General features: G+C 52.0%; 47 protein-coding genes, 1 tRNA gene and 2 pseudogenes. 34 read left to right on the top strand and 16 right to left on the bottom strand.

Features of this window, described 5'->3' with window-relative positions:
• Positions 1-110: 110 nt before the first annotated feature.
• Positions 111-332 (bottom strand): hypothetical protein, encoded by a 222-nt coding sequence (locus HMPREF2909_RS09520; RefSeq protein WP_246815527.1) that lies wholly within the window; start codon positions 330-332, stop codon positions 111-113.
• A gap of 12 nt (positions 333-344) precedes the next feature.
• Positions 345-503 (bottom strand): annotated as a pseudogene (locus HMPREF2909_RS09915) (NADPH-dependent FMN reductase); the annotation flags it as partial.
• A 228-nt stretch (positions 504-731) separates the two neighbouring features.
• Between HMPREF2909_RS09915 and HMPREF2909_RS06710 the strand changes: the two are divergent.
• A complete protein-coding gene (locus HMPREF2909_RS06710) occupies positions 732-1,424 on the top strand; it encodes an HAD family hydrolase (protein ID WP_084797298.1) in 693 nt (230 codons plus the stop codon).
• Here the strand turns inward: HMPREF2909_RS06710 and HMPREF2909_RS06705 are convergent.
• Positions 1,421-3,328: an acyltransferase family protein gene (locus HMPREF2909_RS06705; RefSeq protein ID WP_071415674.1), complete on the bottom strand. Its 1,908-nt coding sequence runs from the start codon at positions 3,326-3,328 to the stop codon at positions 1,421-1,423. The genes HMPREF2909_RS06710 and HMPREF2909_RS06705 overlap by 4 nt on opposite strands.
• A gap of 219 nt (positions 3,329-3,547) precedes the next feature.
• On the opposite strand from HMPREF2909_RS06705, the gene HMPREF2909_RS06700 reads away from it, so the two are divergent.
• The 6 genes from HMPREF2909_RS06700 (at position 3,548) to HMPREF2909_RS06690 (ending at position 6,318) form a co-directional block, all read left to right on the top strand.
• The gene (locus tag HMPREF2909_RS06700) at positions 3,548-3,778 is read left to right on the top strand and encodes an NAD(P)H-dependent oxidoreductase (protein WP_168165274.1); all 231 of its coding nucleotides are present in this window, start codon (positions 3,548-3,550) and stop codon (positions 3,776-3,778) included.
• A 176-nt stretch (positions 3,779-3,954) separates the two neighbouring features.
• Positions 3,955-4,233: an ABC-three component system protein gene (locus HMPREF2909_RS06695; RefSeq protein WP_148130817.1), complete on the top strand. Its 279-nt coding sequence runs from the start codon at positions 3,955-3,957 to the stop codon at positions 4,231-4,233.
• Positions 4,206-4,373 (top strand): ABC-three component system protein, encoded by a 168-nt coding sequence (locus tag HMPREF2909_RS09910; protein ID WP_373604538.1) that lies wholly within the window; start codon positions 4,206-4,208, stop codon positions 4,371-4,373. The genes HMPREF2909_RS06695 and HMPREF2909_RS09910 overlap by 28 nt, the downstream gene beginning before the upstream one ends.
• Before the next feature lie 35 nt (positions 4,374-4,408).
• Positions 4,409-4,567 carry an ABC-three component system middle component 7 gene (locus HMPREF2909_RS09200; protein WP_168165273.1) on the top strand — a complete coding sequence of 53 codons (159 nt, stop codon included), beginning with the start codon at positions 4,409-4,411 and terminating at the stop codon, positions 4,565-4,567.
• A 20-nt stretch (positions 4,568-4,587) separates the two neighbouring features.
• On the top strand, positions 4,588-4,776 hold the full coding sequence (locus HMPREF2909_RS09905; RefSeq protein ID WP_373604530.1) for a L,D-transpeptidase family protein: 189 nt from the start codon (positions 4,588-4,590) through the stop codon (positions 4,774-4,776).
• Between the two features lie 180 nt (positions 4,777-4,956).
• Positions 4,957-6,318 carry a hypothetical protein gene (locus HMPREF2909_RS06690; protein ID WP_071415671.1) on the top strand — a complete coding sequence of 454 codons (1,362 nt, stop codon included), beginning with the start codon at positions 4,957-4,959 and terminating at the stop codon, positions 6,316-6,318.
• A 379-nt stretch (positions 6,319-6,697) separates the two neighbouring features.
• Here the strand turns inward: HMPREF2909_RS06690 and HMPREF2909_RS06685 are convergent, their stop codons facing one another.
• From HMPREF2909_RS06685 to HMPREF2909_RS06665, 4 genes are all read right to left on the bottom strand, one after another.
• Positions 6,698-8,479 carry a Cna B-type domain-containing protein gene (locus HMPREF2909_RS06685; protein ID WP_210387883.1) on the bottom strand — a complete coding sequence of 594 codons (1,782 nt, stop codon included), beginning with the start codon at positions 8,477-8,479 and terminating at the stop codon, positions 6,698-6,700.
• Positions 8,480-9,368: 889 nt separating this feature from the next.
• A complete protein-coding gene (locus HMPREF2909_RS09900; RefSeq protein ID WP_071415669.1) occupies positions 9,369-9,629 on the bottom strand; it encodes a DNA methyltransferase in 261 nt (86 codons plus the stop codon).
• A 592-nt stretch (positions 9,630-10,221) separates the two neighbouring features.
• A tRNA-Ala gene (locus HMPREF2909_RS06670) sits at positions 10,222-10,297 on the bottom strand.
• A gap of 64 nt (positions 10,298-10,361) precedes the next feature.
• Positions 10,362-11,024, bottom strand: a complete 663-nt coding sequence (locus HMPREF2909_RS06665; protein ID WP_021617439.1) for a VTT domain-containing protein — start codon at positions 11,022-11,024, stop codon at positions 10,362-10,364.
• Positions 11,025-11,226: 202 nt separating this feature from the next.
• Between HMPREF2909_RS06665 and rsmI the strand changes: the two genes are divergently transcribed.
• Complete coding sequence (rsmI, locus tag HMPREF2909_RS06660; protein ID WP_021617440.1) at positions 11,227-12,162, top strand: 16S rRNA (cytidine(1402)-2'-O)-methyltransferase; 936 nt, start codon at positions 11,227-11,229, stop codon at positions 12,160-12,162.
• Positions 12,163-12,185: 23 nt separating this feature from the next.
• Here rsmI and HMPREF2909_RS06655 read toward each other — a convergent pair whose 3' ends face one another.
• Entirely contained in the window at positions 12,186-12,428 is a 243-nt protein-coding gene (locus HMPREF2909_RS06655; RefSeq protein ID WP_021617441.1) for a variant leucine-rich repeat-containing protein, read from the bottom strand.
• Positions 12,428-13,294 (bottom strand): hypothetical protein, encoded by an 867-nt coding sequence (locus HMPREF2909_RS06650; RefSeq protein WP_071415667.1) that lies wholly within the window; start codon positions 13,292-13,294, stop codon positions 12,428-12,430. Before HMPREF2909_RS06650 ends, HMPREF2909_RS06655 begins: the two co-directional genes overlap by 1 nt.
• Before the next feature lie 163 nt (positions 13,295-13,457).
• Here HMPREF2909_RS06650 and metG point away from each other — a divergent pair, with 163 nt between their 5' ends.
• The 7 genes from metG (at position 13,458) to HMPREF2909_RS06615 (ending at position 23,860) form a co-directional block, all read left to right on the top strand.
• Positions 13,458-15,353, top strand: coding sequence for a methionine--tRNA ligase (gene metG, locus HMPREF2909_RS06645; protein WP_306722548.1), 1,896 nt, complete (start codon positions 13,458-13,460; stop codon positions 15,351-15,353).
• 242 nt (positions 15,354-15,595) lie between these two features.
• Positions 15,596-16,558 (top strand): TatD family hydrolase, encoded by a 963-nt coding sequence (locus tag HMPREF2909_RS06640; protein ID WP_071415665.1) that lies wholly within the window; start codon positions 15,596-15,598, stop codon positions 16,556-16,558.
• A gap of 252 nt (positions 16,559-16,810) precedes the next feature.
• Positions 16,811-19,201, top strand: a complete 2,391-nt coding sequence (locus HMPREF2909_RS06635; protein WP_373604537.1) for a KUP/HAK/KT family potassium transporter — start codon at positions 16,811-16,813, stop codon at positions 19,199-19,201.
• Between the two features lie 79 nt (positions 19,202-19,280).
• The gene (locus tag HMPREF2909_RS06630) at positions 19,281-20,135 is read left to right on the top strand and encodes a class II glutamine amidotransferase (protein WP_071415664.1); all 855 of its coding nucleotides are present in this window, start codon (positions 19,281-19,283) and stop codon (positions 20,133-20,135) included.
• 47 nt (positions 20,136-20,182) lie between these two features.
• Entirely contained in the window at positions 20,183-21,439 is a 1,257-nt protein-coding gene (locus HMPREF2909_RS06625) for a glutamate-cysteine ligase family protein (protein ID WP_071415663.1), read from the top strand.
• A 186-nt stretch (positions 21,440-21,625) separates the two neighbouring features.
• Positions 21,626-23,068 (top strand): NADP-dependent phosphogluconate dehydrogenase, encoded by a 1,443-nt coding sequence (gndA, locus tag HMPREF2909_RS06620; protein ID WP_071415662.1) that lies wholly within the window; start codon positions 21,626-21,628, stop codon positions 23,066-23,068.
• A gap of 90 nt (positions 23,069-23,158) precedes the next feature.
• On the top strand, positions 23,159-23,860 hold the full coding sequence (locus HMPREF2909_RS06615) for a Pr6Pr family membrane protein (protein ID WP_071415661.1): 702 nt from the start codon (positions 23,159-23,161) through the stop codon (positions 23,858-23,860).
• Between the two features lie 32 nt (positions 23,861-23,892).
• Here the strand turns inward: HMPREF2909_RS06615 and pgl are convergent, their stop codons facing one another.
• The 4 genes from pgl to HMPREF2909_RS06595 form a co-directional block, all read right to left on the bottom strand.
• Positions 23,893-24,690 carry a 6-phosphogluconolactonase gene (gene pgl / locus HMPREF2909_RS06610; RefSeq protein WP_071416017.1) on the bottom strand — a complete coding sequence of 266 codons (798 nt, stop codon included), beginning with the start codon at positions 24,688-24,690 and terminating at the stop codon, positions 23,893-23,895.
• Positions 24,691-24,703: 13 nt separating this feature from the next.
• Complete coding sequence (locus HMPREF2909_RS06605) at positions 24,704-25,681, bottom strand: glucose-6-phosphate dehydrogenase assembly protein OpcA (RefSeq protein WP_071415660.1); 978 nt, start codon at positions 25,679-25,681, stop codon at positions 24,704-24,706.
• Between the two features lie 51 nt (positions 25,682-25,732).
• Complete coding sequence (zwf, locus tag HMPREF2909_RS06600; RefSeq protein WP_071415659.1) at positions 25,733-27,286, bottom strand: glucose-6-phosphate dehydrogenase; 1,554 nt, start codon at positions 27,284-27,286, stop codon at positions 25,733-25,735.
• Positions 27,287-27,732: 446 nt separating this feature from the next.
• Positions 27,733-28,410 carry a metal-dependent transcriptional regulator gene (locus tag HMPREF2909_RS06595; protein WP_071415658.1) on the bottom strand — a complete coding sequence of 226 codons (678 nt, stop codon included), beginning with the start codon at positions 28,408-28,410 and terminating at the stop codon, positions 27,733-27,735.
• Between the two features lie 14 nt (positions 28,411-28,424).
• On the opposite strand from HMPREF2909_RS06595, the gene HMPREF2909_RS06590 reads away from it, so the two are divergent.
• Positions 28,425-29,135: an HD domain-containing protein gene (locus tag HMPREF2909_RS06590; RefSeq protein ID WP_148130814.1), complete on the top strand. Its 711-nt coding sequence runs from the start codon at positions 28,425-28,427 to the stop codon at positions 29,133-29,135.
• On the opposite strand, the gene HMPREF2909_RS09195 is transcribed toward HMPREF2909_RS06590, so the two are convergent.
• The gene (locus HMPREF2909_RS09195) at positions 29,114-29,284 is read right to left on the bottom strand and encodes a hypothetical protein (RefSeq protein ID WP_155640462.1); all 171 of its coding nucleotides are present in this window, start codon (positions 29,282-29,284) and stop codon (positions 29,114-29,116) included. The two genes, HMPREF2909_RS06590 and HMPREF2909_RS09195, sit on opposite strands and share 22 nt — an antisense overlap.
• A 90-nt stretch (positions 29,285-29,374) precedes the next feature.
• Between HMPREF2909_RS09195 and HMPREF2909_RS06585 the strand changes: the two genes are divergently transcribed.
• The gene (locus HMPREF2909_RS06585; protein WP_071415657.1) at positions 29,375-30,538 is read left to right on the top strand and encodes an MFS transporter; all 1,164 of its coding nucleotides are present in this window, start codon (positions 29,375-29,377) and stop codon (positions 30,536-30,538) included.
• Positions 30,539-30,777: 239 nt separating this feature from the next.
• The gene (locus HMPREF2909_RS06580) at positions 30,778-31,125 is read left to right on the top strand and encodes a YPDG domain-containing protein (RefSeq protein ID WP_071415656.1); all 348 of its coding nucleotides are present in this window, start codon (positions 30,778-30,780) and stop codon (positions 31,123-31,125) included.
• Positions 31,126-31,191: 66 nt separating this feature from the next.
• Here HMPREF2909_RS06580 and HMPREF2909_RS06575 read toward each other — a convergent pair whose 3' ends face one another.
• Positions 31,192-32,556, bottom strand: coding sequence for an FAD-dependent oxidoreductase (locus HMPREF2909_RS06575; RefSeq protein ID WP_071415655.1), 1,365 nt, complete (start codon positions 32,554-32,556; stop codon positions 31,192-31,194).
• 269 nt (positions 32,557-32,825) lie between these two features.
• Between HMPREF2909_RS06575 and HMPREF2909_RS06570 the strand changes: the two genes are divergently transcribed.
• Positions 32,826-36,743 carry an MSCRAMM family protein gene (locus HMPREF2909_RS06570; RefSeq protein WP_071415654.1) on the top strand — a complete coding sequence of 1,306 codons (3,918 nt, stop codon included), beginning with the start codon at positions 32,826-32,828 and terminating at the stop codon, positions 36,741-36,743.
• A gap of 125 nt (positions 36,744-36,868) precedes the next feature.
• Here the strand turns inward: HMPREF2909_RS06570 and upp are convergent, their stop codons facing one another.
• The gene (gene upp / locus HMPREF2909_RS06565) at positions 36,869-37,507 is read right to left on the bottom strand and encodes a uracil phosphoribosyltransferase (RefSeq protein WP_071416016.1); all 639 of its coding nucleotides are present in this window, start codon (positions 37,505-37,507) and stop codon (positions 36,869-36,871) included.
• 29 nt (positions 37,508-37,536) lie between these two features.
• Here upp and HMPREF2909_RS06560 point away from each other — a divergent pair, with 29 nt between their 5' ends.
• The 15 genes and pseudogenes from HMPREF2909_RS06560 (at position 37,537) to HMPREF2909_RS06480 (ending at position 57,150) form a co-directional block, all read left to right on the top strand.
• Positions 37,537-37,995, top strand: coding sequence for a nucleoside deaminase (locus tag HMPREF2909_RS06560; protein ID WP_071415653.1), 459 nt, complete (start codon positions 37,537-37,539; stop codon positions 37,993-37,995).
• A 275-nt stretch (positions 37,996-38,270) separates the two neighbouring features.
• Complete coding sequence (locus HMPREF2909_RS06555) at positions 38,271-40,679, top strand: alpha-galactosidase (protein ID WP_071415652.1); 2,409 nt, start codon at positions 38,271-38,273, stop codon at positions 40,677-40,679.
• A 35-nt stretch (positions 40,680-40,714) separates the two neighbouring features.
• Positions 40,715-41,878 (top strand): LacI family DNA-binding transcriptional regulator, encoded by a 1,164-nt coding sequence (locus HMPREF2909_RS06550; protein ID WP_060808764.1) that lies wholly within the window; start codon positions 40,715-40,717, stop codon positions 41,876-41,878.
• Positions 41,879-42,287: 409 nt separating this feature from the next.
• Complete coding sequence (gene gtfA / locus HMPREF2909_RS06545; RefSeq protein ID WP_021617468.1) at positions 42,288-43,790, top strand: sucrose phosphorylase; 1,503 nt, start codon at positions 42,288-42,290, stop codon at positions 43,788-43,790.
• A 100-nt stretch (positions 43,791-43,890) separates the two neighbouring features.
• Entirely contained in the window at positions 43,891-44,544 is a 654-nt protein-coding gene (locus HMPREF2909_RS06540) for a YesL family protein (protein ID WP_071415651.1), read from the top strand.
• Between the two features lie 169 nt (positions 44,545-44,713).
• Complete coding sequence (locus tag HMPREF2909_RS06535; protein WP_049188111.1) at positions 44,714-45,994, top strand: ABC transporter substrate-binding protein; 1,281 nt, start codon at positions 44,714-44,716, stop codon at positions 45,992-45,994.
• A gap of 168 nt (positions 45,995-46,162) precedes the next feature.
• Positions 46,163-47,041: a carbohydrate ABC transporter permease gene (locus HMPREF2909_RS06530; RefSeq protein WP_210387882.1), complete on the top strand. Its 879-nt coding sequence runs from the start codon at positions 46,163-46,165 to the stop codon at positions 47,039-47,041.
• On the top strand, positions 47,041-47,919 hold the full coding sequence (locus HMPREF2909_RS06525; protein WP_071415649.1) for a carbohydrate ABC transporter permease: 879 nt from the start codon (positions 47,041-47,043) through the stop codon (positions 47,917-47,919). Before HMPREF2909_RS06530 ends, HMPREF2909_RS06525 begins: the two co-directional genes overlap by 1 nt.
• 402 nt (positions 47,920-48,321) lie before the next feature.
• Entirely contained in the window at positions 48,322-49,863 is a 1,542-nt protein-coding gene (locus HMPREF2909_RS06515) for an MFS transporter (protein ID WP_049215484.1), read from the top strand.
• A 194-nt stretch (positions 49,864-50,057) separates the two neighbouring features.
• Positions 50,058-50,572, top strand: a pseudogene (locus HMPREF2909_RS08890) (GTP-binding protein); the annotation flags it as partial.
• A gap of 748 nt (positions 50,573-51,320) precedes the next feature.
• Entirely contained in the window at positions 51,321-52,355 is a 1,035-nt protein-coding gene (locus HMPREF2909_RS06500) for a LacI family DNA-binding transcriptional regulator (RefSeq protein ID WP_246815526.1), read from the top strand.
• 242 nt (positions 52,356-52,597) lie between these two features.
• On the top strand, positions 52,598-53,902 hold the full coding sequence (locus HMPREF2909_RS06495; protein ID WP_071415646.1) for an ABC transporter substrate-binding protein: 1,305 nt from the start codon (positions 52,598-52,600) through the stop codon (positions 53,900-53,902).
• 137 nt (positions 53,903-54,039) lie between these two features.
• Positions 54,040-54,981 carry a carbohydrate ABC transporter permease gene (locus HMPREF2909_RS06490; protein WP_049206698.1) on the top strand — a complete coding sequence of 314 codons (942 nt, stop codon included), beginning with the start codon at positions 54,040-54,042 and terminating at the stop codon, positions 54,979-54,981.
• A gap of 72 nt (positions 54,982-55,053) precedes the next feature.
• Positions 55,054-55,932: a carbohydrate ABC transporter permease gene (locus tag HMPREF2909_RS06485; RefSeq protein WP_071415645.1), complete on the top strand. Its 879-nt coding sequence runs from the start codon at positions 55,054-55,056 to the stop codon at positions 55,930-55,932.
• 78 nt (positions 55,933-56,010) lie between these two features.
• Positions 56,011-57,150 (top strand): glycoside hydrolase family 172 protein, encoded by a 1,140-nt coding sequence (locus HMPREF2909_RS06480; RefSeq protein WP_022856685.1) that lies wholly within the window; start codon positions 56,011-56,013, stop codon positions 57,148-57,150.
• The last annotated feature ends 521 nt before the right edge of the window (positions 57,151-57,671 follow it).

Genomic DNA, 57,671 nt, shown 5'->3' with positions numbered 1-57,671 from the left:
TCACAGCAAAAACGCTGCGAACACAACCACCCACCCCCAAATAACCAATAAAAAACGGGCGAACGCGCCGAAATAACTCATCCACCAGTAAAAGCTAGGAAACGGAACAACTAGCCAATCTTCGCCAAGAAAGCGCTCACCTGAGCTTCGAGTGCAGCGCGCTCGCCATCGCTCAAAGCGAGTTCGCCGGTAGCCCACTCAGCGGTAAGGCTGTGACCGAACAATGGCTCCTCGAGAACGTCCATGCCGATGAACTTAGCCAAGCGCACAACGTCTGTGAACATGTGGTTAAAGGAGTCGTGAGCGGATACGGAGGAGAAGGTAATCTTCACGCCGTTGGATACAGGGGAGACGAACCAGACGCCGTCAGCCTTTTCGAAAGCGTCGCGAGTAGCAGCAACTGAAGCTGGAGCTGGGAATTCGATGTCCTGGTTAACGAATGGAACCTCGGAATAGTCGAAGAAGTCAACCTCAGCGCGGTCGCCGATGGTCTTCTTAATTTCGTTTGCGAGCTGTGCCTAGAAACCGTTTGCGCGCTGGGAACCAACAACAATCAAGATCTTTGTCATATTATTTCTCTAATAGGTTTGTGTAAAGGGGGTCGACAAGGTAGACAGTTTAGGGAAAAATAACCCACCTTAACGTCTACTGCCTAAGATAGCGCGGCAAGTTAGAGTGCGCACGGTAATATCGTTGTTGGCATAAAATAACGCTGAAAGTGAAGTGTGGGAATGAATAACGCAACCTCGAAATCGACGACGTTACCAGCTGCAGTCATGTGGGATTTGGACGGCACGCTCATTAATTCCGAGCCGTACTGGGGCGAAAGTGAGCGCGCGCTGCTCGACCGCGCCGGCGGCACATGGACGCCAGATATTGCCGCGCAGTTGCAGGGAAGCTCGCTCGCCTTCGTTGCGAATTTTATGATTCAGGCGGGCGTTACCGATATGAGCGCCGAGGACATCGCTCATTTTATGGTCGAGTTCGTCTACAAGAAGGAAGTTGAGCGCTTGCCATGGCTGCCAGGCGTGTACGATCTGATTACTGCTGTGCGCGACGCCGGCATTCCGCAGATGATCGTGACCAGTTCGCCAGAAAAGATGGCGCGCAACGTGAAGGAACAGGCTCCTGAAGGCGCGTTTATGGCCTACGTGTGCGATAACGACGAAGTGCCGCACAAGCCGAGCCCGGAACCTTACCTTTTGGCTGCGCGCACGATGGGCGTCGATATTAAGGACTGCTTGATTTTTGAGGATTCTGTTCCGGGTCTAACCGCTGCCGCTGCGTCCGGCGCATCCTGGGTATCGGTTACCGGCTACTCCAGTATTGATGCGCACGAACGCGGTTTAGCCTCGCAGTTCGTGCGCGATTACGAGGGCTTGGGAATTGACGATATTGCCCGCTTTTTCGCGCATAAAGGTTAGCCCGCGTTTACTTTTTTCGCGATCTGCTGATTGAGCCAGTCTTGCAAAGCATCAGCAATCGTTTGCGCGTACAGAGAGCCGCCACCATCAGGGGTGGTGTGAATACCGTCTGGTCCGAGAACTTCTGGGTGCGCTGTGGCTGCAGCGTCCCAGTTCACGACCAAAGCGCTATCAGGATGTTCTTGCGCGAACGTGGTGACGTTCTGATTCGAGCTAGCAATCCACGAGCGGTCAGCGTGCGCGTTCACTAAAATCATCACATGATCGGGGCCGAGCGCATCGCTCATCTGCTGGAACTCGTCAAGAGTTGCTAAACCGTTCGTGGTCAGCGCAATAATCACGTACTTTTTAAGCGTTCCCGCGGCTTTCATGGTGTTAATAATGTCGACGCCTGTCGAGGAGTGACGCGAAACGGCGGCGTCGATGGTAATGCCTGGGAAACGGTCGTTGAGCGCGGCCGAGGCTCCGAGCATAACGGAATCGCCAATACCGGTCATGTTATCGCCGGACGGCATCGCGAACTGTTCCTTTGCTTCCTTTGCGCGTTTCCTGCGCTCCAGTTCGTTCTTGCGGTTCTGCTCAGCCAGCTTCTGCGCGGCGTCGTACAGCTGCTGTTCGAGCTGCGTGCTGTCAAGCGCTTGCGGCAAAATAACAGCGCTCGCGCTCACCGAGGAGACAACGAGAACGATGGCAACAGCGATGCTGGCGATCATGGCACCGGAATTTTTGGCTACGTTAAGCCTTTTAAGTGGCCGCTCGATGAGGTAATATGTGCCGAGCGTGAGCAGCGCAGCCAGAGCGAGCGAGGCATAGGGAACGAGCCAATCGTCCACAAGCTTGCTGATATGTACCGTACGCTTCATGAGCACATAAATCGGCCAGTGCCACAAGTAGAGGCCATACGAGTACTTGCCCAAAATCGTGAGTGGGAGCCAAGTGAGCATCGGCTTCATCCAAGAGCTATCGGATCGTGCGTCTGCGATGATGATAGCTACTGCTACTGCTGTGAGGAAGAGGCCGCCGCTGAAGATGAACAGGCCTTCTTTCTGGGTGAAGGCGACAATAGTGAGGTAGCTCAGTGCGGTGAAGGCGGTGACGGAGAGTGCGGAGTGTGCTTTGATGTGTTTAGGTAGAGCGAAGGCTAAGCACATCCCTAAGAAAACGCCAAAACTGTGCGTATCGGTGCCGTAGTAGAGGCGCGAAACGTCCGAAGCATTTGCGCTGGTTTGGCACAAAATGGCCATTTCCGCTGCACTCGCGATGGCGAGGATTGCGGTGAGCGCAATGCCTGCGATGCGCGTTTTGTTGGTGGACTTGCGGCCCAATGCTTTTGCGGTCAGAACGACCAGCGGAATAATAATGTACATCTGCACAATCAACGAGACGAACCATAAATGATGGAAAATATCTGGCGAGGACGCTGCGAAATAATTGCCATCGTTGAGGATCGAGTACCAGTTAAAGGTCGAGGTGAGCACCCACAACGCAGACTTCTTGGCAGCGACGAGCGCGTCCTTGTCCAGAAGATATGCGGCCACAACGGATACACTCGCGACAGTGAGCATGAGTGGGTAAATGCGTATAAAGCGTTTGAAAATGTAGGATGAGTGTGTCGGAGTCTGTGAAACCGGGGGTGCAGGAGGCTGCTTTTGCTCCCGCTTAAGCGCTTTACGCTGTTTTTTCGCGGACTTTTTAGACAGCGGTTGGGCTGGGACTGGGGCCGGTGCGGTCGGGAGGAGGGAGCGAGTAATCAGAAAGCCGGTAAGAACGAAGAAAATCTCTACGCCCACGAAACCGCCTTGCATCAGGTGCTCGTTAAAGTGGTAGAGAATAATGAGCAGGATCGCGAAACCGCGCAATCCCTCGAGTGCTAAGTTGCGAACCTTGGGCTGTTGTTCTGTCACTGTCGTACCCTCATCAAGTGCTTTATCTGTGTCCCCATAAGAATTCTAGTGCGCGCCATGCTGATGCGAGCCGTACAAGTGTGTATATTCTGTGGTAATCGTTTGGGGAATATATGCTACATCGGGCGGGCGATGTTTGCGGGGGTGTGAGTATAGAATGGGGAACGGGCCGGGTCACAGAAGACGCTGACTTTGAACAGAAAGAAGAAAATGGCCGCTGTGGTTTATATATTTCATTCCGATCTTGCCGGATCTGTTGTAAATCGTGCGTTGGTTGACCCTGTCGCTGAGCTAGACGATGTTCTCGTGCGAAACATGTATGCGCAGTATCCGGATTATGCGATTGGTGTAAAGGCTGAGTACGAGCTGATTGAGCGCGCGGATGCTGTTGTTTTGCAGTTCCCTTTGTATTGGTACTCGACGCCGTCATTGATGAAGAAATGGTTTTGATGATATTCTGACTGAAGGTTGGGCGTATGGTGAGGGCGGTACACGCGACTACCCCAACCTCATCGCACTATGCCAGAGCTGCTTCCACTCCTATTCCCTCAGTCACCTGTAAATCCGAAGAGATCGAACTATCGAAAATCAAGCAGCTCCAAGTACAAAGTGCTGAGTCTCGCCAGGTGACCCCAACAGTGGACATTGAGCGCGGAATCACCAGGGTCGTCGAGAAGCTAGGCAACGCAAATCTGAAGGATCTCGAGCTGCTCACATATGATCCAGTGGCCGTCAAAGACAAGATCGACGAACAGTCCGATTACTTCATCTACGACGAAGTAATGACCCACGTGACGCGCTACTTCCGGTTCATCGAGAAGCAGATGCAAGACAAGCCCAGCTTAAGAACTTTGATGACGACCTTCCGTGAGCATAGATCAAAGCCCTGTCTCGCAAGCTGGTAGCCAAGGGATACTCACCTGCACGAGTTCACAACGATCTGACCGAACGCCTCAGTCAGGTCACCAAGCAGGACTGCCGTTTCTGCGCGTTCATCGTGTCCTACTTCGTCCGATCATGTGGGGTACTCGATGCTTCTGCCTAACAAACTCTTCTCGTACCAGGCGACCGCGTCCCCCCATGCCAGAGATCATGCGCCTACTCGACCACCCTATGAATCACAATGAGCTCGCTACCCAGCTTGGCCCGCTCATGACCGATCCGATCAAGCTCATCGACGCACTCGAAAGCCTCTACGCACTTGGGCGCATCACGCTCGACGAAGAAGGGATGGTCTGAATGATGATGGTAGGCGCTACGTGGAACCGGATGTGCCGTGGGTGTCTTATTTCCACAAGCCTTATTCGATTCATGCTACCCTGTGGCAACGTACATTCGGTTGGACAGGACCGGACGACTCACATGGGTGTGTGAACATACCAACGTCTGACGCAGAGTGGATTGACCATTGGGCTAGCCTTGGCACCTCGACGATGTCTCACTACTAGAAACGTCTGTCTAAAGACATCTTCAAATAACTATCCCCGGAATGAACTGGATCCATTGGTTCACTCGGGGGTGTAGTAGTACACAGGTGACACCGAATACGCCTATATCCCTTTAGCTTCGGATGAATCGCCCCTCCTGGTAAGATTAACACTATGTTTTCGTCGAATACATGAGGAACAATGAAGAATTGGTTGCGCGCCACAGCTGCTTTCGCAGGTGCGGCAGTACTGACACTGGGAGGCGCCGCTACCGCTGTAGCAGCAAACAGTGTTGACGACGGCAGCAATGTCAAGACTTTCGAGGTTACTTGGAGTAACAAAGTAAAACGGTATGACCCGGCGCTTAAAGGCACTACAGTCAACGTGCTTCTATACTGTCCAGTCTACGAATTCAAAAGCGGTCAAGCAACCGGTAGACCACTTGGCTACGAGTGGCCAAAGCTCACACTAACCGTTGGTAAAGATGAGCAGATTCCACTCGACGTGAACCACAAGGATCCCAAGTACAAGGGTGTTGACAAGATCGGCATTCAGGACTGCTACCAATATCGCTTAGGGAAGCACGGACCCAGCCAATTCTCTTTTGGAACTGGATATAGTAATGGCGTGAAACAACTGGCTATGGACCAGCAGGCCAATACCGATTTCAAGTTTGAGTTGGTTAAAGGCGAGTGGGACGGGGAAACCTATCTAGGTGAGGTTCCCGCTGGCAAGGCACCCACAATCACAATTGGGGTATCGCAACATGAGGCCGGCGACGCAGTTACAGGAGACGGCGAAAAAGTTTACAAGCCCCTTATCACCAATGGTGGCGACCCTGCTGCAAACAAGTATGTTTTTGCCGATGGGGATTCTCATAGACCCTCTGCTGATAACGTAGGCACTCAAGATAGCCCAATTACTCGCGCTTCAATTGGCAATAGCCTGGACATCTTCTCTGGATACACGGGGCGTTACAAGTGGTACCAGTTGACAGCGTCGATTGATGATCCAGAAGAGGCTAAGCTCTTCCGCATTGAAAGCGTTGAAGGTAATGACCTTGACGGCTGGACTGTAAAGGTAAGTTCTGCTGTCCGCAAAATTACCCCCGAGGCTCCGACCGTTGCAGATTCCGATAAGTGCGGAGTTGCTGGCACGGTCCAGGTTCCTGAATCCAAGTACTTTGACTACGAGCGGGTTCAGGCAGGCACCACTGTCTCGGTAGCGGCGCTACTGAAACAGGATTTCAAGGACAAGTTCGTGGTTGAGGGTGACACGAAGTGGAAGCTCAGCGTCGCTTCTAAGCCATGCACGCTAGATCCAGCTGAACAGTTGGCAACTCCTGCTGCTCCAAAGCTGATTAATCCTTCCGCTGCTGATCCTTCTTCCACCGTCGAACCGTACGTGACGATTCAGAAGACCGAGGGCGTCGCCTACACCGTCACTGCAAACGGTGTTGAGCTGAAAGCTAACAAGGACGGAAAATACAGCTACCCGTACAACTCGAAGGTAGAAGTTAAGGCCTCCGCGCTGAATGGTTACTCCTTGCAGGTGGCGTGCTAACCGCACGCAGATTCATGTAACCAACTAGCAACACGCAACCTGCCTGCAGTGCAGTAGTTGCACAGAACCCCCGGAAGGTAGCTGAGATCACTCAGCTACCTTCCGGGGGTTTACTTCGCCTATTCCTATTCGCACTCTGTCATCATCGAGTTCAAGCTTCGGATTCTCACAGCTGCGGAGAAGAATTACGCTGGTATTTCTGATGGGACACAATGCCCGATGCTAATGTGACCGGAGAGCAATAACAAAACACCTCCCAGGGATTGCCGGAAGGTGAAATGTTGTGGTGCATGACTAGCTCACTAAATAATGAGGAAGCCAGTTACTGTGGCCGGATGGGCTCGTCGTTTAGCGGGCCCATCCGGCCACAGTAACTGGCTTATGCGCGACGACGCTTGGATACAGCCCAGATTCCCGTAGCGAGCAGGGTCACGCCCACTGCTACCAGGCCTTGAACTGCCGAGCCGGTACGAGCCAACGGAGGTGGGGTGTTCTTGGTGTTAGTAACCACGTACCCCTCGGCTGCACTACCACTGATAGAGGGGGTGTAGCCAGGAACTTTTACCTCAACCACCGTATAAACGATTTCAGTCTTTTTACTATCAACCGTCACATACTTCGGTAGGTCGGTAAACGTACCCTTCCAACCATTCTCGGCAGTCAGTTCCAAAGACTTATCCGTCTGCTTGCCATCAGCCAACAGCTTGATAGTCACAGAACCCGGACGATCAGCCTCCACATCACCAGACCACCGCTTCTCAACAGGTACCGAGGTAACTGGTTCGTTAACGATTTCAACCTCGATTGTCTTTGTGTCTTCGTTTTCCGTCACTACAGCGCTGTGAGACATGTAGCCATCGACTTGACGCTCAATGAAGGTCAGTGGGATGGTCTCGCCCGTCTTGGCATCAATGAGGGTGCTTGGATTGGGATAGTTGGTTAGATCAGCTTTCCAACCATTCTCCTTTGTGAGCTTGATGGTCTCAAGTATCTTGTCCCCCAGCTTCACGTCCACCAAAATGCTATCGGGGCGATCCTTGGGATCATCATTATCCCACTTCTTTTCCAACTTCAGTTCCCACGGGTCAGGATCGCCAAAAGTTAGCTTGCCGTTGTTGGCAATGCCAGCTCCGGAAATACCAGTGCCGGTGGCTACGTTATCGGTGATCTTCACAGTCGAAAGAATCTCCGCGATGGCCTTAGCGTCCTCAGTTGGAACAGACTTAAAAACCATATTCTCGGTAACTTTTTCGTTTGGCTTGATGGCCGTGTGCGGCCCCTCCGCCGAGTAGCGCGGAACTGCTTTACCGTCCGACCAGTTGGTGTGTACGCCGGAAGCAGACCCGTCTTGGAACCATTGACGGGGACTACCGCCGAGCATTCTTTCAGTAACTACAACCGAATTGTGTGTCTCTGGATTATCTCCAAAGTACTTCAGGATGCTAGCGAAGTCATCGCCGGCCCCACCATTCTTATCCTGGTGAACATTTGGAACGCTATTGTCAAAAATACCCACGCCTCGAGTTACGTGCATAACTGTCGAACCGGTGGGGCAATTCCACACGCCGCCGCCTTGGGCGCTAATGGTCTTACCGCCGATGCCGATCAGGAAGCCGGGCTTAATGGCGTTGCCACGAATAAGACCGTTGTAAATCGTGACCTCGGATTTGGTGGCGCTGTACACTGCTCCGCCACCCCAGAAGCCGTTAGAAGTGTTGCCACTCAAAACTGCGGCGCGGATTACCGCCTTCGTAGTTCCATTGAAAGCAATTCCTCCACCAGAGCTCGAAGCGCTGTTAGAAGTTATCTCGGCGCCGGCAATATCGACCTTCGTATCACCCTCTGTGTAAATCGCACCGCCGGAACCAGTAGACACGTTCTTTGTAAACGTTGCGCCACTGATGTTCAGCGTGCCTCCGCTTTGAAAGAGGCCACCTCCAGCGCCTTCATAATCCCCGTTGTTGTTGCCTTGAACAACAACCCCACCTGATAGAGACACGTCACTATTGATAAAGGCAAGACCTGCGCCGATCTCCGTGGTGTTCTCCTGCACGGTGCCTCCGGAGATATTCACCGAGGTACCCTCGCCGTAAACTGCACCGCCACGGCCTCTGTATTTGGGGTGACTAATAACGTTTCCAGTTAACGTTCCACCCGTCATTTCAAAGGTTGGCTGTCCACCGTTTCTGGCCCATAGGCCAATCGCGCCGCCACGTAGTAGCCCCGTATTTTTGCTAAGCGTTCCGCCTTTTACTCGCACGGTGCCGTTGTAGGCGGTGATTGGGGAGTATTTTTGTTTTTCTACCCCGTCCGGGCGAAGTTTACCAGACTCATCTGAAACGTTGTTGCCAGAAAACTCGGCGTCTCCACTGATCGTTAGAGTTCCTCCGTTGACAAAAATGACCGGGCCCGTTATCGCAGTGTCGCGGATCGCGCCGCTCACAAAGCTCATATCGCCCGCAACGCTAAACTGCACGTTGGTGAAAGTCGGACCGGATAGGGTGAGTGTCCCACCCTCTTCTACCGAGAACAGCGGGGATTTATTTCCGCTGATCTTTCCGCTACCCGTGAAGGTGACTTGTTTCCCCGCGGGCACAACTAGCGGATCAGCTCCATCTTCCACCGTTATTTCCGATGCGATTGACAGTTCTGTTGACCCGCCGTCACCAAGACCATTAACCGTAGCAATAACGTCGTCCCAAGAACTAATACCGGCTGCCTGAGCTACTCCCCCAGACAACCCGACTGCCAGCACTGTGGCCAGCAAAATCCCGACTGACCGCACCCAAGGTCTCCTCATTATTTTCTCCTCTCATAAGAGCAATCTCTGGCCTGCTAAACAACGGGCCAGATTACGCACAATACTACTCCAAATTTATTATATCTAGGACTCAATTCTCAAGCCCTTTCGCGATCATTTGGCTTAGAGAGATTTCTTGTGTTTCTGGCTATTTTTCACACCGCACGACACATCGGATCGCATACGACGATCCCGCTAGGCGCTGACGCGTATTGCGCTTATTCTGCCCGCGCACAGTCGTAAGTCGAGCCTAAACCAGACTTAGATCTATGCCGGCCAGCGTGAGCATGCGTTCAGTTGGGTGCTCACAGAGTAAAGCCACAACCGCGGTTGCACCCGACCCTCCGAACACATCTAGAACATGGTCTCCAGGCTTGGTGTGGCACGCGATGAACAGCGCCACACTCTCTGCCGAAATCTTGGTTGGGTAGGAGAACGCGTTGTCAAGAGCTCCTGTCTGAGACGCGGGGAGCGGTGACGCGCAGAGCTCTTCGAGACCGATTGCGTTCACTTCTCTTCCTTACTCTCTGAAATCACCCTAGCCCGCTGAGTTGGGCGAATCTTGATCTCGCTTCGTTCTTCGTCAAGCGCGAACTGAAGCTCACTCCTCGCTCCTAAGTGGAGAGTGAGCTTCAGATAGGAGCGGGGATACAGACCTGCCGAACTTTGGTTAAACTGTGGGGACTGTACCACACTACTTCATCTTCAATTATGAACCTAGGATAGCAACTTTTGTATTTATATTAACTTTATTAGATATTAACCATGACGTTGAGAGATCCAACACGCCGAAGACCAGCTGAGCTGGAAGTAACGGAATGGATACCGTCACAGCACTCCACATCTCATGACGCCCCACCGACACTTTTTGACGACTACCCCATACTTTTGACGGTGGCTTGCACTTTTTGACGCCCTTGGGCATTCGGACCAGCAGGTCGCCCGTCGGACGCTCCGTTCGACCCTAATCGAGCTTCCTTAGCAGCCACTCTGCACCCACCCAGAACGCAGAGACCTCCTCGTGTTACGCGTCTGACAAGGCATAACACGTAACCCGGGGTTCTGTTCGCACTCACACTTTTGTATCCAAAGTAGAGTGCAAATGGTGGAGCTAGGGGGAGTCGAACCCCCGACCTTTTCGATGCGAACGAAACGCGCTACCAACTGCGCTATAGCCCCATATCTAACGTGATAATACTATACGCAGATGTGTATACACGTTAGACGTATGTGTTTTTAGTTCTTATTTCTCGTTATTTTTCTTGCGGTTAAGAAGGCTGCGAACACCAGCAATAAGAGTTGGAGCAAGGGAAACAAGCAAAATTGCAACAATAACCAGCTCAAAGTTCTTTTGCACGAATGGAATGCCGCCAAAGAAGTAGCCGAGCAGAGTGAACAAAGAGCTCCATGCCAAACCGCCAATAACACTGTATGGTGTGAAACGTTTCCAACTCATGCCGGATAAACCGGAAATAAATGGCATAAAAGTACGAATGAATGGGAAGAAGCGGCCGAGGAACACAGCCAAAGGTCCCCACTTTTCAATCATGGCTTCAGTTTTAGCAACACGCTCAGGGGTCATAGCCTTAACCTTGCCGGATTCGATAATGCGACGACCGAAGAAGTGTCCAATGAAGTAATTGCACTGGTCACCAATAATTGGGGCACTCCACACAATTGGCAAGAGAACTGCCAAAGACATTGGATTATTAGGGTCGCCAGCAAAATATCCTGCAGCAAAGAGTAAGGAATCGCCTGGCAGGAATGGCATGAAGACAACGCCAGTTTCCACGAAAATAATAAGGAAAATAAAGGCGTATGTTGGCGCTAAGCCCATTGCGATCCAGCCTGCAATTGCGCCACGTGGATCTTTCAACAAATTAACAAAAAAATGGATGATACCCATGTCTCTCCTGGAGGTGAAATTACATAACCTCTGCCTAGTCTATGAGAAAAATGAAGGAATGCCTCGAAGAGCGCGGAATATAAACAGTTTCCACATAAACAGGCATGTAAAAGCTTTTTTGCTGGCGAGCGAGAGGTGCTGATTTCTTTGCGCTGAGAACTCGATAGTGCAGCGTGATGTAGGTGGTTGTACTCTAGTAAGCATGGAATACGGCGAAGATGTACAAGACAACACACATCGCACAGAACTTGACGACGGTCGTGTGGTTCTAGCAGCCACTCCGATTGGTAATACAGCAGATGCATCAGCACGCTTGGTTACTCTTCTTGAAACAGCCGATATTGTGGCAGCAGAAGATACACGACGACTTTATGATTTAGCTCGTCGCTTGGGAGTGCATGTGTCGGGGCGTGTGGTGGCGTACCACGACCATAATGAGCGTGGTAAGGCAGATTCTCTTCTTGACGAAGTTGCGTCTGGTGCCACTGTTCTTGTCGTCTCCGATGCTGGTATGCCTACCATTAATGATCCTGGTCTTGCCATTGTGAGGCGTGCTATTGAACGCGGCTTGCCGGTAACTTGTGCTCCGGGTCCTTCTGCGGTTCTCGATGCTTTAGCTCTGTCAGGTCTTCCGACTGACCGTTTCTGCTATGAAGGTTTTGTACCTCGTAAACATGCTGAACGTATGAAGCGTTTGCGTGCTTTAGCAGGCGAAATGCGAACCATCGTTTTTTATGAAACTCCTCATCGCATTGAAGAGACCATGAACGATCTTGAAGAAGCTCTTGGTTCTTCACGTCTTATGGCTTTAGCGCGTGAACTGACTAAGGATTACGAAGAAGTTCGTCGTGGCACAATTAGTGAAATCCGTGAAAGTGTGGTCAATAATCCTCCTCGTGGTGAGATTGTGTTAGTAATTGCAGGAGCTTCTGAAGAAGAAGCAGTGCAGGCTGCAGGCTCCTCTATTCTCAGCATTGATGACTTAGCTCAACTTGCTGTGCGCACAGCACAAAACAATAACGTGCGCATCAAAGAAGCGATTACGCAGGTGGTTGCAGATAATCCTCTTCCTGACGGCTCGTTTATGTCTCGCAAAGATGTGTACGCACGCGTACTCGACATGAAGAATTCCCGTTAATTCGTAAGGACTTAACAGGCAGGCTAAAATGAGTCAAAAAGCACAGCAAAAGCTTCTTTAACTCGCGGCCCGCCAGTTTGCGAAATATATTCGAGTAAATCGGGCGTAGCTGCCGTATTAGCAATAATCCAAAACCTTAAATCAGGAATATGGCGAGCAATATGCCATAAAATCTCTGGCGGTGTGCTCGGGTCTGTTGCTACGCGAGGCGTGAGTTCAAGAGGCGGTTCGGGTGGAGGACTGCCTGGATAAAACGGTTGATTCATTACGTCTCCTGTGAGGTGTGAGTTTTATCGTTTTCTGTCTCGTTATCTGCAGACGGTTGAGGTGACTGCATTGCGGAATAATTGGGTCTGTTTAAAGCGCGAATCAGCAGATGCAGTCCTGCTGTATAGCGCGGACGTCTTGTATTTTCTCGCATCAGTTCGAGGCAATCATGCTCAGTAAAGTTATACTGCTGCGCAAGCTCAACCAATAAATCGCTCACTTCTTCCGGATGCTTACGTGCATCCTCGCTACAGGCTAAATCACATGCAGTAATTTCTGGAGTGGTAACGAGTAAATTTGCGAACTCATATAAGTAGGAGTGATGGATTTGCCGAGCGCTGGATCGTACCTTGCGTCCAAAAAGAATGGAATGGTAATTATGGTCGCGCATAACGTCAATGCGTCCCGGGAAACGTCCTCCTAACCAAATCCAAGCAGCGAGCAGCCCTGAAGCAATCGAATGCTCAGGAATCACATCGCGCACCACATGCACGCGCATAAAGGAAGTAGCGGAAAAGCGAGCAGGGAAGAAGGTGTTATCGTCTAACTGATCGAGAGCTTGGCATGAGCGTAGCCGATGCAAGCACATAAGGCCAGGGTAGTCAGAGACATGGCGTAAAGGATGACGTAAGTCTGCCGAAATCATGGGGTGAGAGCGCAATATTTTCTTGTGATATGTGTGTGCAGACATCATCGTCTTGCGGTCTATTCGCTTGTCTAAAGAATCTGGCAAATCATCGGGAACGGTTACGAGCATGGCATCATGCAGTGCATCGGTTGGCGGTGTGGCAGCAGCCGATACCTTCTTTCCTGACTTAACCGTGCAGGCAGGCGGAGTATCTGAATGTAAGCGTTGTTGGTTCATGTACGACACCTTATAGCCAGAAAATACAAATAAAAAATCGTGTGAGAAAAAGCTGTGCATAACCTCTTGTGTGTGGATGAAATACGTATGTTTTCACATTTATGCACATATAGTTGTTGTGGATGGATGTGAAAACATACCTGAAGCGTAGAAAAATGGCGCTATGTCGCCTCAATTAGAGATAATCAACAACATGAGTCATGTATTAGTAGCAGTAGCTTGGCCTTATGCCAATGGTCCTCGCCACATCGGTCACGTAGCCGGTTTTGGTGTTCCTTCCGATGTGTATGCCCGTTATGAACGTATGAAGGGCAATGATGTTTTGATGGTTTCGGGTACCGATGAACACGGTACGCCGATTTTGGTGCAGGCAGACGCGGAAGGCGTTACCGCGCAGGAACTGTCAAACCGCTACAATCGTGTGATTGCTCAAGATTTATGCAATCTGGGTTTGAGCTACGATCTGTTTACGCGTACCACAACGAAGAATCATGAAATCGTTGTGCAAGATATGTTTAAGCGGTGCTTAGAAAATGGCTACATTTACAAGGGTACGCAAATGGTGGCTATTTCTCCATCTACTGGACGTACTTTGCCAGACCGTTATATTGAGGGTACATGCCCAATTTGTGGTGCTGATGGCGCTCGCGGTGATCAGTGCGATAATTGTGGTAACGAGCTTGATCCAATTGATTTGAAAAACCCAGTTTCGAAGATTAATGGCGAAACTCCTCGTTTCGAAGAGACTGAACATTACTTCCTTGATTTGCCAGCATTGGCAGAAGCAAACTTGGCATGGCTCAAGACTCGCGAAGGTTGGCGAACTAATGTTATTAACTTCTCCATTGGTTTGTTTAATGAAGTGAAGCCTCGCGCAATTACTCGCGATATTGATTGGGGTATTCCCATTCCAGTTCCAGGCTGGATCGATAATCCAAATAAGAAGCTCTACGTGTGGTTTGATGCTGTTATTGGTTATTTGAGCGCATCTATTGAGTGGGCTCGTCGCAGTGGAGATGACCAAACATGGTGCAAGTGGTGGAATGATCCTGAAGCTTTGAGCTACTACTTCATGGGTAAAGATAACATTACGTTCCACTCCCAGATTTGGCCATCTGAGCTGCTTGGCTACAATGGTGCTGGCTCCAAGGCTGGCGAAGCTGGCGATATGGGTGCTTTGAACCTGCCTACCGAAGTTGTGTCGTCTGAATTCTTGTCGATGGAAGGGCGCAAGTTCAGCTCCTCGCGCGGCATCGTTATTTATGTAAAGGATATTTTGGAGCGTTACCAGGTGGACGCTGTGCGCTACTACATTTCTATTGCTGGCCCAGAAACCTCTGATTCCGACTTTACATGGGCGGAGTTTGTTCGCCACAACAATGATGAGCTTGTCTCTGGTTGGGGTAACCTCGTGAACCGCGTAGCAACGCTGATTCATAAGAACTTCGGCGAGATTCCTGCTGTAGATGAGGTTTTTGTTACTGATGAAGACCGCGCTCTCTTAGAGACTACGGCCGCTGCTTTCGATACAGTCGGTAACTTCATTCACAACCACCGTCAGAAGGCTGGTTTGGCTGAAGCTATGCGTATTGCTGGTGAAGTGAACAAGTATATTTCTGCAACTGAGCCATGGAAGATTAAAGATAGTCCAGAGCGATTGGCTGCTGTATTGCACACTGCAGCACAGGCTGTGATGGATGTGAACATTCTTCTCTGCCCATATTTGCCTCATTCCGCACAAAAAGTGTGGGAAACAATGGGTGGAACAGGTGTATTCTCTCCTCTTCCTCATATCGAAGAAGTAGCCGATTTAGACAACCCAGACTTTACCTACCCAATTATTACCGGTGAGTACAAGTTGGGCGAGAACGTGCACCCGTGGCAGCGCGAAAACATCGTTGCGGGTACTCCAATTGCTAAGCCAACGCCAATCTTCCAGAAGATTCCGGTAGAAGCTGTAGACGAAGAGCTGGAACGTTTCCAGGCAGAGCTCAATGCTCGCGTGGAAAAGGAAAAGGCTCGTTTGGAAGCTGAAAAAGCGAAGATTGAACAGAACTAGAATTACAAGAGAAAAGAGTTGAGCTTCACATTTTCTTCACAAAATTCTAAGCTTACGCTCAGGTATTTTGCACATTCACCTCAGAAAGAGTGGGTTTAATAATAGACATCAGCATTAGAGCTGGCAGTTAATACTGATAATTGAACCCCTCTTCTCTTTCTCTTTTAAGCCCGAGCTTCCCCTCGGGCTTTTCTCTTATCTGCGCGTAACAATCATCAACAGAAAGAAGCTGACTGCACATCATGGCTAAAAAACATCGCAAACGTTCCTGGCCCGAGCAACCAGAACCGATCGCATCGCCAATCATCGATAACCACACGCATATCGCGTCTGTGGTGAATTTTGCGATCGAAATGAGCAAGCAGGCCGAAGAACGCGGTATGGAGTCCGTTCCGGTGTTCTCGGTGGAGGAGCTGCTGCGCAAAGCTGAGGAATCAGGTGTGAAGCATCTCATCGACGTTGGCTGCGAGCTGCCGAACCTTAATCGTGCGGTCAATATCGCCAAACAGTATCCGAACCAGGTAAAAGCTGCGGTTGCTATCCATCCGAACGAAACGGTGTTGCATGGTCATCGCGGTGAGGTGGGGCCCGACGGCCTGGCCATTAGCTACAAGCCATGGCACGAGGTGAATATCGACGAGGCGATGCGCACCGTCTACGAAACCGCCTGCAATAACCGAGCAGATGTGGTTGCTATCGGTGAAACGGGCCTCGACTACTTCCGCACAGGCGAAGGCGCGCGCCAAGCCCAAATCCAGGCATTTCGCGAGCATATTGCGATAGCAAAAGAGCTCCGCCTTCCCCTGCAAATCCACGACCGCGACGCGCACGAAGACGTAATCAACACTCTTCTTAAAGACGGTGCTCCAGAAGCTACGATTTTCCATTCCTACTCTGCAGACGCGGACGTGGCGCGCCTGGCCAACGAGCAGGGCTGGTATCTCAGCTTTTCGGGCACTCTTACGTACAAGGCGAACGAGCGCTTGCGCGAGGCTCTCAGCGTGCTCGACAAATCGCACATCCTTATCGAAACGGATGCGCCGTATCTTACGCCCGAGCCGTACCGCGGTCGCACAAACTCCTCGTATCTCACGCCGTTCACGCTGCGATGCATGGCCGAAGTTCTCGATCTGTCTGAGCAAGAGATTGCGCGCATAACCTACGAAAATACGGTTCGTGCGTACAGTTGCCATACTAGCGTGTAAAATAGTTGTCTATTGGCTAAGGGCATGTGGCAAACTATGTGCTTAAGGTGTAGCTGGGCGTTCGCGTCGAGCTAGAGAAGAAGAAGCCCTGGAAACAGGCGGAGATTATATATGATGTCTGAAATGGACGCAGATAATAATCAAGACTCAGGTCTTGCGCATTTAGCAAAAGATACTGCACAACAAGCAGCTGAGGGAAAACTGGACGATGACGGCAAAACCGACCAACCGGTTACCACAACTGCAGATCTTCTGGCACGAGATTTAGCCGAAACGGGCGCGATTTTGCCGCCTGAAGGCATTACGAAGGCGCCGAAAATCGATGAGCGCGCGGTGTCGGAAGAGGAGCGCGAAGCCAAGCGTTTAGCAGAAGAAGAAGCCAAGCGCACGGCAGAATTGCAAAACAAGAAGGCGAGCACTCCTTTTGGACGTTGGTGGCGCAAGCTGCAAACATCTCAAGATAAAATCACCTGGGGTATGATGATTGTTGCCCTCGGCGTGGTTTACGGCGATATTGGAACCTCGCCACTGTACTTGTCTCAGTCTTTCGTGGCTGGTCAGGGCGGTATTCAGTATGCAGATCGTGCGGCTGTGCTGGGTATGCTCAGCCTGCTGTTCTGGTCGGTTACGCTTATTACCACTGTGAAGTACGTGTTTATTGCCATGCGCATCGATAACAAGGGTGAAGGTGGCATTTTCGCGCTGTTCTCCTTGGTTAAACGCTACGCGAAATGGCTGTGGATTCCTGCCATGATTGGTGGCGCCGCCTTTTTGGCCGATTCCGTGCTCACCCCAGCCGTGTCGATTTCTTCGGCAGTCGAAGGTTTGCGCACACTTAAGCCGCTCGAAGGAGTGTTTGCTGCCAATCCTAGTCTCACGCTGGTTATTACCACCATTATTATTGTGGTGCTTTTCCTTATCCAATCGCGCGGAACCGAAAGCATCGGTAAGGTTTTCGGCATCGTGGTGCTCGTGTGGTTCACCTTCCTAGCAATTACTGGCATTATGGCCATCGGCACGGATTGGACCATTTTTGAGGCCATTAACCCGATTTACGGCATCGAATTCCTCTTTTCTGCACATAATCGCGCAAGCCTGGCGATTATGGGTACGGTCTTCCTGGCCACCACGGGTGCCGAGGCTTTGTACTCCGATATGGGTCACGTGGGCCGCGGCAATATTTACGCCACCTGGCCATACATTAAGGTCTGCTTAATGCTTAACTACTTCGGCCAGGGCCAGTGGATTATTCAAAACCAGCTCAACGTGGAAGTAGAGAAAATTCAGAACCTCAACCCGTTCTTCCAAATGATGCCAGAAGCCGTGCGTTATGGTGCGGTTGTGCTCTCCGTTGTGGCCGGCGTTATCGCCTCGCAGGCGCTTATTACCGGCGCTTACACGATGGTGTCTGAGGCTACGGGTCTTAATTGGATGCCGCACTTGCAGGTGCGCTACCCAAGCCGCACGCGCGGTCAGCTCTACATTCCAGTGGTTAACTGGGTACTTATGGTGGCTACACTGTCCGTGCTGTTCATCTTCCAAGATTCCGAACGCATCACGGCGGCCTACGGTTTGGCACTCACGGTTACCATGATTACGACCACGATTCTTCTGGCTGCATACATTTGGTGGGGCAAGCAACTGCGCGTTACCGCCATTGTGTTTACCATCGTGTTCTTGGCTATTCAGATTTTGTTCTTCATCTCCTCGATGTCCAAGTTTATGACCGGTGGTTGGTTTACCACGCTTATCGGCCTGGCAATTTTCGGCATTATGTACACGTGGGAGACGGGTACGAAGGTGGAGCGTTCTCAGCGCCGTCACATGTCTCCAGAAGACTTCCTCCCGGCTTTGAACGTGCTGCACAACGACGAAAACATTCCGCTGTACGCCGATAACGTGGTCTATTTGACCTCTGATACCGAGCTTCGTCGTCTCGATACGGATATTTTCTACTCTATTTTCTCGGACCATCAAAAGCGTGCGCGCGCCTGGTGGGCGGTGTCCGTTTTCGTTACCGACGATCCGTACACGCGCGAGTATTCCGTAGAAAACTTCGGCACGAACTTCCTGTTCCGTGTGCGCATCCGCTTGGGTTTTAAGGTGAGCCAGAACGTGGCCACATATTTGCATCAGATTATGCACGAGCTGATTGATGACGGCACGCTTCCTCCTCAGACCACGATTTATCCGCAGGTAGATGAGGACCCAGAAATCGGCTCTATTAAGTACGTTCTGATTCATAAAGAGTTGATGCCTGAATCTAATATTCCGTCGTCTGGTGCTATTGCTTTGCGCATGAAATATGCTATTCGTAAAGCTGCCGGCTCGCCGATTAAATGGTTTGGATTATCCGCGTATAATCCGCTGGTTGAGGTTCAGCCTCTGTTTGTTTCGCGCTCGCCGGTGGCCCCGTTGCGTCGCGTGAAGCTGCGTAAGACGAAGAAAAATATTACTTTGGAAGGCGTTCTCGCTCAGAAAGCAGCGAAAGCAGGTATTCCTGTGGACTTAGCTGTGATTCAATCAGGCGAAGTTCCTGACCATGCAAAGAACGCGCAGACCGAGCAGAACGTTCCTGAGCAGGCAAGCGATAATCAAAGCGATAATGCAGATAATAATCAGGAAGAAAAATCCAAAGAATAACGCAGTTTTATAAGCGTTATAAATTTCTGCAATAACCGCATGGGCGTGTACGAAGGCTCGTGCGGTTATTTTTATATGCATGTGCAGATTACTGGGATATTTTTCGACGCGAAATGACATTACATTGCGTGATGCTGTGGGTTCCGCTCAGCTTGATGAGTTCAAGGAAATATCGCGTATTCACAACGATGGCTGGGGAACCAGTCAGATTAGCACAACCCATCGTGACGCTCAGGTGAACGATGGCGGTGCTCCAAGCCCTGCAGTTTTCGAAAATATTTACCGCACAACAGAACCTGCATATCTCGATCATAATTTTGAGTCTTTAGCATCTACGCCTGCTCGTAGCTCTATCTTCCACTTGCGTCTCGCATCCTCTAATCTGCCACTTATCCCTGAAAATCAGCAGCCTTTTACCGCGGACGGCATTAGTTTCGCTCATAACGGCGATATTTCTTCTGAAGATGGCGTCAATCTTGTGCACAACCCAGACGTCGCTGTCTCACCATATGAAATCGCTCAAACGGGTGGAAAATCTGATTCTGCTATTTATTTCGCGCATATCTTGCATTTCCGTAACGCGGGTTATGCGCTTGACGAGGCGGTAGAGCGCGCCATAGCGACCTTGCGTGAGCAGTACGAAAATTCCTCGTATAACTGCTTAGTTCATACTCAAAAGCAGTTTATTGCAGTCAATGCAACTGGTCATGACCGCCTTTCTCACCGTATTGAAGAGGTTTACGATGCCTACGGTCAGCGCGAAAAAGCTGCAGATTATCGTGTGATTCGATACAAGCAGATTGACGGTGGTGTGGTTGTGGCGTCTTCTGGTTTCGAACAGAAGGAAGACGAGGGCTGGGAAGAGTTGCCAGTGAACCATATACTGGTAGCTGATGCTGAAACGGGGTCTTTCGAGGTGCACGCGCTGAACTAGGGGTCGCTTGCCCTCGCCCGCGTCGCCCGCACAGAAAAGTGAAGCTTATGTTAAAAGAATTTCCTCACTATCACTACGATTCTCCCGTAAAAGACGCGCACGTGCAGTCGTTGGTTGAGTTCTTCCAATCCGGTTGTGTAACACGCGATAACTATGGCATCGGCGTAGAAATTGAACATTTGCCAGTGCGCGTAGGCACAGATGAGGCCGTTGGATACACAGATGAGCACGGCATTCGCGACGTGCTTCATGATTTAGCCCCGCTGTATGACGAGAGCCGTGAGTATTACGAAGACGGGCATTTGCTTGGTCTTGGTCGCGGAAAGATTGCTATTTCGCTCGAACCAGGTGCGCAAATCGAGTGCTCGCTGGGCGTCTTAGATTCGCCTGAAGAGCTCAACGATGTGTACGCGCAGTTCCGCCGCGACATCGACCCAATTTTGGAGAAACACGGCATTCGCTTGATTAACTATGGTTATACGCCACGCAGCCGCGCGCATGATTTGAGCGTTATTCCTAAGCGCCGCTACGATGTGATGACCGCTTATCTGGGACGTTTATCTGCCTACGGTTGGAATATGATGCGTGCTTCCGCGTCCACTCAGATTAGTCTTGATTTTTCGAGCGAAGCCGACGCCATCGCGAAAATGCGCATGGGCACAGCTGTCGGTCCGATTTTAGCGTACTTGTTCCGTAACACCCCATACTTTGAGGGCGCAGCCAACGGTTTGCCGCTGCTTCGTCAGCACATGTGGGAGGGGATCGGAACCGGCCGCACGGGCGTTATTCCAGGGCTTTATGACTCGAACTTTGACTTTGAAAAAGCGGTCGTGAACGTTCTGGCCACACCGCTCATGGTTGCCGACACCACGCACACTCCCGAAGCCGGCGAAGGTAGCGTATACATGGCCAGCTACGAGACGGCTGCCGACGTTTACCCAGACCGCGCTTTGAACGTGTACGAGATGAACCACATTATTTCCACGCAATTTACCGACGTGCGCTTAAAGAACTTCGTTGAGCTGCGTCACTGGGATAGCTTACCGATTGATAGAGCGCGCGTTTTAGCGGATATTGTTGTTTCGCTCTTTAACCGCGCTGACGAGATGGAACGCTTGAAGACTTACCTTGACGGACTGACTGCGCTGGACGTGCAAGCTGCCAAGTATGAGCTGCAAACTCAAGGACGCAACGCTAAGCCATATGGCGCCAGCCTTGATTTTTGGCGTGAATTCCTCCACGCCGAGTATACGGGCGAGGATATTCCTGGAGATCCGCTCAATCCGGAAGTTGGGCAGGAGTAGCGGGGATTGCTGTTCTGCCATAGCGTACGGATGCGTGAACCGTGTCAGTAGTGCAAACGCACAATCTACACGCACGCTCGTCAACCCAACCCCACCCGTCCACCACACGTTCGATGTGCGCGAACTTTCTAGCGCCCTCGTTACACTGGTAGAAGACCTTTTTGCAACAGAAAGTGTAGAAATAATATGGCAGAAGCACAAGCAAATATCGGCGTTGTAGGTTTGGCAGTTATGGGCTCCAACTTAGCCCGTAATCTCGCACGTCATGGCAATACCGTGGCTGTATATAATCGTTCCTACGGTCGTACCGAAACTCTCATCAACGAGCACGGTTCCGAGGGTACTTTCGTTCCGTCCGAAACGATCGAAGACTTCGTAGCAAGCTTGGCTAAGCCACGCACAGCAATCATTATGGTTAAAGCAGGCGAGCCAACCGACGCTATGATTAACGCTTTGGCCGATGCTATGGAACCAGGCGATATTATTGTTGACGGTGGAAACGCTTACTTCCCAGATACTATCCGCCGCGAAAAGGCTGTCCGCGCTCGCGGTTTGCACTTTGTTGGTTGCGGTATTTCCGGTGGCGAGGAAGGCGCTTTGAACGGCCCTTCCATGATGCCTGGTGGCACCGATGAGTCCTGGAAGACGCTCGGCCCAATTTTGGAATCTATCGCAGCTGTTGCTGAAGGTGAGCCTTGTGTAACCCATATTGGTCATGACGGTGCAGGTCACTTCGTTAAGATGGTGCACAACGGCATTGAATACGCAGATATGCAGCTTATTGGCGAATCCTACGATTTGCTGCGTCGCGGTTTGGGCATGAGTGCTGAGGAAATCGCAAACACTTTCGACGAGTGGAATAAGGGTGATTTGGATTCGTACCTCGTAGAAATTACTGCAGAAGTTTTGCATCACGTAGACGCTAAGACTGGCAAGCCTTTCGTGGATGTTGTTGTAGACCGTGCAGGCATGAAGGGCACGGGTACCTGGACTGTTCAGACCGCTTTGTCCCTCGCAACCCCTGTAACCGGTATCGCAGAAGCAGTATTTGCTCGCGGTTTGTCTTCAATGGTTGCTCAGCGTGAAGAAGTAAAGTCCAAGCCATTGGCAGGTCCTAACGGCAAGATTGATGTTGAAGATAAGACTGCGTTCGTAGAAGCAGTTCGTCAGGCATTGTATGCGTCCAAGATTGTGGCTTATGCTCAGGGCTTCGATGAGATTCGCGCCGGCGCTGCAGAGCATAACTGGCAGATTGATTTGGGTGCAGTTGCTCGCATTTGGCGCGGTGGCTGCATTATTCGCGCAAAGTTCCTCAACCGCATTTCTGAGGCTTTCGATTCCGGCGAAAAGTTCGAGTCGCTCTTGCAGGATGCGTACTTTAAGGCTGCTGTGGAGAACGCTCAGGATGCATGGCGTGAGGTTGTGGCAACTGCTGCTCGCGTTGGTATTCCAGTTCCAGCATTCTCCAGCTCTTTGTCTTACTACGACGGCTTGCGTTCCGACCGTTTGTCAGCTGCTCTTATTCAGGGACAGCGCGACTTCTTTGGTGCTCACACCTATGGTCGTGTAGATATGCCAGGAACCTTCCACACTTTGTGGAGTGAGGATCGCAGCGAAATCGAAGCTTAGTTTCGTTTAATTTCGTTTAGTTCTTGCTCAAGTCCGCGGTGGGTGTGCTGATTGGCATGGCTGCCGCGGTTTTCGCGTGAGAGGAGAGAAATGTCTGATATTTTCCGCGCAGGCCCGCGGGCGCGTGGTGCGCGTAGAGCGTGGGGCACGGTATCCGGGGTCGCTTGGTTTGGCGTGATTGTTACCAATATCGGCAATATTTTCGACCTGTATCCACGTGAATCGGGCAACTGGCCGGGTTTGTATGGTCATTCTGCGCACGGTATGGCGGGTGCTGCTCAGCGCTTTATTGAAGGTATGAGCTACTTTACGATGGTGTCGAATATTGTGGTTGCCATTGTTTTTGGCCTGCTTGCCGCCGGCGTGCGCAAAACCGCATGGCGGGTGGCTTTAGTGAATATGGCGCTACTCATGATTACGGTTACGTCGCTCGTTTTTCTTGTGGCGATTCTACCGTTCCTTCATTTGCGCGGTTTGGCGCTACTCACCTCCCCGTGGCAACATGTGGGCGTGCCGGTGGCTGTGTGGGTAGTGTGGGCACTGTGGGGTCCGCGCGACTTTTTTGGCGGATTCCCACGCGGGCAGGTTTTGCTGAGAAGCTACTTGATTCCGTGGCTTTGGGCTGCATGGATGCTCGGTTATGGCGCTGTAACACATTACTATCCGTACGGTTTTGTGAACGTCAATCAGATCGGTTATGGCTCGGTGATGGTTTCGCTGTGCGTTGTTATGATCTTGGCGCTCCTGTTCGAGTTGCTGTTTAACTGGATAGACCGGCGATTAAGTAAATAAAAAAGCTGGCCTGCTGGCCAGCTTTTTTATTGTTAAGCAAGATTTGCAGCTGCTGCTTTATCGAGCATCCACAAGGTCTCTTCTGTACCTCGCGCGAACGAGCTTGGCACGTGGTAATTGTCTGGCTCATACAAAGCGCGTGCTATAGCCTCGCTTTTGCGCTCGCACGAAGCGAAGACCCACACAAAATCAGTCTTATGAATGTATGGAACCGTCAGGCTTACGCGCAAAGGAGGCATCTTCGGCGAATTGGCCACGCCAATAGCCTTAACAGTCTCATCCTCGATGCGCACTTCTTCGCGGCCTGGGAAGAGGGACGCGAAATGACCATCAGGACCCACGCCAAACAAAGCGATATCCAAAGCACCTTCCTCGCCCAGTTCGCGCTCCAACTCAGCCTGATACTCGCGCGCGGCAGCCGCCAAAACAGCGTCATTATCCTCATTCGAGGCAACCTCTACCTGCTCAGCGCTACGCTTTTCGGCAGGCATTTCGTGAATATTGCTTTCTGGCAACTCGCCGGCATCAATCAAAGTGTTGAGCCAGGCTTCGCGTGCCTGCAAAGCGTTGCGATCTCCATCATCAGAAGGAACGAAACGCTCATCACCCCACCAGAAGTGAACGCGCGAAAAATCAATAGCAGCGGTCAGTGGGCTTTTACCAGCCGCAGCCAGTACAGCAATGCCATCCGTGCCACCGGTGAGCGCAACGTCTACGCGGTCTTGCGCGGTCAACAGATCCGAAATGCGTAGCAGGAGGCGCGCGGCAACGGTATTAATCAGAATATCTTCTGAGTTGTAAACCAAAATATTGCGAGATGTATCCGACATATCAACTCCAGCGTTAATTGTTCCAGTGATCATGACTAATCATATCCCAGCCCTCGGTAACGACGGCGTTATAGATTTCGTCTGGATCAAGACGGCGCAATTCCTCGGTCATGCAGTCGGAGAGCGTGCGGTGAGGCACAGAAATCGTCTGCTTGTGCGCGCCCGGCTTGGTAATATACACGTTCGAGGATTCGTCGCTTGGACGTTCGATAGCGCTAATACCGTCTTCGCGGTGGAAGAAAACGCCCGAGACGGCCGACACATTATCGTCGATCTCGAAAGTAACCGGCACGTTGAGCGCCCACGCGAGCCACGCGCCAAGCAGGTCTACAGACAGATGATTATTACTGCCGCGCACCGTTACCGACTTGATTGCCGTGTGAAGAGGCTCGTCGATAAGAGCAGCGAGCAGGCCTCGCCATACAGTTAGGCGCGTCCACGACAGATCCGTTTCGACACGCGTGTGCTGGGAGCGCAGCTTAAGGAAGGTGCCCATCGGATCGTGCGACATCTGAGCATCGGTAATGCAGCTGCGAGCCATTGAACCCAGAAGAGACTTGGAAGGGGAGTAAGGCGCACTGCCAGACCACCAAGCCACAACAGGAGCATCAGGAACGAGCAGCGGGATAACGAGCGTATCTAAGTGACGCAGCAACCCCTCGGACGGGCGCAAAACAATCACTTCGCCCGCGCCACCGTCGGAGCCGATGCGAATCTGGGCGGCCAAAGGAGCCACCGTACCTACGGCAACGGCCGGAAGCGTTTCGATATCTGGCGCATCCGCGCGGTCGGTAACCACAGCAATAATGCGGCTTGGGTGCTCCTGACTTGCATGAATTGCCGTTTGCAAAGAGTTATCCAAATCTTTCTCACTGGTCGATAACAATAAAGTCAACACACGTCCCTGAGGAGATTCGCCGTGCTTTGCATGTGCAAGAGCAAGCTGAGAAGAAATCTCAGAGGTCGTGCTCGAAGGTAAGGTAATAATCATAATTCGTTCTTTCTCGTCAACACACTCACAATCACCATCGCGTGCCCATATTTAAGGCAAACGCCAAGCGCGTCCATCGCGAGCTAACATATCGTCAGCCTCCTGTGGGCCCCACGTGCCTGCGCGGTAAGGCTGAGGTTGAGGCTGGCTCTCCCAGAATTTCTCAATAGGATCCAAAATCTCCCAGCTTAGCTCTACCTCACGTGTGGTTGGGAAGAGAGGAGGCTCGCCCAAAAGAACGTCCAAAATCAAACGTTCGTAAGCTTCTGGCGACTGCTCAGTAAACGCAGTACCGTACGTAAAGTCCATATTCACATCGCGCACTTCCATAGCGGTGCCCGGAACTTTAGAGCCGAAACGCATAGTAATGCCTTCATCTGGCTGCACGCGAATAACTAAAGCATTGTTACCCAGTTCAGACGTTGCAGTATCTTCGAAAGGCAAATGTGGAGCGTGCTTAAATACTACGGCAATTTCCGTTACGCGCTTACCCAAACGCTTGCCGGAACGCAAGTAGAACGGCACGCCTGCCCAGCGTCGCGTGTCAATGTCCAAGCGGATAGCAGCGTAAGTTTCCGTGCGATCGTCTGGCTCAATACCCTTCTCGTCCAGGAAACCGTTCACCTTTTCAGCGCCTTGCCAACCCTCAGCATACTGTCCGCGGGCTGTATGAGCGGCTAAATCTTCAGGCAAACGCACAGCAGACAGCACTTTAATTTTCTCAGCAATCAAATCCTGAGCAGAGAAACTTACAGGCTCTTCCATCGCAGTCAGTGCCATCAGCTGAAGCAAGTGGTTTTGAATAACATCGCGAGCAATACCAATGCCGGAGAAGTATCCAGCACGTGTGCCAATACCAATATCCTCAGCCATGGTAATTTGCACGTGATCAACATAGTTAGAGTTCCACACTGGCTCAAACATCATGTTCGCAAAACGGAAAGCCAGCAGGTTCTGTACGGTTTCCTTACCCAAATAATGGTCAATGCGGAACACAGATTGAGGGTCGAAAACTTCAGCAACAACGCGGTCGAGTTCCTGAGCACTCTGCAAATCATGACCGAAAGGCTTCTCGATAATAACGCGACGCCATGCACCTTCAGAAGACTTCGCTAAACCAGAATCAGCAAGCTGACGCGAAACGGTTGGGAAGTCGCGAGGAGGAATAGACATGTAGAACGCATGATTTCCTTGGGTTCCGCGCACATCGTCCAGCTCGGAAACCGTGTCGGATAAGCGCTTGAAGGAGTCTGCATCGTCAAAAGTACCCTGAACGAAGCGAATGCCGCCCTTGAGATATTCCCACGTGGATTCATTAAACTCAGTACGAGCATGGTCAATAATGTTTTGCTTAATAAAGTCCGCGAAATCCTCGTGACTCCATTCGCGGCGGCCAAAACCTACTAAACCAAAACCAGCAGGAAGCAGACCGCGATTTGCGAGATCGTATACGGCAGGAATCAGCTTCTTCTTACTCAAATCGCCGGTAACGCCGAAAATAACGAGTGAGCAAGGACCCGCGATGCGAGGCAGGCGCATGTCGCGCGGATCGCGCAGTGGGTTTGTCCATTTTTCGGTGCCGGACTGTGTTGTCGATGTCGTCATGCAATTCTCCTCATTATTAAACTAACCTTAGTTTACTCATGGCAGTCGAGGGAGGGGAAGAGATTGCTCAAAGTTTGCGATGCATGAACTGTGAGATATGCAACGCTTTGATGGGGTGGAAAGAAGTGGGAGTGGTTGAATCCCTGCAGTTAAATCCTTGATATTTGTAAGGTTTGGTTTCTTAGCTGTGATGACCGAGATTGCGTTTTCTGCTGTATCTTTCATAGCTGTGCTTAGCAGTGAATGGTAAAGCTTTTACCAGCTGCGATTTGAGTGGTCAAACAGCTTTAATGAGTGGTGCTATCGATAGCGGTGAAAGATCCAGCATGCGAATCAAATAAATTACATACTCGATGCATCAATTCGTGCTTGGCAAACACTGGAATAACGTGCAAAACAGGTATAGACCCCAACGCAGCTATGCGGTTCTCCCGCCCAGCAAGCATCTACCCAACCCTCGTCACACGAATATAATCAGCGTCCGTAGTGGAAATTTCAAACGCCTCGCAGTCATCTGCCTGCAGAGTAATAGCGTCGGCAGTTAAAGCGCGCACAGTAATAATGCTGTCAATCATGGCATGATGTGTTTGCAAAGTTTGCAGAAGCTCGTTGTTGTCATCGTTCACTCGACTAATCACAGCCCGCGCGCCAACAGGAACGAGGTTAACGTTAATCGTATCGAAAACAGGTAAATTGCCTTCGCGGTCAGGAATAGGATCTCCATGCGGATCGCGGTCAGGAAAACCGAGCTTTTCCTCCATACGGTTAATCATCATTGTGCTGGCCGAATGTTCCAAAGCCTCAGCCTCGTCATGAACTTCGTCCCACGTGTAGTCAAGCGCGCACACCAAATACGTTTCAATAATGCGGTGACGGCGCAACATCGTTAAAGCCAAAGCTTTACCTTTGTCTGTGAGCTGGATGCCGCCATAAGGCGCGTGCATCACGAAACCCTGATCGCTCAGACGAGCCAAAGCTCCCGAAACAGTCGATGCGCGCATGCCTGTTTCATGCGCTAAATCAGTAGGCGAGATAACGCTATCCTCGCCCAACTCACCATGATGCCACTCGTGTAGCTTCCAAATAGCTTTCACATAATCTTGGGTGCTCACAGAAATCGCCATAGGTACACAGTAGCATGGCAGTTATGAAACATTCCGATCTGTGGAACACGAGCGAAACTACGCGCGCACTTCGCGAGCTACACAAAGAGCAAGCGCGTGCGTTTACGCTCAACGAGCAGAGCGCGCAGAAGTTTTTCGTGCTGATTGCTACGCACTGTGAGATTGTTGCGCGTTTGGCAGTAATTCTCGCTGAGCAGTCAGGACAAACCGTAACGAATACGCTGATTGAAGGCGCGCTCGCACACGATATTGGCACGTATAGCGTGCTCGAAACTGAGCGCGTGAACACGGGCGCTGAGATTCAAGCCGAGCACGTGAACGTTGGCAGAGAGCCAATTTTTCAGCGAAACATCTATATTCAACACGGTACGCGCGGCTATGAGCTGCTGCTGTCCGAAGGTTTTGACGAGAGTCTTGCGCAGTTTGCGCGCAATCATACGGGAGTTGGCATTACGAAAGCCGAGTGCATACAGCAAAATCTTCCTTTAGAGCCTCAGGATTATTTGCCTGAAACCGTTGAACAGGAGATAGTTTTACTTGCTGACAAGTTCCACACGAAGTCCGTGCCTCCGCGTTTTGTTAGCGTTCACACGGCTCGCGCTCGCGTAGAGAAATTTAGCCCAGAAAATATCGCACGCTGGGATAAACTAGTAGCTTGTTATGGCGTTCCGTGCGAGTCAGATATTGCCAAGCTAGCCGCGCACTACAGTATGGAGATTATGTGATTGCTCGTCTGCGCGTCAATAGTGTCGTCAATAACGTCGGCAATACCGCTGGCAATAACGCCTTCGATGACGCTGTTAATAACGCGATGTGAACGACCTCTTATCGCCTTTGGTTCCTCGGCGAGCACGCGCACAAGGCGACAGAGCACGCAGGCAAAGCACAAAAGCGCAAAAGCGCAAAAGCCCAAAACAAGGCGAAACGACAAGAGAGACACAAGAGAAAACAAACGGACAGTTTTATGAAGAGAAGTATTCTTTCCCTGGCTGCGGGAACTTTTGCCCTCGGCGCTTCTGAATTTGTGATGATGGGCGTTTTGCCACATGCTGCGCAGGATACAGCAGTAAGTATTCCGACGGCTGGGCACTATGTATCTGCCTATGCAATTGGCGTATGCGTAGGCGCGCTGATGCTCATTTTTGGACGCACTATTAAGCCTCGTAATCTGATTATTCTTTTTATGATTGTGACGCTTGTGGGTAATGCCATGGCTGCTGTAACGCCTAATTTTTCTATTTTGCTCATTGCTCGTTTTATTTCGGGGCTGCCGCACGGTGCGTTCTTTGGAACTGGAACGATTATTGCTCGAGCTCTTGCAGATAAAGGTAAAGAGGGCATGGCAGTATCGCAGATGGTTATAGGTCAGACAGTTGCGAATATGGTCGGCGTACCGTTTGGTACATGGCTGGCAACAGTAGTTTCATGGCGTTTGGCATTTGCTATTTTATCTGTGTGGGCACTGATGACGATTATGCTTGTGCTCAGCTTTGTGCCTGATATTCCTGTTATTCCTGACGCTGGTTTAATGGGACAGTTTAAGTTCCTAGGCAGCATGAAGCCTTGGTTTGTGATTTTTGCTGTGTTTTTAGGTAACTCCGGTATTTTCTGCTGGTGGAGTTACGTTTCTCCTTGGCTGCAACATGTGGGCGGCTGGAGCGAAGTATTAGTTCCATTATTAATGACTCTTGCTGGCTTCGGTATGGTTGTGGGCGGTCTAGCAGGTGGCAAGATTACAGATAAGTTTGTGCCTGGAGCTGTGGCAGGATTTGGTCAGCTGATTGCAGTTGTTGCTATAATTGCTATTTTCTTAGATCCAGGTTCGCGCCCAACTTCTGCTATTTTGACCTTTATTTGCGCGGTTGGCATGTTCTTTATTTCGTCTCCGCAGCAGCTGCTGATGGTTAAGCTCGGCGAAGGCGGTGGCGAAATGCTCGCGGGTGCGATGGTTCAGATTGCGTTTAACGGCGGCAACTCTTTGGGTTCGATTATGGGTGGTATCGCTTTGGAGAATTCCGGCGAGGACTACCACATGGCCGCTTTGACCGGCGTTCCATTTACCTTCGTTGCCGTTGCACTTCTGTTCGCGTTCTTCTTCCTGTACGAGCGCAGGGGTAAGAAAGCGTAGGGTTTTTGTCTGCTCGATGCCGTGGCGGTTGTTAGTTCGTTGTACTAGCAACCGCCACGTTCGTATCTGTCCGATTTTGGGCTCCAGACAGACGTGAGCGTTGAGAGCTTGGGATACTCACAACGCCCACGAACTATTCTGTCTATTCCGTCTACTCCTCTACAGCCGCATTCGGCCACAAAGCCCATACGCCTACGAGAATGGTTAGCGCACCAGAGAAGATGAACATAATCCAGGTTATGAGCCGGGTAAAGGTTCCTCAAACAGGAGATGAGAATATACTTGAGGGGACAAAGTTCAGTGTTCCTGATGAATCGCCTGTGACTGCCAATCCACGTACCGGTGAGGTCACGGTTATTATTGACAACAACGCGAAGCCTGGTGATGAAATCAAGGAAACAGTAACAGTGACGTATCCTGATGGTTCGAAGGATGAAGTGCCTGTTTCCGTGACCGTTCAGTCGACAGACAAGGTTATTAATCCTGAGCCTAGCTATGCTGACACCATCGTGAAGATGGCTCTCGTAGGCATCGTCCTCATGGTCATGATTGCAGGTGTTATCACCACACTACGCCGCCGCGCCTAGCCGCGATATAAAAGAAGAGGCGGGGCCGATTCCCTATGAATCAGCCCCGCCTCTGTCGTTATCTATTTACTGCGCTACAGCAGCCAAAGCAACCGAGCCAACGAAGTTGATTGGCTGGCTGAAGTTTGGCTGGAACAAGAAGTCAGCACCAGCAAGATCCGCAATGCCAAACTTTGCTTGAATAGCCACAGAAACGACGTTAGCCGCCAAAGAAATATCGTGCTTGGAAATGAACTGAGCGCCCAAAACACGGCCTGTTGTCTTATCCCACACCAAAGTAGATGTAACTGGAGTGGTGCTCAGCATAAAGTTTGGGCGATAATCCTCAGTCACCGTTACCGTGCCAGCGTCGTAACCGCGGCGTACAGCAGATGCATAAGTCAAACCGGTAGCGCACATCGACAAATCATACAGTTGAACGGCGCTCGTTGCCTGAGTACCCAAATATGCGTGCGTTGGCTCAACAATATTTTCGCCAATGAGCAAGCCTTGACGCACAGCGTTGGTAGCCAGTGGAATGTAATCAGGAGCCTGCGTCGGGTTATAGAATACAGTTGCGCTATCGCCAGCAGACAGCACGTCGTTGGTCATCATGCCATCAGGCAAGCTCACGCGCATATACTCATCCACAATAATCGCGCCGTTTGGCAGGGTCTTGAGCTGACCTTCAATCAAATCGTTGCGCGGACGGAATCCTGCGCCCATAACTGCGAAATCAGCGGTATATTCGCCCTTTTCTGTAACAACGGTTACGCCTTCTTCTGCAGGGCGGAAAGCGACAACCTTCTGGCCCAAAGCGAGCGTTACGCCATGCTCTTCAAACGCTTTCTCGGTTGGCTCATAAACAGCGGCATCGAAGTTATTCTCGAGAACGTGGTCGAGCGCATCAATCAGCGTCACCTTAATATTGTTCTGGCTAAACTGCTCGGCCAGTTCCGCGCCAATATAGCCGGCGCCAATAACCACAGCGGACTTCGCGCTCTTAGCGCGCTCCTTAATTTCGAGCGCATGATCCCAGTTCTTACACAGCAGCACAGAACCGTTCTCGCGAGCCTGAGCCAAGCCCTCAATTGGAGGCAAAACCGGAGCAGAACCTGTGGTAACCACGAGCTTGTCGAATCTGTACTCGCTCACCTCGCCGCTCTCCAAGTCGCGTGCGTGCAAGGTCTTGTCAGCAACGTCCACGTCGAGAACATCATGACGCATGTGCATGGTTGCGCCTGCCTTTGCCAAAGCCTCAGGTGAGGAATAGAACATGCGCTGCGGATTGCTCACATTGTTGCCCACCCACAAAGCGATGCCGCAGGAGAGGAAGGAGAGCGAGTTGTTGCGCTCGAAAACGTGAACCGTCCAATCCGGATGCGCTTTGAGAATCGAGGTGGTTGCGAAAGTTCCAGCGTGTGTACAGCCAATAACGGCAACAGTAGTCATAACAGCTCCTTTGCTAAGCGTGTGTTTAAATGTTATGCGCGCGGCTTATCGCACTTGCGAGCCACGCCATTTGTGGTTCTTTGCCATTCTTTCCCGCGTTCAAGTGTAGTCGATGATTACATTATGTTCGATTGATTTTAAGGAAATTTAGTGTGAGCCAGATTACATTATTGAGAATTTATTAAACTGCGCAAGATATGGCTTGTTAGCCCTGTTTTGTCCTTCTGTTGTTACTAGAATCATACATAAGACTGAGAAAAGATGATTGCTTGCGTGCTTGCGTTTTTCTACTCTCTGTTCCTGTAGATACTCCGAAGGCCGTCGGTCATGATGTTATTTTTAATGCAGGTCTGAGCAACAATTCTAATGCGTTATTGGACGACTATTTCGTTGCATTGTTGGCACCTGCCAAGGCCGAGTATATGGGGTTAGGTAACCCATCCCCAGTATTCGCGGATGGTGCTGCAACACCGAAAGTATTGGGCGCCGGAGAGCACTTTACTATGAGCACTGGTGCCGATTATGTGGTGCCAGAAGGCAGCAAGCTTTATGTGTGGCAACGTTCCAAAGCATACATGGTCACGGAAAATGAGCGTAGCTTTAATCCAACGTGGCGCTTCCCGAGGGCTGATTTCCCTACTGGTTCCATTGCGGAAATTAAGGAAATCGATTTGGGTGTGAAGTTCCATAATCCGTATGAGCAATCCAAGTATCTTGCGTACAACGCGAACCAACTTGGCAAGATGAGCTACGAGATTGTGAAGCTATACGAGGATGTATACGCCAACGATGTGCTGTATCCGCAGGATAAGAACAATCCGGTATGGGAAGGCTATATCGCCGATAACAACGTGTATATGGGCGCACCTGGTTTCGAACACACGCAGGAACGCACTTTCGGCTACTTTACTATCGGTAATCGAGGAACGGCTAATTCGCGAGCTAAAACCATTATTATCGATTACGACATGAATGATACCCACGTTGGAGGCGTTACCGCACAGACCCTGCCATTCCTGTCGCGACCATATCGCGGGGAAGAGGCCACGAAGGTGACTGACTTCAAAGTTGTTCTGTGGGATAGTAAAACAAACAAAACCACTGAGCATACTATGAAGAATCCTCCACAGCGTTTCCGCGTGCAAACTGTGTTGGGCAAGGGAAACCATGAAGGTATCTTCCTGAAGCATATTGAATACAAGGTCGATACTATTCCGGCGAAGACAGCATGGGTAAGCTATTCAACTAACCTCAGAGCGGATAGTGACGCAGGTAAAGAGGACTTCGGTTCGCCAACGGACACATTCCCATACTATGGTGTGGTGCTCAACAATACGAAGATTGAGAAGGGTCGCTGGGGAGATGACCCAAGCCTGTTCAAGACACGTATTCGTATTGAAAATACGGGAGCAGAAGAGCCAAACTGGCATCATCGCAACCAGGCTGTGTGGGATACGAATGGCGATGGTATCGAAGAGCCATATCAGTATGAAGGTCGTTCTGCTGACCACGTGACCTTAGGCGATACCTTCACGGCGTTTACGGGTAAGAGCTTCATTCAAGGACATGGTAGCGTTACCGCTTTCCACAGCCAGAATATTGAGGTGCTCAAGGGCAAGCAGAAGCGTAATGCTCAGCTGGAGTACTTCATGCCGCGGGACGGTGAGGGAATAGAATCCCTCAAGGCCGTTTATATGGTGAGCCCATATGGCTCCGATATGAGCTTCACCATGGAGTATCGGCCTGTGTCCTCAAAGTATGCATGGGATACGGATGTGCAGGAGCAACCGGGCGAATATGTAGACGGCGAACAGCCTGATGTTTACGAGGTTCCTGCATCCGACGCGCTCAAGGCGCAATATCCAAACGCGAAGGTGTACAAGCTCGACTTCTCGAAGATTACAGATAAAGAGCAAAAGTATCGTACGCGCATTTGGGGTCCAAGCGTTGCATGGTACGAAGCATCTGAGCAGATGCCATATTCCATTTATCCGACCTATTGGGCATACACAGGCGAAACCTATCTGGATGTGAACTATACCTCTGACCCTAAGAAGGATAAGGTTGGCACGGTGAACCAGCTCATGTGGTACGAGTTCGATACAGACACTAAGGAAGACCTCGAATATTCTTCCGTCGGTTTCGTAGCCGATAAGTGGGATCTTAACGGCAACGGCTCCACCGAAGACAAGCTCGGCCTGCCATACGGCGTGCTCGACATTAAGGCACCAACCGATGTATCTGCACAGTCTGCAGCGAAGATGGCTACTCAGCCAGAGACTCGCTACGTTACCTATGATGGCGTAAAGAAGGCTGTTATTGGTGCAGAAAGTAACGTGGATTATCGCCTTGTGGCAACCAATCCTACAACCGAAAACGTTAAGGGTATTCAGCTCTACTGGCCAGTGCCAAAGAAGGGGTTCAATTGGGGTGAGCGTTTGCAGCCAGACGGCGCATTTAAGTTCGATATGTACCTTACGGGAGGCATTAAGTCTCAGCTTCCAGAAGGTTACAAGGTTTACTATGCCAAGGATGCTCAGCCTGTACAGAACGAGCTGAAGTGGGCAAACTTCAGTTGGACAGAAGAGAAAGATACCAAGGATTGGAAGCGTGCCGATTGGGACGCTGTAACCATGGTGAAGATTATTTCTCCAGAAGATTCTGTTCTCGCTCCTGAGGAGCAGCAGTCCTTCATTTTCAACATGGCTGTGCGCGATGGCGAGAACCGTGAAGAAGTAAATGGTCTGCTGAACGTCTATAAGTCCGCATATTTGCGTGACCTTGGTAGTGGTAAGACCTGGGCTTATGGCAAAGCTGTTGGTATCGTGATTAATTCCGGTCATATCGGCGGAACTGTTTGGTTCGATAAGGATAACGACAGCAAACTGGACGCGGCAGGCGCAGAACCGCGCATCGCGGGAGCTAAGGTTGAGCTGTACGATGCGCGCGGCGAGCTAGTCGATACGGCAGTCACCGATAAAAACGGTGCCTATACTTTCGAGGGTTTGCAGATCCCAACCGATCACGCAGCTCTCCCGCGGTACTCGCTCAAGGTGTATAACCCAGATACGGCTAAATACTCCCGCTTCGTAGCGGCGACGAACGATATGCGCTTTACCGCGGATAACGAGGGCAATGAGACAGCGAGCGTAGCGGACGTTAATACCGGGAGCAAGTTCGCGAACGCTCTGAACGTTGGTTTAACGACCTCGACCTCCGTAAAGGTTAAGAAAAACTGGGCGGATAAGAACGCTCAGAAGAAGCCGGTTACTGTGAAGCTCTTGGCAGATGGTAAGGAAGCGAAAGACCTTGATGGCAAGGCTGTTCCAGCAGTTACGCTCAGCGAGGACGGCGCGTGGGTCGGCGAGTTTAATAACCTCGTTATCAGTAACGCGCAGACCGATGAAGCCGTAAAGTACACGGTCGAGGAGCAGACGCCGAGCGGTTTCGTTTCCGCGGTAACTGGTTCACAGAAGGACGGCTATACCGTAACGAATACGATTATCCGCGGAAATATTGTGGTTCATAAGGTTTCTGCTGATAAGGATGATGCGCCGCTTGCGGGTGCTAAGTTTGAGCTGCGTTCGGGTGATTCAGTTATTGCTTCGGCTGTGACTGGTAAGGACGGTAAGGCGACGTTTAAGGACGTTGAGTTTGGTTCTTATACGATTGTTGAGACTGCAGCTCCTGAAGGTTACGTTCTGAACGCTAAGCCATTGGACGTTTCCGTGAAGGAGAACGCTAAGACAGTTGACGCGGGTGTTGTGAAGAACTCCATGATCCGTGGAAGCATTATTGCTCTGAAGAAGGATGCGAAGAGCGGCAAGGTTCTTGCCGGCGCTCAATTCGAGATTCGTGATACTCAGGGCAATGTCGTACGCACCGTTGTATCTAACGACAAGGGTGAAGTGGTTGCAAGCGATGTGATGTACGGCGAGTACATCCTTGTGGAGACTAAAGCTCCACAGGGCTACAAGCTCGACGATACGCCACACAAGTTCGAGATTCGTAAGAATCTTGAGGAAGTGGATTTGGGTGAGATTAAGAACGATCCAATCCCATCGAAGGCGCTCGCAATTACCGGCTCGAGTGTTGCAGGCATGGCTGTTATAGCTGTACTTGCAGTTGTTACTGCAGGCGGTCTGGTGATGGTTCGCGGATCACGAGCTAAGCAGCGTAAGCACTAAGTTTGCTTTAGCTGCATAAAAGCAGGGGGAGCGAAGTCGTAAGGCTTCGCTCCTTTTGCTTGCTCAATCAAAAACGCCGCTGAGAGCTCAAACTCCCAACGGCGTTTTATATGCGGAACTAACCTTTAATCAACCAAACCGTACAAACGGTCGCCCGCATCGCCCAAACCAGGCACAATGTATGCCCTCTCGTTCAATCGCTCGTCCTTAGCGCACACAACAACCTTAAAGTCGATGCTTGGATCAACTTCCTTCTCCAAGCGTTCCAAACCTTCAGGTGCAGCCAAAATGCAGATAGCGGTAACATCTTTAGCGCCCAGCTGCTTGAGGTACTCAATAGCAGCTACCAAAGTGCCGCCGGTTGCGAGCATTGGATCGACAACGAAAACCTGACGACCAGTCAAATCATCTGGCAGACGGTTCGCGTAAGTGACGATGTCGAGCGTGTTCTCGTCGCGCTTCATGCCCAAGAAACCAACCTCAGCGGTAGGAATCAGGCGGGTCATGCCGTCGAGCATACCCAAGCCGGCGCGCAAAATTGGCACAACCATAGGGCGAGGCTTCGTGAGCTTCTTGCCAACCATAGGGGCAACAGGCGTCTCGATTGGCGCATCTTCCACGGAAATGTTGCGGGTCGCTTCGTAGGCTTCGAGCATAACGAGCTCAGAAACGAGTTCACGGAAAGTGTTGGATGGGGTCTTCTTGTCACGCAAAACGGTGAGCTTGTGGTCAACCAGAGGATGATTGACAATCGTTAAATGCATAGTCATAGTTCCAGCATAGTCTTAACAGTATGAATTCGCCATATAACACTGCTATGGGCGTGGCTCTCGATGCAGCCCGCGATGCTGCTTTGTTGGGAGATATTCCTGTGGGAGCAGTGGTGGTTGATGCGTCTGGAAATGTTTTGGCTGTGGGGCGAAATTATCGTGAAGAGCGGTCGGATCCGTTTTCGCACGCCGAGATTGAAGCCATGCGCGCTGTTGCTGGTGCTCGCGGAACATGGAATCTCGAGGATTGCACGCTCGTTGTTACCCTGGAGCCTTGCCCTATGTGTGCGGGTGCTGCGGTGAGTGCTCATATGGGGCGCGTTGTTTTTGGTGCATGGGATGAAAAAATGGGTGCGCTTGGCTCTGTGTGGGATATTGCACGCGATCCGCATGTTGGTTTTCAGCCGGAAGTGATTGGTGGTGTTCGAGAAGAAGAATGCGCTGCTGTGCTGACTGAGTTTTTTGCTGCGCGACGTCGGTAGAGTTTTGTGGGCGCGCGTAGAGATGCAGGGCAGAAAACTATCGTGCATCTGAGTAGACGTGGGTAGGGGATGAGTGAGTGCAGTGATTGCGTGTGCTATTATTTCTGTGAATATGTATTAAAGTGTTCGTTTTTGTGCGCGTTTTATAGAACCCGTTCGATATACTTGTACGTAGAAAATAAATCATGACAATGCATGCGTAATGTGAGCAATGACTGCTGCAGAACGCTTGTCATGTGGTAAAACCTACGAAACAATCTAGTAAAGGACCAAAGATGGTAAATACTTCTCGGTCTGCTGCCCGCGTTTTTGCTTACGAAGGAGCTGCGGTTGAAGGAGCTGAACATACGGGCTATACGCTGCGCAACGGCGGAGTAGCTGTATCTGTGGCAATCGTGAATAACGAATTGCCTCGTATTGTCTACTGGGGTCGCGATTTCGGTAGTGTGTCGCATAATCACACAGCTTTCCTCTACGAAGCTTTGCGCCCACAGCGCGTATCGGGTGGCTTAGACTATACAAACTTCCCAACAGTTCTGCCAAGCCAAGCAGAGGGGTGGACGGGAGCATCCCGTTTTGTAGTAACACGTAACGGTCAGGAACTCTTCTGCCACTTTAGAGTAACTGATGTTCAGGTAGATGAGAACGGTTCGGTTATTGATTCGTTCTCCGCGCTCGCTCAAGACTTGTCAGGCTTGACGGACGAGGAACTGGCAGTAGCTCAGAAAAACAGCAGTACATATCCATCTGAACTGTCAAGCGTTCCGCAGTTGGTAGTAACTGCTCAAGACGCTGAGCAGAGCGTTCAGCTCGTCTGGCAGATGCAGCTTTTGGATAGCGGTTTGGTTCGTCAGCGCGCTACTGTTTCTAATCTCGAAGGGGCAGACCTCGAGGGAGTGGCGGGCGAAGGTGCGGCGGTTGCAGCAGCAACGGCAACAGTCTCAAACGCGGGCGAGCTGTCAGTGCTCGCGCTCGAACTGGGCTATCCAGTGCCATCTACTGCTCGCGAAATCTTAACGACTGCAGGACATCATTTGCGTGAACGTCATCCGCAGCGTCAAAACCTAACAATGGGACGTTTTGAGCGCGTGGCTGAGGTTGGTCGCCCTGATTTCGACGCTACTTTACTGCTGAACGTGGGCGCTCGCGGCTTTGATTTTGAGCATGGAGAGGTGTTCTCTACACATGTGGGTTGGAGCGGAAATTCCGTAACATCCGTGGAAGAAACCGTGTATACCTTGCCAATTATTGGCGGTGGAGAGAGCCTGTATGCGGGCGAAGCCGTACTGCGTGCCGGCTCAGACGATGCGTATACGAGTCCTTGGGTGTATGGATCGTACGGCGAGGGGTTGAATGAAGTAGCTCACCGCTTCCATGATTTTGTATACAGTTTGCATCCAAACTTCGCCTCGAAGCCACGTCCAGTTATTTTGAACACCTGGGAAGCAGTGTATTTCGAGCATGACTTTGCAACGTTAAAGAGTTTGGCAGATAAGGCTGCGGCTGCGGGTGTTGAGCGCTTTGTTGTTGATGACGGTTGGTTTGGAAGCCGTCGTGACGATACTTCCGGTTTGGGTGATTGGTATGTTTCAAAAGAAGTGTGGCCTGATGGTTTGAAGCCATTAGCAGATTATGTTCATGCTCAAGGCATGGAATTTGGCCTGTGGTTCGAGCCAGAAATGCTTAATACGGTTTCGGAAGTAGCCGAGGCTCATCCTGATTGGATTTTGAAGCCAACCGCTAACCGTCTGCCAATGCAGGGACGTATGCAGCAGGTTCTCGACCTGTCTAATCCAGAGGCTGCTCGTTATGTTTTCGATGCTATGGATTCGCTCGTGAAGGAGATTGGCATTGACTACATTAAGTGGGATCATAACAAGCTCGTGACTGAGCCAGCTTCCCCAGCTCGCGGTTTCGCGGCTACTCAGCGCAAGCAAGTTGAAGCTGTTTATGCTATTTTTGACGCTTTAAAGATTAAACACGACGGCCTCGAAATTGAATCCTGCTCGTCCGGTGGTGGCCGTATCGACTTGGGCATTGTTGAGCGAGCGGACCGCGTATGGACTTCCGATTGCGTTGACCCAGTTGAGCGCGCCGATATTCAGCGCTATACCTCGCTTCTGCTTCCAGAAAGTATGATGGGTGAGCATGTAGGTGCTTCTCCGGCGCACTCCACTGCGCGCGCTACCTCGCTGTCGATGCGCACGGCAACCGCTTTGTTCGGACACCTCGGTATTGAGTGGGATTTGAACAAGCAACCTCAGGAAGATCTTGACGTTCTGGCTCGCTGGGTAGCTTTGTACAAGCAGTCGCGCGATTGGGCAGGTTTTGGCGTTACAGTTCATGGAGATATTGCTGATGACTGCGTGCGTTTAGACGGCGTTGTATCTGCTGATGGAACTCATGCGCTGTACCGTTTTGCTCAGGTACGTACTTCTGTGCATTACCCTGCAAACCCAGTGCGCTTGCCAGGCGTTGATGCGAAGAAACTCTATCGCGTGCGTCCAGTCGAGGTTCAGCGTGAATTGAGCCATGAGGAAACAAATGGACAGTCTGAACTGTTATGGTGGACACAAGAAGGCGTTATTGTTCCAGGTGCAGCTTTGCTGAACTATGGACTTCGCCCTCCACAGTTGAATCCAGCTCAGGCTGTGGTGTTTGCTGTGGATGAGGTGGCTCAGTAAACACATGTATTCGCATGTATTAAGGTAGGCATGAAATGGTAGGCATACGAGACGTCGCTAAAAAAGCAGGCGTATCCACCAGCACAGTGTCGCTTGTTATTAATAGCAGCGGTTATGTGTCGCAAAATACCCGCGACCGCGTAACCGCTGCTATGAAAGAACTTAACTATATTCCAAATGATTTAGCGAAGAATCTGTATAAGGGACGCACGGATACTGTGGGAGTAATTATGCCTACTTTGCAGCATCCGTTCTTTGCATCTCTTGTGGGGCGCATTCAGCATTATCTTGATTTGCAGGGCATGCGCGCTTTGCTTTGCTCGACGGCGGATCAGGAAACAGGTGAAAAACAGTATGTGGATATGCTGCAACGCCACACTCTGGACGCCTTGATTATGGGTTCGCACTCGCAAAATACGCAGGAGTATTGGGAAGAGATTAAACGCCCGGTCGTTGCTTTCGACCGATATTTATGCGATTCGATTCCAACCGTGGGGGCTGACCACATTTCGGGCGGGCGTCTGGTTGCGCGCGCCTTGATTGCTGCCGGCGTGCAGCACGTCGTAACCATCGGTGGTCCTCGTGATCGTTTCCATGATCGTGACCGCGGTATTGAACTGCTTAACGCTCGCGAGCTTAGTTCGCGCCCTGATAGCTCCTTCCCAACCGTGCGTTATCAGCTCGTTTTGGAAGATGAGCTGGCTACCGCAGGTATCGAGGCAGACTATGTAATCGTGGAAGACTTGGCTGATTTATCGTTGTTCTTGACGGCGGCACGTTCTGCCTTCGAAGATTTCGATAACGTTGATGCGATTGTGGCACCAGATTTGGCTGCGGCGGCAGTTCTGCAAGAAGCCGAGCGTCGCGGCATTCGCGTGCCAGAAGATTTGCAAGTAATTGCTTATGACGGCACCTACGTGAGCCTTTTTGCTGGTAAGCAGATTTCCGCGATTACCCAGAACATCGACGAAACCGCTCGCCGCTTGGTGGCGCACGTTATGCAAGAAATCGAGCGATACTCGGGCGGGAGTTCTGCGGTTGCGGCTCGAAGTGTTTTGGAAAAAGCGTCCAACGACTTCCAAGGCTATGTGTCTGTTACGGACAATGTTGAGGGCGTGCCGTATCGCTTCGATGCCGTAAAGCTCGAGTACATTGAGCGCGAAACCACCACGCCGCTCGATGATTTGGGTGTTGAGTAATTAGTTTTTTGTTTTGGGGTGATTCGCCTCGTACTGCGGTTGTGGGGTGCGAGGTGAATTGTTTTTGGAGCAGTCTTTGCACACGACGTTTCGTGTAAAACGTACCGCTTTAACAGCCTGATTTTTCGTGTTCTGTCCGCGCGCGTGTGCGTGTTAGTGCTGTAGCGTTTATAGATAACCGTCATCTGTAATAGTTAAAGCTGTCAGCTCTTTAAATCAGGGGTGGTAAAAGCTTTACCTAGTACAGCTAACCAACAGCTGTGAGCGCTAAAGCAGAAATGCCCGACGGAGGCCAAAACCCCACCAAAACACAAATCTTCGCACAAATCGGGCGTGCCGCCTTGCTCATGTCAAACGGGTTCGATATACTAAAAATGTTGAGAAATAACGAATCAGCCATGGAGGTCTGATGAAGAATAAAGTTCAGTTAATTACATATGCAGATCGCCTTGGTGATGGCACGCTGAAGTCCATGACCGAGACCCTGCGCAAGCATTTCGAGGGAGTGTATGAAGGCGTTCATATTCTTCCATTCTTCACCCCATTCGACGGTGCAGATGCAGGCTTCGATCCAGTAGATCATACGAAGGTAGACCCACGTTTGGGCAGCTGGGACGATGTTGCCGAGCTTTCCACTACACACGACATTATGGTGGACACCATTGTGAACCACATGTCTTGGGAATCCGAGCAGTTCCAAGACGTTATGGCTAAGGGTGAAGACTCTGAATACTATCCAATGTTCCTCACCATGTCGTCCATCTTCCCAGATGGCGTAACAGAAGAGGATCTTACTGCAATTTATCGTCCACGTCCGGGTCTGCCATTCACTCACTACAACTGGGGCGGTAAGACTCGTTTGGTATGGACTACCTTTACTCCTCAGCAGGTGGATATCGACACCGATTCCGAAATGGGTTGGAACTACTTGTTGTCCATTTTGGATCAGTTGTCTCAGTCTCACGTTTCTCAGATTCGCTTGGATGCTGTAGGTTATGGCGCTAAGGAAAAGAATTCCTCCTGCTTCATGACTCCAAAGACCTTCAAGCTCATTGAGCGCATTAAGGCTGAGGGTGAAAAGCGCGGTTTGGAAACCCTTATTGAGGTTCATTCCTACTATAAGAAGCAGGTAGAAATTGCTTCTAAGGTAGATCGCGTCTACGACTTCGCAATTCCTGGCTTGCTCTTGCACGCTTTGGAATTCGGCAAGACCGACGCTTTGGCACAGTGGATTGATGTGCGCCCGAACAATGCAGTGAACGTGCTCGATACGCACGATGGTATCGGTGTTATTGACATTGGCTCCGATCAGATGGACCGCTCTTTGGCGGGTTTGGTGCCAGATGAGGAAGTTGATGCTCTCGTTGAATCCATTCACCGCAATTCCAAGGGCGAGTCTCAGGAAGCAACCGGTGCGGCCGCATCGAACTTGGACCTCTACCAGGTAAACTGCACCTACTATGCAGCTTTGGGCAGCGATGATCAGAAGTACATCGCAGCTCGTGCAGTTCAGTTCTTCATGCCAGGTGTTCCACAGGTTTACTATGTGGGTGCTTTGGCAGGCAGTAACGATATGGATCTGCTCAAGCGCACAAACGTGGGCCGCGATATTAACCGTCACTACTACTCTGCAGCAGAAGTGGCTTCCGAGGTTGAGCGTCCAGTTGTTCAGGCTCTTAACGCTCTGGGTCGTTTTCGCAATACATTGTCCGCTTTCGATGGTGAGTTCAGCTACTCCAATGCAGATGGCGTTCTTACTATGACGTGGGCGGACGATGCTACCCGTGCAACCCTCACTTTCGCTCCTAAGGCCAACAGCAACGGCGCGTCTGTAGCTCGTTTGGAGTGGACGGATGCTGCAGGTGAGCACGCAACCGACGATTTGATTGCTAACCCTCCAGTGGTTGCCTAACCGTCAAAAAACTAACTTCATTTTCTCCTTCCTCTCACAGGGCTCTTAGCTTCGGTTAAGAGCCCTGTGTGCGTTCTGCGTTTCGTGTACGCTTAACTGTATGGACGGCTTTTTTAATCAAAATAATTGGTTCTACAAACTGATGGGTTTGCTTTTCGACCTCGTTATTCTTAACGTTGTTACGCTCATCATCTCGTTACCGCTGGTAACCGCCGGTTCTGCGCTGACCGCGCTGCATTACTCGCTGTGGCGTATGGCGCGAAACGAGGAAGGCTCCGTCCTTAAAATGTATTTCTCCTCGCTGCGCGCAAACTTTAAGCAGGTTACGCCAATCTGGCTGCTCGTGCTTGCTTTCGCAGTGATTGCCGGCGCGGATCTGTACTTTCTTCTCCATCTCCATCAGTTCGCGCCAATGCTCGGCTCTGAGGTTCGCATCACATTTATGGCCGCGCTCGCTATCGTTACCGTGATTGTTGTTGCGTTTGTTCAGTGGTTTACTGTGCTCGTTTCGCGCTACTCCAATACGACCAAAGAGCACCTGAAGAACGCTGCGCTGGCTGCTATTGGCTTCTTTCCTCAGACATTTATTATGCTCGTTTTATTGATTGGCACTGCGGTCGCTTGCGTTATTTTTTACGGTTACGTTATTCCGTTCGCTCTGCTGCTCGGTTTTTCGCTACCTCAGTACTGCTGCGCGCTGATATATTCGGAGCTGTTCGAGAAGTTAGACGGCTCGTCAAGTACTGAAAAATAAGGGCTGATTAAGTCTTTCATAATCTTCACAACACACATATCGAACCCGTTTGACAACTGTTTGATAATTATGTAATATCAAACCGGTTGCATAAATAAGCAATCGGCAAAGAAGCAATTACTTATGCTTTGTTTTTCGAGGGTGGGAAGCAACGCAAAAGGAGAGAAAAATGTTGAAAGATTGGAAGCGCTGGACAGCAGCAGCTGCAGCAACAGTGTTCGCAGTAGGCATGTTGGGAGCATGTGGTTCAAACTCTGGTTCTGGCAAGACGAAGATTACAATCTTTAATTCCAAGTCGGAAATCCAGTCTCAGTTCGAAGATCTCGCAGAAACCTATAGCGAAGATCACGATGTAGACGTAGAAGTCTACTACTCAAGCGATACGGTTGCAGCTCACTTGGCAACCAAGTACGCAGCAAATCAGCCATACACCATCTCCATGGTAGACGCTAAGGATATTTACAGCCTCGGTCCAGAGCACGCTCTCGACTTGAGCGACCAGAAGTGGGTAAGCGATACCGATCAGGCTATCGCAGTAGATGGCAAGACCTACGGTTTCCCTGTAACCATCGAAGCTCGCGGTCTCATCTACAATGCAGACGCTATTAAGAAGGCAACTGGTAAGGAATTCAAGCCAGAATCCATTAAGACCACCGACGACTTGAAGCAGCTTATTGCAGACCTCAAGGCTGGCGGTATGGAAACTCCAGTTGGCATTATGAAGGAAGACTGGTCGTTGGCAGCTCACTACCTGCCACAGGTATACGAAGAGCAGCAGGATCCAACCGCCTTCATTAAGTCACTGCACGACGGCACTGATATTAACACCGATGCTCGCTGGACTTCTTTGATGGACACCTTCGATGTTCTCAAGGACAACAACTATGCTAAGGGCGACAAGGCTATCTCTGCAGAGCGCGAAGTAACCGAGCAGAAGCTTGCTAAGGGCGAGATTGCTTTGATGTTCGGTGGAAACTGGGATTGGTCTGTGCTCAACCAGTATGAGCCATCTAAGAACATGGGTATGATGCCTGTTCCACAGAACGACGAAAGCATGGATGTAACCAGCAAGCTTGTTGGTGGCGGTTCTAAGTACTTGTTCATCGATAACTCTAAGAACACTTCTAAGGAACAGCAGAAGGCTGCAAAGGACTTCCTCAACTGGCTCGCTCTCGACAAGGAAGGTCAGAAGTGGGTTGTAAACACTGCTAACCTCGTTCCTCCATTCAAGAGCAACAAGCTCGAAGTAACCGACCCACTGGGCAAGTCCGTAAAGAAGTATGCAGATACTGGCGAACTGATTGCTAACTACAACTACCTGCCAGATGATCACTACTCCGTACTCGGTGCAGACTTCCAGAAGTACCTCGCAGGCCAGGCAGATCGTGCTACATTCTCCAAGCAGATCGACGAATACTGGCAGAAGAACGACATGAAGACTATTCAGTAGTGTTCATTGGTGTTCACCTGCGAAATGCCATAATCCCAAGTAGATAGATAAAAAGTGGTGCATTCTAAGAATCTTGGGATGCGCCACTTTCTGCTTCTACTGTTAAACTCACAGCCCAAGCTCATCGTTGAGCCTTAAATCCATTAACAACACGTAATGGTGAGAGAAATGAAACAGAATAAACTTTTCTACAAGGTCGGTCAATTCCTTATGTTCGCCGGCCCGGCCACGATTCTCTTCGCAGCAGTCGTGATTGTGCCATTCTTCTATGGCCTCTACTTAACCTTTACCAGCTGGGATGGCGTTGCAGCAAACAAGCCATTCGTTGGTCTTCAAAACTACAAGGACGCTTTTGCAGACATAGCATACTGGGATGCCCTTGGACGCACCGTTGTCTACTCGGTAATCTCTGTTGTGCTCGTGAATATCGTTGCGTTCGTGCTCGCATACCTCGTAACTTCCGGTCTTAAGGGCCAGAACTTCTTCCGCGCAGGCTTCTTCATTCCAAACCTTATCGGTGGTATCGTTCTCGGTTACGTATGGAAGTTCATGTTCAACCGCGCATTCGTTGCTATCGGAACAGCAGTGGTGGGGCACGATACGTCCTCGCTACTAGGTACGACTAACGGTGCTCTGTTCGCGCTCATCCTCGTATCTGTGTGGCAGTATGCCGGCTATATGATGCTCATTTACGTAGCAGGCTTTATGGGTGTAGACGACTCCTTGCGTGAAGCAGCTTTGATTGATGGCTGCAGCAACGGTCAAGCAATGCGTCACGTTATTATTCCTCTGATGCGTGCATCCTTCGTGCAGTGCATCTTCTTGTCAACTACACGTTGCTTCATGGTTTACGATTTGAACCTTTCGTTAACCAAGGGTGAACCATTCAACTCCTCCGTAATGGCTGCAATGCACGTGTATAACAAGGCATTCGTCTACAAGAACTATGGCGTAGGCCAGGCCGAAGCGCTGATTCTGTTTATTATCTGCGCAGTAATCGGTATGATCCAGGTTTACGTTGGTAAGAAGGGTGAGGTGGCAGCATAATGGCTAAGACATTATCGACCGAAAACGAAAAGGCCATCGTGCGCCAGCGTATTGGTCATGCGCTTATGATCGCATTCCTCGCTGTGCTCTTGGTTGTCTTCATCTGGCCATTCTTCCTTGTATTGACCAATGCATTCAAGAACATGAGCGATATTACCGGTGAGCCTTTGTCTTTGATTGGTTCCCATGGTTTCATCATCGAGAACTTCACCAAGGCCATGCGCAAGATGCACTTCTGGCGTGTGTTTGGTAACTCCGCAATCATTACCACATTCTCCACGATTCTCACCATTCTCTTCTCGGCGATGGCAGCATACGTGATTGTGCGTAATCCAAAGTGGACAGCTTCCAAGCTCACCTTCTCTGCTATGGTTGCGTCGATGGTTATTCCATTCCAGGTAATCATGGTTCCATTGGTAGCTGTATATGGCGGTACTCTCGGACTGCTTAACTCTCGCACCACCTTGATCTTTATGCACGTGGGCTTCTCCGTATCTCTTGCGGTATTCATGTTCCACGGCGCTATTAAGACCAACGTGCCAGTTGAGCTCGAAGAAGCAGCTGAAATCGATGGCGCATCCAAGTGGCGCACATTCTGGACGATTGTGTTCCCACTGCTTAAGCCAACAGCAGCAACAGTGGCTATTATCGATGCTATGGCATTCTGGAACGACTACCTCCTGCCATCCCTGGTACTCACCGACAAGAAGATCTACACCATTCCAATCGCAACCCAGGTCTTCTACGGAACCTACTCCACTGATATCGGTCTGGTTATGGCTGCACTGCTCCTGGCGATGCTCCCAATCCTCATTATGTACTTGCTCTTGCAGCGCTTCATCGTTGCAGGTGTTACCGCAGGTGCTGTGAAAGGCTAAGAGCTCAGCTGTAGCTCGAACTCATTTCTCTCAATATCTCGAATATCCTTCGCTCGTTTCCATAGAGAAGCGGGCGGGGGATATTTCGCTTGTAGGCAGAACGTGAACCTTCACAAAAGTGGTCGAGGCCGATGGTGAGAGGCGAGGTGCGCAAGCTATGCATATCGGTTGCAATGCGTTCGCTGTTTTGTGTGAAAAAATTGGTAATCAAATGCCATAAATATAAATATTTTCTTAATTTCAAAAAGAAAAACATGAAATTGCAAACGTATGCAGAAAACACTGTGGAGAAACCGCAGAGTTCCCTCTTTTTAGTCCCTTTTATCCTATATAATTTCATACGGAAAAAAATTCAGCACAAAACATGTGTGAAGTTTTGAACGAGAAGATAAGTCAGGAATTATGGCACAGAATAATGGCCCATTGCCGGGTTCGAATTCGTACAAGCGCCCGGGCATCGATGACCGCCCTGATATGGACGATGCTTTTGACGACGAGCAGATGGATGCAATCAACCGTCTTGCTGTTCCTATGAAAACAGAACATATTGAAGATTCCTCCACGCATTCCAATGCAGATATTCAGGTAACGCGCATGAGCGCTGAGTCCGGTGCGGCTGCCGTGGCAGCTGTAGCTACGGAAGTTCCTGGGACGGACTCCGCATTCTTAGATTTGCGTGATCCAATGGTCAGTGCCGATGGTCACCGTCCAACGCGTAACGAAGTTATCCGTTTGGGTGTGGGCTTCACCGTTGCCGCAATTTTGAGCGCAGTGCCATGGCTGTCCATGAACTCGGTTCTGCTTCCAGATTTGCTGCTTCAGATTGCACCAAACGACAAAGACGCCATGATTGCTTTGATTAGCTCTGTCGGTTCGGTTGTTGCTCTGGTAGCTAACCTCGTTTTCGGTGCGCTCTCCGATTTGACCCGTTCGAATTTCGGACGTCGTACTCCATGGATTATTACCGGTGGTGTTATTGCAGGTGCGGCTGTGTGTGCTATCGGTCTTACGCAAAGCCTGCGTAGCGCTTGGGTTGTGCTGTTCTTTATGTGCGTGGCGCAGGTCGGCTTCAACATGTTGCTCGCTCCATTCGTGGCAACCATGTCCGACCGTGTTCCAGATAAGTTCCGCGGAACCGTATCCGCTTTCTATGGCGCAGGTGTAACTACTGGTCAGACGCTGGGTACTTTGGTCGGTGCTCGTATGCCAAATACTTTTACTGGTTTTATTGTTGGCGGTAGCATCTTTATTCTCTTAGGCTTCTTGATTGTAGCTATTTGGCCTCGCGAGAAGAGCAATAAGGATCAGTATCGCGAAGAGTTTAGCCTCAAGATGCTCATCAACTCCTTCCGTCCTCCACGCAATGCTCCGGATTTCTACTACGCGTTGATTGGGCGTACCCTCATGATGTCCGGCTACTTCATGATTACCAGCTATCAGCTCTATATCGTTCAGTTCTACATCTTTAACGATGGTCCAGACGCAAGTAACGACGCCAAGCTCGTTATTGCTGTTATGTCGACGATTACCCTGGTAGTGTCTTTGATTGCAGCTTTCGTTTCTGGTCCAATTGCTGACTGGTGGGGCAAGCGTAAGCTTCCAGTGGCGCTCTCCAGCTGCTTGTTCGCTGTGGGTGCTGCCATGCCAATGCTCTTCCACAACGCCATTGGTATGTACTTGTTCGCGCTCATCGCCGGCTTCGGTTACGGCGTGTATAACGCAATCGATCAGGCTTTGAATGTTGCTATTCTTCCTAATCCAGAAGAAGCAGGTAAGGACCTCGGCATTCTTAACCTCGCAAACACCATCTGCACCGTTATGGGTTCGGTGCTCACTGCAGGAATCTTCATGATCTTCCACAGCTATGTCATGGTATTCCCAGTCTGCATCGTTATTGTGCTTGCGGCTGCATGGATTATTATGCGCATTAAGGGCGTCGAGTAGAGCTTCTCGTTTCGTTCGTCTCATAACTTTTCGCCTCGTGCTTTCGTCTGAAGTACGAGACGATTTGTTTTTTTTGGGGGGCTCGGTGGGAGGTTTTACGCGTGACTGGATGTGCAAAGGCTAGCGTATCTAATCACATGTTATCTTTTACGCGTGAGTGCGTGCGTAAAACGTACCACGGAAAATGGGTAGTGCCCGAAATGCAGCCGGTGCTCACTTACACGGTACTGCCCGGCGCCGCCGGGGCTACCGGCGATGCGGGGGAGACGGCCGGGATCGGACGCCCGTGTTTCGACGACTTCACCCTGCACCGGGTGATTGCCGGATTGCGCGAATTGGAGGACGAGGATCCGCTGCTGCGCGTCGACTGGGTGGAGCGTGTGCATGAGCTGCGCGTGCAGCTCATGGGCGCGTGCAGCTGGAGATCGTCCAATAGACCCTGCACGACCGGTTCGGACTCGACGTGACGTTCGGTGCCGGGGCGATCTTCTATCGCGAGACCATCACCGCGCCCATCGAAGGCGTCGGACATTTCGAGCCGTTGCGACACTATGCCGAAGCACACATCCTGATCGAACCGGGGGAGCTGGGCAGCGGCGTCGCCGTCGCGTCGGCGATGAGCGAGAACGACCTCGACCGCAACTGGCAGCAACTTATCCTCACCCACCTGACCGAGCGCGACCATCTCGGTGTGCCGGTCGTGGGCGCTTCTTCGCCTCGTTCGGCGGCTACCGGCCTGGATTGACTACAGCCGCAAGCGCTCCAAGCCCGGCCTTGAGCAGAAGGCCGGGGCTGACGCCAAGGTCGCTGCGACTGAGAACTGAGGTCTATCGGCTGACCGATAGCCGATGGCTGCTTTCGTGAAAACCGTACGCTGGGTGCCGCTGTTTCGTTTTCTATACATCCCAACTGAAGAATCCGCTCGGTTCTTTAATTTCCGCTCGAGCTATCCACATCCGCCACAATCGCCATATTTTCCATCATCGCAAGAACCCTCATGGCCTTCCCGCACCGGTTTCTGATTGAAGAACGGCGATGCACGCGCTAGATTCGTTCTGCATGAAGTAAACGTGAATTCATTGTCAGAGGCCCGTATACAAAACTGACATAGCCATATTACCGGGCAATAACAATCCTCGGTGCTTTCCGGGATTCTGTTCCATGCCATTGCACATTCCACAACTCAATTTGCCGAGAGTGCGAAGCGTCGAATCGAACGACCGGACAGCCGGGCTAAGCTGTCCATTGGATATCCGCATAGAGGCGTGTTGCGCGGTTGACAAAATCGCAGCGGCATGCAATAATCTAATCTAACGAAACGTTTCGACAGTGATGTTGGGCGGTTCGCTGGCGACGAAAACCAACAGACATAACCTATGTGCACTCATGCAGACATGGCATGATGTCGGACATACGCCGGCCCCTGAAGGCCGACCGAAAGCACAGGAAAGGAGGCGATGATGGCTGGAATCAAGGACGTGGCACGCGCGGCCGGGGTGTCGGTCAGCACGGTCTCCTATGTGCTGTCCAGCAAGCGCGCGATCTCGGAGAAGACCGCCGCCAGGGTGCGCGACGCCATCCGCGAGCTGCAGTACACGCCGGACGCCTCCGCCCAGAAGATGCGGGGCATCCGCAACCAGATCCTGGCTGTCAGCGAGCCGATTCGCGGCGACATCGACGAGGCGAAGTACAACGCGTACTTCCTGCACACGGCGTGGCAGGCGAAGAACGCAGGCTACGACGTGCTGCTGCTCAGCGGTGAGGATGCGGTGGATGACATCCGTCGTGTGGCCCGCAGCAACATGGTCGACGGCGTACTGCTGCTCGACATCGTAGAGGACGACAAGCGCGTGGTCGAGGTCGGCTCGTACGGCAAGCCCTGCGTGGCCATCGGCTATCCGAGCCGTAAGGGAGACTGCGCGTATGTGGACATCGACTTCCCCGCCGCCGCCGACCTCGCGGTGCGCTACCTGCATGGCAAAGGGCACCGCGACGTCATCCTGCTGCGCGACAATGAGCGTGACTACGAACGCCAGTCCGGCTATGTGGTGACGCTGCGCCGCCTGATGCTGGAGCGGGCCGGGGAGATGGGTATGCGCGTCACGGAGTCGGCCAAGAACGAGTTCGGCCGGTTCGACGCGCGCGCCTTCGTGGACGGCCTACTGAAGTCGGTTCCCCGTCCCACCGCGATCATCAGCCAGGCCGATGCCGATACGCTCAACATGGTGACCCGCGAACTCGAGAACCGCGGAATCGACATTCCCGGTGACATCTCCATACTCTCCTGCGGCACGTTCCTTGAGAACGAGCTGGTGGCCCACCCGGTCACCGAGATACCGCTGATGCCGAGGTTGCTCTGCTCTAAGGCCGTGGGTCTGCTGCTCTCCGCAGTCGAGGACGGCCGCGCGATCGGAGCGGAAAGTGAGTTCGTGCCGCCCAGAATCGAGGATCGCGGCTCGGTGTGCTCCCTGAATGAGGGGGAGGGGTCATGAGACCGGTGGCCGCGTATCCCCCCGCAATGCTTTATATCCATAGTCGAAACGTTTCGTAGTTGATCACGTCGCTCACGAAGGCGCGATCGGCTACGATCCGGTCGTAACCCACACCTGTCGGCCCACCCGAATCGGTCAGCCAAGGCGCCGACGCAGACGCCCGTCCTGTTAATCGAAACGTTTCGATTGCCTTCACCGCAACTGTTGCCGATGGCAATAACCAATAGGAAAAGGAGAATCCCATGAACATCAAACGAGGAATCGCAGCCCTGGCCGTGCTGGCGATGTCGGTGACCACGCTCGCGGCGTGCGGCAGCGACACCGCACAGGACGAGGGCACTCCGGACAGCCTGTCCTTCTGGTACTACGAGGAAGAGGACGCCGGACAGACCCAGGCCTGGAAGAAGGCCGCCAAGATGTTCGAGAAGGAGACCGGCGTCACCGTCAACTTCGAACGCAAGTCCTTCACCCAAATCGCGCAGAACGGCAGCCAGTTCCTCAACTCCGACGAGGCTCCGGATCTCATGGAATCCAACCGCGGCAACGGTTCAGCGGGTGTGCTGTCCACCATGGGCCTGCTCACCGACCTCGGCGGCTACGTCGACCAGTACGGCTGGGACAAGAAGGTTACCGGCTCGAACGCTGAAACCGCCAAGTACGACGAGAACGGCATTATGGGCGGCGACACCTGGTATGGCATGAGCAGCTACGCCGAATTCCAGCGCGTCTACTACAACAAGAACCTCTTCGACAAGTACGGCATCGAGATTCCGACCACCTACGACGAGTTCGTGGACGCCTGCCAGAAGTTCGTGGACGCCGGCGTGACCCCAATCGCCGCCGACGCCCAGGAATACGGCGTGATGTGGCTGTGGTGGCAGCTGGTCTCCAAGAACGCCGACTCCACATTCATGAACAACTGGCACCTGTACAAAGGTAAGGTCGACTGGAACTCCAAGACACTCACCAACGCCACGGACACCATCAGCGAATGGCTCGACAAGGGCTTCATTTCCAAGAACGCCACCGGTATGAAGGGCGAGGACACCACCCAGGCGTTCATCAAGGGCGAATACCCAATCTACCAGACCGGCACCTGGAACCAAGGCCGCTTCGCCAAGCAGATCACCGGCTTCGAATGGACGGCCGCCGTTATGCCCGAATCCGAGTTCGCGGTCGGCTGCGCCGGCAACCTGCTCGTCATCCCCGAACGCTCCAAGCACCATGACCTGTCCGCCAAGTTCATCGATTACGTGCTCTCCGACGAGGTTCAGAACTACCTTGGCAACGTCGGCGGCATCCCGGTCGCCGCCGACCTGGACAAGATCACCGACGAGAAGAGCAAGGACATGATCGAGGAGTACGACTCCTACGCCAGCAAGAGCAAGCTCAGCTACTACCCCGACTACGCCGCCTCAAGTCTGACTGACGCCATCCCCGCCTCCTTCCAGGAACTGGTGAACAGAACCAAGGACGCCTCCGTCGTGCTCAAGGGCATCCACTCGAAGTACGACTCCGGGGTCGAGGAGATGGGCTTCTCGAACTGATTGCCGCCCGGCGGCCATGAATCGTATGGCGGGCGTGGTTTGTCCCTTTTTCACGCCCCGCCATCGCTCCCCTGACCAATCCCAATCCCGCACGCATAGTAATCCACCCGTCATATACACACACCAAGGAGAGAGCAATGGCAGGCAACACCAAGCACGCCCATAACGTGGCGCTTTCACGGCTTCCTGGTAACAGGTCTTCGCGTTTCGTTCCCTATCTGATCCCGGGCATCCTCGGCTTGGCCATCATCGTCGTCATCCCGTTCGTTTGGAACATCTACCTGAGCTTCACGCGCTGGCGCGGTGTAGGCCCAGTGCGCTTCATCGGACTGCAGAACTGGCAACGACTGTTCAAGGACTCCACGTTCTGGATCTCGTTCCTCAACTCGTTCTGGGTCATCGTCGCCATCGTCGTGATTCCTACGATCCTGGGCCTGTTCATCTCGTCGCTACTCACCGACGTCATTCAGAAGAAGTTCGGCGGCAAGACCGCGTCCTTCCTGCGCGCCCTGTTCTACCTGCCCCAGCTGCTGCCCGTCGCCGTGGCCGCGATCATCATGGGCTGGATCTTCCGCCCCGAAGACGGCGCCGTGAACGCGCTCCTGGAACAGATCGGTCTCGGATCGCTGGCCCACAACTGGCTCGGCAGCCCGGACAGCGCGCTGCCGGTCCTCATGTTCATCCTCGTGTGGATCCAGCTCGGCTACCCCATCGTCATCTTCATGTCCGGCCTGCAACGCGTCGACCCCGAGCTCTATGAGGCCGCCAGCCTCGACGGCGCCAACTGGTGGCAGAAGTTCCGCGTGGTCACCCTGCCGTCCATCATCCCCGAACTGCTCGTCGTGATTCTGACCGCCACTATCGGCGCGTTGAAGACCTTCGCCCCCGTCTACCTACTGACCAAGGGCGGGCCGGGCACCGCGACCACAGTGCCGTCCTACTACTCGTACAACCAGTTCTTCCAGGTGCAGCAGGTCGGCTACGGCGCCGCCATCTCCACCGCCCTGACCGTGGTCATCATCGTCTTCTCCGTGGTGTTCACCATCATCCAGAAGCGTGTCGAAAAGAACATGGTCTGATTCCAAGGACACAACGCCGCTCCACACCCCAAAAAAACCGAACCGCATTTTTCTGAAATCGAGGATTGAACCATGACACAGACAATGACCGCCGCAATGGCGAAGAGGGTATCGCACAAGACGCAGCACGTCCGCTCGGCAGGCGACTGGGTGACGCTGGTCCTGCTGGTCGTCGCCGCACTGATCGTCCTGTTCCCGCTGCTCGTGCTGACCGTCAACGCCTTCAAGACGCAAGCCGACTATAACGCAGTCGGCCCACTGAGCCTGCCGAAGACCTTCACCATGGAAGGCATCGTCTCCTTCTGGATCACCACGAAGTTCCCGATGAAGTTCCTCAACAGCCTCATCATCTCCCTGATCGTCGCCGTGGCCGCCGTGGTGCTGTCCGTGCTCAACTCCTTCGCGCTGGGCATCGGTCGCGTCAAAGGCAACACATGGATCGTGCTGGGCATCATGCTGGCGAACATGATGCCGCAGGAGGCACTGCTCTACCCGCTGTACACCATGTTCAAGGCCGCCGGGCTGTACAACACGAAGCTCGCGATCATCATCATCTTCACCATCATCCAAAGCGCGTACGGCACCTACCTGCTCTCCTCCGTGTACGGCACGTTCCCGCAGGCCATCCTCGAGGCCGCATCCATCGACGGCGCCTCCCGCTGGCAGGCGCTGCTCAAGGTGGTGCTGCCGATCTCCTGGTCCACTATCAGTGTGCTGTTCGTGTTCTTCTTCGTCTGGACGTGGAACGAATACATGATCCCGATGGCGTTCCTGATGGGCGACGACGTGCAGACCATCCCGCTGGCCCTGGCCACGCTCCAGGGACAGCACACGATGGAAGCCACCACCCTGGCATCCGCATCGCTGCTGAGTATCATCCCGACCATCATCTTCTTCGTCATCTTCCAGCGCAAGCTCTCCCAGGGCATCACCGCTGGTGCCGTGAAATAATACCCCCAGCAGGTTCGGCCCGCCCCAGACAAAACGCCGTGGCGGGCCAGGCCTGCGACATGAAAGGAGATGAGCATCATGCTCGACGCATTCACCACAGCGAACCCCTCGCCGGGGTTCGGACAAGGCGCCTTGGATGCCGTGGCCATGAGGACCCCCGGCCGCACCCGCTGCATCAACGCCGAAAACCCGGACGGCGGCAAGGGTCGCGCGGCCATGGCAGCCAGCGCGTTGGGCCCCTCCCGCAAGGGAAGCCCCTGCATCCGCACGGTGAGGTCCGGAGAATCGGTGACATTGATGGACGTCGAGGGCCCCGGCGTGATCCGTCACATCTGGATGACGGTAACCGACCGCACCTCCCCCACAGGCCCCGACGTGCTACGCAACCTGATCTTGGAATTCTACTGGGACGGCGAGGACTCCCCTTCGGTGCAATGCCCGATCGGCGACTTCTTCTGCTGCGGACACGCCCAGTCCTGCACCATCAACTCAATTCCCGTCATGGTCAACCCGAACCGGGGCTTCAACTGCTACTTCGCCATGCCGTTCGAGCACGCACGCATCGTGCTGCGCAACGACCACAACGAGGATGTGCCCGCGTTCTTCTACCAAATCGACTACACCGAATACGACCGACTGCCGGCCGACACGATGCGTTTCCACGCGCAGTGGCGCCGCCAACGCGTCACCGAACTCGCCCGCGACTACGTGGTGCTCGATGGCGTCGAAGGGCACGGCACCTACGTCGGCACCTACCTGGCGCTCACCGCGCTCGAAAGCCGCTGGTGGGGCGAAGGTGAATTCAAGTTCTACATCGACGGCGACGGCAAATACCCCACCTGGTGCAGCACCGGCGCCGAGGACTACTTCGGTGGCGCCTGGAGCTTCGCCGAATTCGACGAACACGACCACATGCACGAGCGCACCTTCACCGGCCCATACCTCGGCTTCCCGTTCTACTCGCAGAACCTTGCCGGACGCGAAAGCGCCTACTGGGACACTGCCACCCCCGTGACCCGCGGCCTATACCGTTGGCACATCCCCGACCCGATCTACTTCGAGCGAGACCTGCGCGTCGAATGGCAGCAGATCGGCACCGAGGAAGCCGGCAACTTCGAACGACAGGACGATGTGGCCACGGTCGCCTACTGGTACCAAAGCGAACCGCACAAGCCATTCGCCCCAATCGGCGACCGCGCGTTCCGCCGGCCACGGTGACTTCCTCGATGTCTGTCGGCCGATGGAGCCACATCGGTCGACAGACATCGCCATGTCTTCCACATGGCAGGCATACGCCACCGAAATCGTCTGAATGGATCGACTCCATTAACTCGTGGATTCTCTGACCATCCGTCAAGCAAGTCACGGTCGTCTACGAACGCATCTATTCGAAATTGGTATCCGGAATAGACTTTGCCGTCATCCGGTTCGACCAGCACGGGTGCCGAACGCCAGTCGCCGGGAATCTGTTCATCCCAATACGAGGCTTTCGTATCTGGTACCGGAACCGATGAGGCGGACGTCATTGACCGTGCGGGAAATTCACTGTTCCAGGCCGGAATCAGCGAGACAAACTGAGATATCGTGGCCTCACGGATCGCAGATGTCATCCAAGAAAGATTGTCGGCTGAGTCCCTTAACGATGGACAAAGGCAATCCGCCATGGCGTCGCTGCGTCGAATCGCCGGCGTTCTCCGACAAACGAAGAACGCCGCTACACGCATCGTTCCCCCCCCCCC

The organism is Alloscardovia sp. HMSC034E08 (assembly GCF_001813415.1).
GTDB lineage: Bacteria > Actinomycetota > Actinomycetes > Actinomycetales > Bifidobacteriaceae > Alloscardovia > Alloscardovia omnicolens.
Note: the sequence above shows the minus strand (reverse complement) of the source record. Positions and strands in the feature narration are given on the sequence as shown.

Bases quoted from the DNA above. Each gene is read 5' to 3' on its own strand.
- HMPREF2909_RS06710 (WP_084797298.1), top strand. From the start codon at position 732: ATGAATAACGCAACCTCGAAATCGACGACGTTACCAGCTGCAGTCATG.
- HMPREF2909_RS09200 (WP_168165273.1), top strand. From the start codon at position 4,409: ATGCCAGAGATCATGCGCCTACTCGACCACCCTATGAATCACAATGAG.
- HMPREF2909_RS06690 (WP_071415671.1), top strand. From the start codon at position 4,957: ATGAAGAATTGGTTGCGCGCCACAGCTGCTTTCGCAGGTGCGGCAGTA.
- HMPREF2909_RS06685 (WP_210387883.1), bottom strand. From the start codon at position 8,479: ATGACGGGTGGAACGTTAACTGGAAACGTTATTAGTCACCCCAAATAC.
- HMPREF2909_RS06665 (WP_021617439.1), bottom strand. From the start codon at position 11,024: ATGGGTATCATCCATTTTTTTGTTAATTTGTTGAAAGATCCACGTGGC.
- rsmI (WP_021617440.1), top strand. From the start codon at position 11,227: ATGGAATACGGCGAAGATGTACAAGACAACACACATCGCACAGAACTT.
- HMPREF2909_RS06655 (WP_021617441.1), bottom strand. From the start codon at position 12,428: ATGAATCAACCGTTTTATCCAGGCAGTCCTCCACCCGAACCGCCTCTT.
- HMPREF2909_RS06650 (WP_071415667.1), bottom strand. From the start codon at position 13,294: ATGAACCAACAACGCTTACATTCAGATACTCCGCCTGCCTGCACGGTT.
- metG (WP_306722548.1), top strand. From the start codon at position 13,458: ATGTCGCCTCAATTAGAGATAATCAACAACATGAGTCATGTATTAGTA.
- HMPREF2909_RS06640 (WP_071415665.1), top strand. From the start codon at position 15,596: ATGGCTAAAAAACATCGCAAACGTTCCTGGCCCGAGCAACCAGAACCG.
- HMPREF2909_RS06630 (WP_071415664.1), top strand. From the start codon at position 19,281: ATGTGCAGATTACTGGGATATTTTTCGACGCGAAATGACATTACATTG.
- HMPREF2909_RS06625 (WP_071415663.1), top strand. From the start codon at position 20,183: ATGTTAAAAGAATTTCCTCACTATCACTACGATTCTCCCGTAAAAGAC.
- gndA (WP_071415662.1), top strand. From the start codon at position 21,626: ATGGCAGAAGCACAAGCAAATATCGGCGTTGTAGGTTTGGCAGTTATG.
- HMPREF2909_RS06615 (WP_071415661.1), top strand. From the start codon at position 23,159: ATGTCTGATATTTTCCGCGCAGGCCCGCGGGCGCGTGGTGCGCGTAGA.
- pgl (WP_071416017.1), bottom strand. From the start codon at position 24,690: ATGTCGGATACATCTCGCAATATTTTGGTTTACAACTCAGAAGATATT.
- HMPREF2909_RS06605 (WP_071415660.1), bottom strand. From the start codon at position 25,681: ATGATTATTACCTTACCTTCGAGCACGACCTCTGAGATTTCTTCTCAG.
- zwf (WP_071415659.1), bottom strand. From the start codon at position 27,286: ATGACGACATCGACAACACAGTCCGGCACCGAAAAATGGACAAACCCA.
- HMPREF2909_RS06595 (WP_071415658.1), bottom strand. From the start codon at position 28,410: ATGGCGATTTCTGTGAGCACCCAAGATTATGTGAAAGCTATTTGGAAG.
- HMPREF2909_RS06590 (WP_148130814.1), top strand. From the start codon at position 28,425: ATGGCAGTTATGAAACATTCCGATCTGTGGAACACGAGCGAAACTACG.
- HMPREF2909_RS06585 (WP_071415657.1), top strand. From the start codon at position 29,375: ATGAAGAGAAGTATTCTTTCCCTGGCTGCGGGAACTTTTGCCCTCGGC.
- HMPREF2909_RS06580 (WP_071415656.1), top strand. From the start codon at position 30,778: ATGAGCCGGGTAAAGGTTCCTCAAACAGGAGATGAGAATATACTTGAG.
- HMPREF2909_RS06575 (WP_071415655.1), bottom strand. From the start codon at position 32,556: ATGACTACTGTTGCCGTTATTGGCTGTACACACGCTGGAACTTTCGCA.
- upp (WP_071416016.1), bottom strand. From the start codon at position 37,507: ATGCATTTAACGATTGTCAATCATCCTCTGGTTGACCACAAGCTCACC.
- HMPREF2909_RS06560 (WP_071415653.1), top strand. From the start codon at position 37,537: ATGAATTCGCCATATAACACTGCTATGGGCGTGGCTCTCGATGCAGCC.
- HMPREF2909_RS06555 (WP_071415652.1), top strand. From the start codon at position 38,271: ATGGTAAATACTTCTCGGTCTGCTGCCCGCGTTTTTGCTTACGAAGGA.
- HMPREF2909_RS06550 (WP_060808764.1), top strand. From the start codon at position 40,715: ATGGTAGGCATACGAGACGTCGCTAAAAAAGCAGGCGTATCCACCAGC.
- gtfA (WP_021617468.1), top strand. From the start codon at position 42,288: ATGAAGAATAAAGTTCAGTTAATTACATATGCAGATCGCCTTGGTGAT.
- HMPREF2909_RS06540 (WP_071415651.1), top strand. From the start codon at position 43,891: ATGGACGGCTTTTTTAATCAAAATAATTGGTTCTACAAACTGATGGGT.
- HMPREF2909_RS06535 (WP_049188111.1), top strand. From the start codon at position 44,714: ATGTTGAAAGATTGGAAGCGCTGGACAGCAGCAGCTGCAGCAACAGTG.
- HMPREF2909_RS06530 (WP_210387882.1), top strand. From the start codon at position 46,163: ATGAAACAGAATAAACTTTTCTACAAGGTCGGTCAATTCCTTATGTTC.
- HMPREF2909_RS06525 (WP_071415649.1), top strand. From the start codon at position 47,041: ATGGCTAAGACATTATCGACCGAAAACGAAAAGGCCATCGTGCGCCAG.
- HMPREF2909_RS06515 (WP_049215484.1), top strand. From the start codon at position 48,322: ATGGCACAGAATAATGGCCCATTGCCGGGTTCGAATTCGTACAAGCGC.
- HMPREF2909_RS06500 (WP_246815526.1), top strand. From the start codon at position 51,321: ATGATGGCTGGAATCAAGGACGTGGCACGCGCGGCCGGGGTGTCGGTC.
- HMPREF2909_RS06495 (WP_071415646.1), top strand. From the start codon at position 52,598: ATGAACATCAAACGAGGAATCGCAGCCCTGGCCGTGCTGGCGATGTCG.
- HMPREF2909_RS06490 (WP_049206698.1), top strand. From the start codon at position 54,040: ATGGCAGGCAACACCAAGCACGCCCATAACGTGGCGCTTTCACGGCTT.
- HMPREF2909_RS06485 (WP_071415645.1), top strand. From the start codon at position 55,054: ATGACACAGACAATGACCGCCGCAATGGCGAAGAGGGTATCGCACAAG.
- HMPREF2909_RS06480 (WP_022856685.1), top strand. From the start codon at position 56,011: ATGCTCGACGCATTCACCACAGCGAACCCCTCGCCGGGGTTCGGACAA.